We start from the raw sequence: 57,671 nt of genomic DNA, 5'->3' as shown, positions 1-57,671 counted from the left end.
GCTTGAAAAATACCGGCGCGATCTTGAAGAAGCGGAAAACCGGTATGATTTGAACAAAGCGGCTGAACTCCGGCATGGCAGGATTCCGGCCGTTGAAAAAGAATTAAAACAGCTCGAACAGCAAATGGCGGAAAAAGAAGGCAGCGGCCGGATTTTGCGCGAAGAAGTCACAGAAGAAGAAATTGCAGCGATTGTCGCGCGCTGGACGGGGATCCCCGTTGCAAAACTTGTGCAAAGCGAACGCGAAAAACTGTTAAAGCTGGAAAGCATTTTACATGAACGCGTCATCGGCCAGGATGAAGCTGTCCGCCTTGTCAGCGATGCGGTTCTAAGAGCCAGAGCCGGCATGAAAGACCCGAACCGCCCGATCGGATCCTTTATTTTTCTCGGCCCTACCGGCGTTGGGAAGACAGAACTTGCCAAAGCGCTGGCACAGCATTTATTTGACGATGAAAATCATATGATCCGGATCGACATGAGTGAATATATGGAAAAATTTGCGGTCTCGCGGCTGATCGGGGCGCCGCCGGGATATGTCGGCTATGAAGAAGGTGGCCAGCTCACTGAAGCGGTGCGGCGGAAACCGTATTCCGTCATTTTGCTGGATGAAATTGAAAAAGCCCACCCGGAAGTGTTCAATATTTTGCTCCAGATGCTCGATGACGGCCGTATCACCGATTCGCAGGGACGGACGGTTGATTTTAAAAACGCGATCGTGATCATGACGTCAAATATCGGGTCGTCCTATTTGCTTGATATCAAAGGCGATGAAATCAGCGAAGAGACGAAAAATGCGGTGATGGCACAGTTGCGCGCGTCGTTCCGGCCTGAATTTTTAAACCGGATTGACGATATCATCTTATTCAAGCCGCTCACGCTGGAAAATATGATGGGCATCGTGGATAAAATGATGCACGAATTGGCTGCACGCCTCGCTGAACAATCGGTCGGGCTTCAGCTATCCGATGAGGCGAAAAAATGGATTGCGGAATCGGCCTATGATCCGGTGTACGGGGCACGGCCGCTGAAACGGTTTATCCAGCATCAAATTGAAACGAGGCTTGCAAAAGAAATCATTGCAGGAAAGGTGAAGCCGCATCAAACCGTCACGCTTGATGTGAAAGACGGCTCGCTTCAAGTGACAACCGGATAATGATGAAAAAACCGGGAGGCACTGCGAAACAGCGCCTCCCGGTTTCCGGTGAGGGGTGTTTTGATTTAATGTTCGGGACTTGTGTTTTTCGGCAATGCTGCATTAACAATAAATGCAGCAGCGGAAATGACAAGCGACATAATGGCCATCGTTTTCATGCTGTAATGCGAGTTTGACATGGCACTGCCAACGTAGCCGAGCATTTGGCTCAGTAAAAACACCCAAAAAATCGTTACGATGTATTTCATACTTTCACCCCGATTGAAAAACACTTTTTAAATCACCCTTTATCTTATCACAGCCGCAGCCATTGGAAAAGGGGAACCCGGTTGCCGCGGATGAAATTTTTCCCGAAGGCTGGAACGAAAAATGGGCACAGCGGCCTTTTGTCCGTTTTGGATCGTCCGGAAGTATCTTTACGGCGGGAAAAGCATATGCTTGAATAAAGATGAATGGAGGGCCGGCCATGAATCAAGCACTTGTCATTGGTGCCGGGGCGTTCTTCGGATTTGAGCTGTGCAAGGCACTGCTTGATGCGGGGTATCCGGTTATAGCGGCTGATCAAGAAACGGATCCCGGGTTTTTGTTGGAAGAAAGATGGATGGAAATCGGAAGAAATGCCAATTTGGATTACCAGCCTCTGAGCCGGTTGTCGCCGGAAAAATGCACATGCTGCATTCCGGTATACGATTATTATGTCCGGGATGCCCGTGAAGATTTACAAGATGCATGCCGCTTTTTAGAACCGTTTAAAGCGCAAATCGAACGTGTGGCACTCATTCTTCCAAACCATCTGGCGGTTGCGGAACAGGCAGAATGGGTTCCCGGCGTGCTTGGCGATTGCGCACGCATTACCTTTTTTGTTCCGGCACTGTTCGGCCCCGGTCAGCCCGGGAGCCTTGCTTTTTCCCAAATGATTAACGGGAATACGGAACCGGACTTGAAATATGACGACCGCGATGCCCTTTTTGCAGCAGATGCCGCAGTGGCCATTGTCTCCGAGCTTGAAAAAGGGGAAACGGGGAAAGCCTTTTATTTAAAAAGCCCTGACGGAAACGGATGGGAGCCTGTCGCCCGGTTTTTAACGCAGGATACAGGCAGCCCCACGCTTCCTTCGTGCAGGCTTGAGGCAAAAGGTGAACTGGAACCGATGATCGTCCGGCCGTCCGTTTCCTGGCAGGCCGCGATTCAACAGCAAATCGCCTGTCAACGGAAGAACAGCTAAAGAACGCTAATCTTCCTTTTCAAAATGGGAAAGCCACTTTTCAAAAACCGGCGTGATTTTCCGGAACAACGGCTTAAACTCCTCGAAAATGCCAACGACTTTGTCAGCTTGATCCAGCAACGCTTCCATATCCACATTCCGGAAAAAAGAAAGGTCAAACAAGCCGCCGTTTATTTCTTCATCTGCTTCTTCCTGTCCGGTCCCGGGCGGCTCTTGCCGCTTTTGCGGGAAAAACATCCGGTCAAAAGGGTGGATTTTTTCATGTTCTTCCATTTTTTCACTTCCTTTCCTTCTTTTTTGCCAGGATGAGGGCGGTCCGGATCTATGATCAGCATATGACAGAAAAACTGAATCGGCTTGCATCAATGGCCCGGATCTTAAAGCGGGAGGAAAACAAGCACCATGCGATCCGCGCGGCTCCGCCCTATTGGTAGCACGTTTTTTCATCCCGCCATTGTGGGCATGGCCCGTATTTTCTTCTATTCGTGACAAGCAAACAGGGCTTTGTTATAATTAGGAGCAGGTCATAATATTGTGCGATAAGGAATTATGCCGCTTTGATTATTTTAGTGAAAGAAGGAATGCAAAATGAATGCTGGCATTATCGGTGTCGGAAAATATAATCCTGAAAAGGTTTTAACAAATGCAGACTTTGAAAAAATGATGGACACGTCGGATGAATGGATCCGGACGAGAACCGGGATTGAAGAACGGCGGATTGCAGCGGATGATATGGAGACTTCCGATATGGCATATGAAGCGGCTGTAAAAGCGGTGAAACATGCAGGCATTTCCGCGGAAGAGCTCGACTTAATCCTTGTTGCGACCGTGACGCCGGATCAGCCGTTTCCGACGGTCTCCAATATTTTGCAGGACCGCCTCGGCGCAAAAAAAGCTGCCGCGATGGATATCAGTGCGGCCTGTTCCGGTTTTATGTACGGGCTTGCGACGGCCAAGCAATTTATTGAGACGAAAACGTATAAATATGTTTTAATTGTAGGTGTTGAGAAATTATCCAAGATCACGAACTGGGAAGACCGCAGTACGGCGGTGCTGTTCGGCGACGGGGCGGGCGCAGCGGTTGTCGGCCCGGTATCGGAAGGCAGGGGCATCCTTGCTTTTGAACTCGGTTCGGACGGTTCAGGCGGAAAATATTTGTATGAAGATAAAAGTGGCCATCTTGTCATGAACGGTCGTGAAGTGTTTAAATTTGCCGTCCGCCAAATGGGCGAATCGAGCGTGCGCGTGATCGAAAAGGCCGGCGTCAGGAAGGAAGACATCGATTTCTTAATTCCGCACCAGGCCAATATCCGAATCATGGAATCTGCGCGGGAAAGGCTCGGCCTGCCGGTGGAAAAAATGTCGAAAACAATCCACAAATACGGGAATACTTCGGCGGCATCCATACCGATTTCATTGGTGGATGAACTGGAAGAAGGAAAGATCAAAGAGGATGACCTCATCCTGATGGTCGGCTTCGGCGGCGGACTGACCTGGGGAGCCGTACTGATCAGATGGGGAAGATAACACGCTTAAATGCAGCATACAGATTGTAAGAAACACGGTCTTCTTATACCAGGAAAAGGAGATGGCATAATGGAAAAAAGAAGAGTGGTTGTTACGGGAATCGGGGCTGTTACGCCGGTCGGAAATGACGCGCGGACAGCCTGGGAAACTGTGCTGGACGGGAAATCCGGCATCGGCCCGCTGACAAGGCTGGATGCGGATCAGTTTCCGGCAAAAGTGGCAGCTGAAGTGAGAGACTTTAACATCGAAGAATTTATTGAACGAAGAGAAGCCCGCAAAATGGACCGTTTTACCCATTATGCGGTTGCATCTGCACTGATGGCGGTAAAAGATGCCGGACTTACGATCAACGAACAAAACGCAACTCGTGTCGGCGTCTGGATCGGTTCCGGAATCGGCGGCATGGAAACATTCGAAAACCAGTTTGAAGTATTCCAAAAGCGCGGATACCGGCGTGTGAGCCCTTTCTTTGTACCGATGATGATTCCGGATATGGCAGCAGGCCAGGTTTCGATCATTCTTGGCGCAAAAGGGATTAACTCCTGCACCGTCACGGCGTGTGCAACGGGAACAAACTCAATCGGGGACGCCTTTAAAGCGATCCAGCGCGGCGATTGCGATGCTATGATTGCAGGCGGGACGGAAGCGCCGATTACAAGAATGTCGTTCGCGGGATTTTGTGCCAATACAGCGCTGTCCACCAATCCGGATCCGGAAACGGCAAGCCGCCCGTTTGATTTAAACCGGGACGGGTTTGTCATCGGCGAAGGCGCCGGCATTTTGGTGCTTGAAGACTTAGAACATGCTTTAAAACGCGGAGCCAAAATTTATGCGGAAGTGGTTGGCTACGGGTCAACCGGGGATGCCTACCATATTACCGCGCCTGCGCCTGGCGGGGAAGGCGGCGCGCGCTCGATGCAAATGGCGCTTGATGATGCTGGCCTTGCCCCGGATGAAATCGGCTATATTAATGCCCATGGGACAAGCACGCCGTATAATGATAAATACGAGACAATGGCGATTAAAGAGGTTTTCGGCGACCATGCTTACAAACTGGCCGTCAGCTCGACAAAATCGATGACAGGCCATCTGCTCGGGGCAGCAGGCAGCGTGGAAGCCATTTTTACTGTGCTTGCGATCAAAGAAGGCATTGTTCCGCCAACCATCAATATTCAAACGCCTGATCCGGAATGCGATTTGGACTATGTTCCGGATAAAGCGCGCAAACAGGAGCTGAACGCAGCGATCAGCAATTCGCTCGGTTTCGGCGGACACAACGCAACCCTTGCTTTTAAAAAATACGAAGCCTGATCCAAAAGGGGTATCCCGGTTAAAATGGGATACCCTTTTTGCATGGAAACGAAACCAAATATTGCGAAACGTTTTTCAAGGATCACGTGCTAGAAAAGCCGAGTCGCGAAAAGGGGATGGAACATCCCATGCGGTTCCGATAACGTTTTGGCATGGGGATCAAAGGGTGCGGACAGACTCCCGTGCTGGCGGTTTCAAAAGTGTGATTTTTGCGGGCGGAAAGATGAATTTACAGGGGAAAAAACGCATTCCGGGATGTGCGGCAGTCTGCTCTGGCTTTTGAAAAATTTATTTTCTAAAATCCGGTCTTCCGCAATAAAATAAAGCAAACGGGAGGGGGAACCGGCGATGGGGATCATTCGGACGGATGTGTGGATGGAAGAAGCTTTCTCAAAACCGGAGCTGTTTTTAGAAACAATCAAACAGGGAAGGGAAGATCCGGAAGATTTTTATCGCTACTTGCAGCGTTTCGGCATGTACCGCCCTTCAAGGCAGGCAGAACAGATTTTTACTGCGTTGAAAAAAGCGGATGCCTGGGAGAAAATCGGGGAGTATCATGCAAAATACAAAAAGCTTTGGAACGGGCCAGATCCGGACATTTACATTTTTCCAGTCAGGAATGGAAACGGTTTCAACTTTGGCCGCAGCCGCGGAAAATCGGGCGTAACACTGCCGGGTGCCGTTTTTTTATTTCTTGCACCGGTTCGGGACCGGAAAGAATGGGAAGCGCTGTTTGTCCATGAATACCATCATGCGGCAAGAATGAGCAGGTTGAAAAAACCGCCGCGAGACTATACTTTGCTCGATTCCCTCGTGTTTGAAGGGCTTGCTGAACATGCCGTGCTCGAGTATGTCGGAGAAGAATATGTATCGGAAACATCAAAACGCTATTCCGAAAAACAGAAAAAACATGCGTGGCAACAGTTTTTCAAAAAAAATCTTGCAGCCGGAAAAGAAGAAAAAATTCATGATGACCTTCTTTTCGGCAGAAAATACGTCCCGCCGATGATGGGATATGCGCTCGGATACCATTTGATAGAGAAGTATAAAACGGCCCATTCTTTTTCTACAATAGCAAATCTCGGCCGCCGTTCCGAAATATTTGCAGAAGGAATGTTTACCAACCCGCCGGAATCCTGAATCCATAAAGTACCAAAAAAATACAAATATAATTTTAACTAAAAAAATGATTGCGTTTCTTTTAATTTTGTAATATTATTTAAACAATAAATTAATAAGATTTTAATCTATTTTCGTTGTTTTCTACTTTTACGAAGGGAGGTTTTGTATATTGGAAAAACCACCGCTTTTGCAAATTGAGGATTTGACTGTTTCTTTCCAAATCCAGGATACATACTATCCGGCGGTCGATCACGTCTCTTTAACCGTCAACGAAAATGAAGTGGTGGCGATTGTCGGGGAATCCGGCTGCGGAAAAAGTGCACTCGCTCTGGCAGTGATGGGGCTGCATCCGGAAGAAAAGACAAAAGTTGAAGGGCGTATTCTCTTTAAAGGGCAGGATCTCGTGCCGCTCGGGACTGGGAAACTGAATGAAATCCGCGGGGCGGAAATGGGCATTATTTTCCAGGATCCATTGACTGCGCTGAACCCGCTGATGACGGTCGGGCGGCAAATAGAAGAAAGCATGGATTACCACACCAAACTATCCGGTTCCGAAAAGAAAAAACGGACGCTTGAATTGTTAAGCCGGGTCGGGATCCCTTATCCCGAAAGAACATATAAGCAATACCCGCATGAGCTTTCCGGCGGCATGAGGCAGCGGGTGGTCATTGCCATCGCGATCGCCTGCCAGCCGTCGCTTGTCATTGCGGATGAACCGACAACCGCGCTTGATGTCACGATCCAGGCCCAAATTATGGATTTGCTGAAAGATTTGCAGCGCCAGATGAAGACGGGCATTATTCTGATTACCCATGATCTCGGCGTCGTTGCCGAAATGGCCGACAGAGTGGCCGTCATGTATGCAGGCGAAATTGTCGAAATTGCGGATGTTACAACACTCTTCAAAAATCCGTTACATCCTTATACCCGTTCTTTGCTGAATTCAATCCCGTCGGCGACGGAAGCCAAAGAAAGATTGCATGTCATCCAGGGCATTGTTCCTTCACTGAAGAACCTGCCGCGCTCGGGATGCCGCTTTAAATCAAGGATTGGCTGGATCAGCGACGCGGCGCACGAAGAAAATCCGGTTCTTCGCGAAGTGGAAAACGGCCACTGGGTGCGCTGTACCTGTTACAAACATTTTTATTTCCCGGACGAACAGAACATGGAGACAGGGGATATGTATCATGCCACTTCTTAAGATCGAAAATCTAAAAGTCTATTATCCGGTACGGGGCGGGTTTTTCCGCCGGGTGGTCGATCATGTAAAAGCGGTCAATGATATCAGCTTCGAATTGCAGCCTGGAGAAACGTACGGGCTTGTCGGCGAATCGGGCTGCGGCAAAACGACAACGGGCAGAACGATCGTCGGGCTGAATCATGCAACAGCGGGCAAAATTGTGTTTGAAGGCACGGATTTGGCCCGGCTCAGCCGGAAGGAATTTCAACATTATCGGAAAGATATCCAAATGATCTTCCAGGATCCGTATTCTTCCCTGAATCCGAAAAAGCGCGTGGCGGATATTATCGCTGAACCGATTCGCAATTTTGAGAAACTGCCCCGCGAACAAGAGCGGGAAAAAGTCCGCGAAGTCATGGAAAAAGTCGGCCTGAGTCCGGACTCCATGTTTAAATACCCGCATGAATTTTCAGGAGGGCAGCGCCAGCGGATCGGCATTGCCCGGGCGCTGACATTGAATCCGAAACTGATCATTGCGGATGAGCCGGTCTCCGCCCTTGATGTTTCCGTCCAGGCGCAGGTGCTCAATTTTATGAAAGACATCCAAAAAGAATTCGGGCTCACCTACCTATTTATTAGCCATGACCTTGGCATTATCCGCCATATGTGCGACCGAATCGGCATCATGTACCGCGGGCGTTTTGTGGAAGAAGGGACGAGTGACGAAATTTACGAGAATCCGCAACATATCTACACAAAACGGCTGCTGTCCGCGATTCCAAATGGGGACCCGGAAAATAGAGCAGCACAAAAACAGTACCGGGAAAAAATCAACAATGAATTCCGGCAAGCTTTCAGGGATTATTTTGACGAGGAAGGGAAGCCGTACCATCTCAAGCCGGTTTCGCATACCCATTCCGTAGCACTGCCGTAAAGAGGGGGGCACAGTTATGATTAAATTTATATTGCGCAGAATTCTCATCATGATCCCTCAATTAATTATTTTGAGTATTTTGATTTTCGTGCTGGCAAAGGCCATGCCCGGCGATGCACTGACCGGCCGGCTGGCGAGCAATCCGAAAATGGATATCCACACGCTTCATGAAATGAAAGAAAAATTGGGGCTGTATGATCCGGCTTATGTACAGTACGCCCGCTGGGTGAAAAATCTCTTCAAAGGCGATCTTGGCATGTCTTATATTCACCAGCAGCCTGTAACAGAACTGCTTGCCGGGCGACTGTGGAACACGATTTTACTGTCGGCGGTGATTCTGATCCTGACATATTTGATCGCCATTCCGCTTGGGATCGTGGCCGGGCGATGGACGGATTCATGGGCGGATAAGCTGATTACCGGTTATAACTATCTCAGCTATGCAACTCCGCTGTTTATCTTTGCATTGATTATGCTGTTTGTGTTCGGTTTTGTCCTATCATGGTTTCCGACAAGCGGCAGTGTCAATATCCAGGCCCGTGACGGCACGTTTGAATATTTCATGAGCAAGGCTTACCATCTAATTTTGCCAGCCTTATCCGGATCGCTGCTTGCAACGGTGGGCACGATCCAGTATTTGCGGAATGAAATTATCGATACAAAAATCAAAGATTTCGTGAAAACGGCGCGTGCAAAAGGCGTGCCTGAATCCAAGGTGTATACGCATCATATTTTAAGAAATTCGCTTCTACCGATCGCCACCTTTTTCGGTTATGAGATTACCGGATTAATCGGCGGGTCCGTCATTTTGGAATCGATATTCGGTTATCCGGGGATCGGGCAGCTGTTTTTGCAATCGATTATGCAGCGTGATTACAGCGTGGTCACGGCACTCGTAATGATTTCCGGCGTGGCGACCTTGTTCGGCACATTATTATCAGACATTATTTTAAGCGCTGTCGATCCGCGTATCCGGATCGAGTAACGGGGGGTGAGAGGATGAAAGCAGTCATTTCAACACAACAGCCCGCAATTGCCGAAACAGAAAAAAGCCCATCCGGATTTTCAATTATCTGGCGGGAACTGATCAAAGATAAAATGGCCGTTATCTCCATGATCGTGCTGGGGCTGATTCTGATTACGGTTTACGGCATGTCATTGATTTTAAACGAAAATGAGATTGTAAAGGTTGACCTTTTATCCATTTACGCGCCGCCCTCAGCTGAACACTGGCTCGGCACCGATTACGGCGGCCGGGATATATTCGGGCAACTGATTATCGGAGCAAAAAATTCGTTTACAATCGGGCTTGCGATTACGTTGATTACCGGTGCAATCGGGCTTGCGGTCGGATTAATTGCCGGTTACTTCGGCGGAGTCATTGACAATATCATCATGAGAATCATTGACTTTATTCTTGTCCTGCCGTTTCTCATGCTCATCATTGTCCTCGTGACAATCGTACCGAAATATAATGTGTTTTCTTTTATTCTCATTATGAGTGCATTCCTTTGGGTCGGAAAAGCAAGACTGATTCGTTCCAAGACGCTTTCGGAAAGGGAACTCGACTATGTCAGTGCTTCCAAGACGCTCGGTACGCCGGACTGGAAAATTATTCTCTTCCAGGTCCTGCCGAATTTGAGCTCGATTATTATCGTGAACTTGACGATTAACTTGGCAAGCAATATTGGGATTGAATCGAGCCTGACCTATCTCGGCTTCGGGTTGCCGGAAAGCACACCGAGCCTTGGGACGTTGGTCAGTTACGCCACAAACCCGGATGTGCTCCAGCATAAATGGTGGATTTGGTTACCTGCATCGCTCCTGATTCTGGTGATGATGCTGTGTATAAATTTTATCGGCCAGGCGTTAAAACGCGCAGCCGATGCAAGACAAAGACAAGGATAAAAAAGAGGGGGCTTAGCAATGAGGAAAAGAAAATGGTCAAGCGTATTCAGTTTGCTGGTGATACTCGTATTGGTGCTGTCAGCCTGCAACAATTCACCGAGCAGCGGAAGCAAGGAAGACAAGGCAGTGAAAACGGAAGATTTAACAAGCAAGTTTCCGACTACCGTCAAAAACAACAAAAAAGCGATTGACGGCGGGATTTTGAATTACGGCATCGTTTCCGATACGCCGATTGAAGGCACATTCAACCTTGCTTTCTACGAAGGGCAACCGGATTTTGAAGTCATTAAATTTTTTGATGATTCGCTGTTAAAAACAGACGAAAACTATGAATTTACGAATGACGGCGCCGCCACGTACAAATTGTCCAATGACAACAAAACAATGACGATTAAAATCAAAGACAATGTCAACTGGTCTGATGGGAAGCCGGTAACCGCCGAAGACCTCGAATTTGCATACCTGGTTATCGGAAATAAAGACTATACCGGTGTGCGCTACGGCGATGCTCTGTTCCAAAATATCGTCGGCATGGATGAATACCATAAAGGAAAAGCGAAAAACATTTCTGGTGTTAAAGTAATCGATGATAAAACGATTTCCATTACCTGGAAGAGTGCCAACCCTTCCGAAAAAACAGGCGTCTGGACAACACCGCTTCCGAAACATTACTTAAAAGATGTGCCGATCGCAAAAATGGCACAGTCGGATAAAATTCGGTTACATCCTTTAGGCTTCGGTCCGTTTAAAGTTAAAAAAGTGGTTCCGGGCGAGTCTGTTGAACTTGTCAGAAACGACCATTACTGGGCAGGAAAACCGAAACTGAAAGGTGTCGTCATCAAAGTGGTCAATCCGAAAGTGGTGTTACAAGCCTTGAAAAAAGGCGAAATTGACTATGCTGCTTTCCCGGTAGACCAATACGAGGCTGCTAAAGGTGTAAAAAACTTCCAGCTGCTCGGCACGATCGATTTGGCTTACAGCTATATCGGATTTAAACTCGGCCACTGGGATGCAAAGAAACAGGAAAACGTCATGGATAACCCGAAATTCCAAAATAAAAAACTGCGCCAGGCGATGGCGTATGCGCTCGATAACAAGTCAGTCGGCGAAAAAATCTACCACGGTTTGCGTTTCCCGGCGACGACTTTAATTCCGCCATCTTTCCCGGAATGGCATGACAAGTCCGCAAAAGGGTACACGTATGATCCGAAAAAAGCAAAGAAACTGCTTGATGAAGCCGGTTATAAAGATGTCGACAAAGACGGGTACCGTGAAGATCCAAACGGCAAAAAATTCGTCATTAATTTCCTTTCCATGAGCGGCGGGGATACGGCCGAGCCGCTGGCAAAATTCTATATGCAGTGCTGGAAAGATGTCGGCTTAAATGTCAAACTTGTTAACGGTCGTCTTGCTGAGTTTAACTCCTTCTATGATATGGTGCAAAAGGATGACCCGAAAGTGGATATCTATGCAGGTGCCTGGGGAACAGGTAGCGATGTGGACCCGTACGGCTTGTACGGTCGGAACGTTATGTTTAACTACACCCGCTTTGTCAGCAAGAAAAATGATGAACTGTTGGAAAAAGGGCATTCTCCGCAAGCCTTTGACACAGCATACCGCAAAAAGGTTTACAATGAATGGCAGAAGTATATGAATGAGGAAGCGGCAGTCATTCCGACCGTTTACCGTTATCAATTGTATGCGGTGAACAACCGCGTGAAAAACTTGGCTGTATATCCGGATGAAACACAAACGGATTGGAGCAAGGTGAGTGTCACATCCGAAAAAGCGGACACCCAAGAATAATCCATAAAGGCCCTGTCTTTGGCAGGGCCTTTTTCCTTTCCGGCTTGCCGGGATCGGGAGAGCAGAGCGTCTTTTTAAAGCAGAGCCTTTATCCTTTCCGACTTACCGGGGGAGGGAAAACGAAGCGTCTTTTAAAGCAGGCCTTCTTCCTTTTCGACGCGGTGGGATTGGGGTTCTTCTTTTTACAAGCGAAGTGCAATCTTTATTTTCTACACAGCGGAATCCGGAAAAGAAGGAATAATTTAACTGCCCCCTGCCTATACTGAATGACAAACAGAGTATACGGGGGGTTATCCATGCTGTATCTTCACGATATATGGGTCAACTGGTTCGAGGGGGAGGAAAACAGTTATAATGTCTGCCCATTCCATGAGTGGCGGAGGGACGATGTGATTGAACTGCTGGACCAGGTGCCGCTTTTATTTGTGGACACGCTTTTATACGAGTACATTGAAAACGATTTGGCTGAACTGCCGCAAACTTTGCTGAATGATGTTTTCCAGAAGGCGGTTTTGCGCAAAAACCATGAACGAATCCAGCTGGAATATTGTTTTGTCGTGACGGATGGAAAAGGGATTTTGGCGGTGGATACGATCGGCTATACGCTACCGATCCGCAAAAGCCGGCTGATTCCGAGGCAGGAACAGCTTGTCTATGAAATGATCGAAGGGCATGAACCGGTGTCCTATCCGTTTGAAAACCGCAGCAATCCGAAAGAACATCATATTTTATCCCCGTCGCCGGAGTGCATGCAGGGGCTGACAAGAAGGGAACGACAATTAAAGCAGCTGTTATTTATGGCGCTCGACCAGCTCTATTCCTCGAAAAATACGGCGGAAGTGCGGTACTGGTATACAGAGTGGTGCCCGGAGCAGTATGAACACATCCAGTTTATGCCTTTTGAAGATGCGTGGGAGCGGCTTTATGCAGAAACAAAAACAGGCTGGTCCAAAAAGCATGAACAGTTGTGCGAAAATATGATCAAAGGGCAGCCTTTTTTTGAAAAACTATGGGAACTGGAACACAATGAAAAAAGCGAACTGATGTAAAAACGAGTTGCGAAACCTCCGCAACTCGTTTTTTTCTTAATGGCGTTTTTTTCTGCCCAATCCCATCGCATTTTCCATTTTTCTCAGCATATTTCCGGCTACAATACTGGCTTTTTCCGCGCCTTCATCTAAAATCCGGTCCAGTTCCTCCGATTCAATCAGTTTATAATACCGTTTTTGGATCGGGGCCAGCCCTTCATTCACTACATCAACGAGATCCGCTTTAAACGCGCCATAGCCGACGCCGTCATATTTCCGTTCCAGCTCTTCAATGGTCAAGCTGCTGAAGTTGGAATAGATGTCGAGCAAATTGGAAATGCCCGGTTTCCGCTCTTTGTCGTATTTGACCACGCCTTCTGAGTCTGTAACCGCGCTTTTAATCTTTTTGTCGACCAGTTTCGGGTCATCAAGCAGCGAGATAAATGCTTTTTTATTCGGATCGGATTTGCTCATTTTTTTCATCGGGTCCTGCAGCGACATAATCCTTGCTCCGGAATTGGAAAGCTTAATATCCGGCAGCGTAAAAATTTCGAGGTAACGTTTATTGAACCTTTCCGCCAAATCCCTTGTCAGCTCGAGATGCTGTTTCTGGTCCTCACCGACCGGCACAAGATCCGTGCTATACAGTAGAATATCAGCGGCCATGAGCGGCGGATATGTGAGAAGCCCGGCCGATACGCTTTCTTTCCCTGCAGATTTGTCTTTAAACTGCGTCATCCTTTCCAACTCGCCGACATAGGCAACGCATTGCAGCATCCATGCGGCCTGGGCGTGCGCCGGCACTTCCGACTGGATAAAGAGCGTCGCTTTGTTCGGGTCAATGCCGACTGCCAGATAAAAAGCGGCAAGGCTCCTGATGTTTTTGCGGAGTTCAAGGCGGTCTTGCGGGACGGTAATGGCGTGCTCGTCAGCAATGCAAAAATAGCAATTAAAGCTGTTCTGCAATTCCACAAACTGCTTCATTGACCCAAGATAGTTCCCGATGTGGATCGTTCCACTCGGCTGAATAGCTGAAAAAATCGTCCTCATTTTTTCTTCCTCCTAAAGCATGGATATTTTTCCAGAAAAATAAAAAACCCATTCAACCAAAATTAGGGACGAATGGGATAAATCCGCGGTGCCACCCTAAGTGCCCGGCAATACGGGCCGCTTAGTTCCAATGCCAATTGGAGCCTGGTTAACGCAAGGCGTACGCCGGAAACTAATGAGGCGGCCGCCCGTTCATCTCCGGAGCTCGAAAGCCCATTCCACCTGCAGGCATGTTTGTTTCCACCAGCCACAAACTCTCTGAAAAGCCATAAACAGATGTACTCTTCTTTTTCATCGCTTCTATATACCAGTATCATTATAATGAAAAGATGGAAAAATGTCAAAAACCGCTGTCCGCCAAGGCCCATTTTATGTAGGATTCCGTCTTTGCCTGATCGTTTTAAACGGCCAGCATTTTATGACGAACTTTGCAGAAAAAGGGCGATGGCCATCAGCACCATCATGGACACCCCGGTAAGAAAAGGCATGGAAACACGCAAGGTAACCAGCTTCGACAGCGGGCGGACGTCCTCCTCGTTAAATTTAGAAGACATTCTTTGAAAACCGTAAACAAACGCGTCAAAAAAACCGGTCCGCGCCATGAAAACCGATGCGGCAAAAAGAATCAACAGTGCCCCGATCGTAAATGAAGTATTAATATAGCTAAGCAAATCGATCCGCTTATACACCAAAAAAGAAAAAAACAAAACAAGCAACTGGGAGGCCAGCAACCAGCAGACAAGCTTTTTGAACATACGCTCACCTACAAAATGATTTTCATTCATTATACAGGAACAAAAGAAAAGATGAAATAGCGGAAAATCTAAACCTAAATTAAAGTTAAATTAAATTTATTAAAATTAATGAAAAAATTATAAATACAACGGAACGCGGAAGTTAAGCGTTTGTTAACGCTTTCAAACAAAAAACATTGTTAAAAAACCTACCAAAGTTTATTTATTTTAATAGTTTTATTTATAATTTTTTTAACCATTTGTAAGGGGTTACAATATTGAGATGACAATATCTTTTTGGTTTATTACTCCTTTTACGTAATTAAAAAAGATTAAAAAAACATGTACAAGAAAGTGAAATGTTAGTATAATTAAATTCGAAAAGTCACTAGCTTTTCAGAAAAATAAAAAAAGGGTGGTTAGCTGATGAAGAAGTCAAAATTTTATGTGTTTATGACGCTGGCTTTTGCCCTGTCGCTCGTCCTCGGCGCATGCGGCGGCGGAAGCAAAAACAGCAGCTCAGGTTCAAGCAGCGGTTCATCCAAAACCAAGCAAGTGCTGAATATGGATGAAACGGCTGAACTTCCGACAGGGGATCCGACACTTGCAACGGATGCGGCAAGCTTTACCGTTTTCGGTAATACAATGGAAGGCCTTTATGTCGTTGGGAAAAATGATGAGCTGAAACTCGGGATTGCGAAAGAAGAACCGACAGTCAGCAAAGACGGCAAAACGTATACATTTAAGCTCCGTAAAGACGCAAAATGGTCAAACGGTGATCCGGTTACAGCAAAAGACTTTGTTTACTCTTGGCAAAGGGCTGTGAATCCGAAGACAGGGTCGCAATATGCTTATATGTTCTTTGGTGTCGTTAAAAACGCTTCGGATATCAATGCTGGCAAAAAAGATCTAAGCACTTTAGGGGTAAAAGCGATTGACGATCATACATTGCAAGTCCAGCTTGAAAAACCGGTTCCTTACTTAAAATCATTGCTGGCTTTCGGCACATATTTGCCGCTCAACCAAAAATTTGTTGAGTCAAAAGGCAGCAAATTCGGGACAAACAGCGACAATATGCTGTTCAACGGCCCGTTCGTATTAAAAGACTGGAACGGCACAGGCTTGACATGGAAATACGTGAAAAACCCGAATTACTATGACAAGAAACATGTGAAACTGAGCCAAATCAATGTTCAGGTTGTAAAATCGCCAAGCACAGGCGTCAACTTGTACAATACGGGCAAAATCGACCGGACTGTTTTGAGCGCCGAATATGCGAAACAATATAAAAATAACAAAGAAGCTGTGACAAATCCGGAGTCAAGCGTTTTCTACTTCAAATACAATGAAGTTAGAAACGGAAAGAAAACCGCTTTAGCAAACAAAAACATCCGGATGGCACTGGCGATGGCTTATGATAAAAAATCGTATGTCGACACGGTCTTGTCTAACGGTTCGATTCCGGCAAACGGGCTCGTGCCGAAAGACTTTACAAAAGATCCGAAAAACGGCAAAGATTTCCGTACGGAATCGGGTTCTTACCTCCAGTATAACCCGACAGAAGCAAAAAAATATTGGGAAAAAGGGTTGAAAGAACTCGGCAAGAAGAACTTAACGCTTGAAATTCTCGGTGATGATACAGATAACGCAAAAACAACAGGCGAATTCTTCCAAAACCAATTGGAAAAGAATCTTCCTGGGTTAACGATCAAACTGAAAAACGTACCATTCAAAAACCGTTTGCAATTGGATACAAACCAAGATTATGACATCCAGGTTGCCGGTTGGAGTCCTGACTACAAAGACCCGATGACCTTCCTCGACTTGTTTGTAACAAACGGCGATAACAACAAATCCGGCTATTCGAATAAAGAATACGATAAGCTGATTGATGAAGCGAAGAACAAATACGGCAATGATCCGGAAAAACGTTGGCAAATCATGCTGCAAGCTGAAAAAATCCTGATGGACGATGCGGCGATCGGCCCGATTTATCAACGTGCTACATTACGCCTTGTTAAACCGTATGTAAAAGGGATCGAGTACCATACATTCGGGCCGGATTACACGTTTAAAGATGCATATGTGCAAAAGTAAGAAAACTGCATGACCTCAATTAAAAAGGTAAAAGAGAGTATTTTCTTTCCGAAATACTCTCTTTTCACCGTTAAGAGGATTTTTATGTGAAAAATTTAAACATTCCTTTTCTTTGGGAGGTGTCACGTGTGACGAAGTACATTGTGCAAAGGATTATTTATTTGTGCATTACCTTATTAATTATTGCTTCTTTTACGTTTTTCCTGATGAAATTTTTGCCGGGGACCCCGTTCCGGAACCAGCAAAAATTATCACCGGAACAGGTTCATATCCTGAACCAGAAATACGGGCTGAATGAATCTTTGCCTGTCCAGTATAAAAATTATATGGTGAATTTGCTGAAAGGGGATCTCGGCGTTTCTTTCCAGTTTGACAACCAGCCGGTTACGCAGCTGATTGTGGAAAGGATGGGTCCGTCCTTGCAGTTGGGGCTTCAGGCCATGATTGTCGGCACGTTAATTGGCATATTACTAGGCGTACTGGCGGCAATGTTTCAAAACACATGGATTGACTACGGAAGCACATTTCTTTCGGTCCTCGGTATATCCATTCCCTCGTTTGTATTTGCCGCAGTCCTGCAATATGCGATAGGCGCGAAACTGCAATGGCTGCCGGTTGCAGCTTGGGATGGGTTCGCCTCTTCCATATTGCCCACGATTGCGCTCGCTATTTTTCCGGTTGCAACAGCTGCACGGTTTATGAGAACGGAGCTGATTGAAGTGTTCGGTTCCGATTACATTACGCTGGCGAGAGCAAAAGGGAATTCTTACGGGCAAATCGCCTTTAAGCACGCGATCCGGAACGCGCTGATTCCGCTTATTACGGTGCTTGGGCCGCTTGCCGTTAACTTGATGACCGGATCGATGGTTGTGGAACAAATTTTTGCTGTTCCCGGGATTGGCGAACAATTTGTTAAATCCATTCAAATGAATGATTACCCGATTATTATGGGGACAACCCTCTTTTTCTCATTCCTGTTAGTTTTGATTACATTAGTTGTCGACATTTTATACGGTGTCATTGACCCGAGAATTCGATTGGCCGGGGGGAATAAATCATGAACAACAACGTAGAGACATTGCCGAAAGAATTATTTGAACCCGCAGCCCCGGATCGCGAACAAAGTGAGTTGATCGCCAAACCGCAACTGTCCTTTATGCAGGATGCATGGATGCGGATCCGCAAAAACAAAGGCGCGGTTGCCAGTCTGTTTGTGATTGTGATTTTAATTTTGATGGCGATTATTGGGCCGCATCTTTCCAAATCGGGTCCGTACGCACAAGATACTTCCAGGGCGAATTTGCCGCCAAGAATTCCTGTGATTGAAAAGCTCGGCATTTTTGATGGGTCCCAGACGGTTGGCGGGCAAAAAGTGAACATGTATGAACAAAACCATATTCATACGTATTACTGGTTCGGCACGGATGCCCTCGGCCGCGACTTGTTTGCAAGGGCATGGCAAGGAACGAGAATTTCCTTATATATTGCCTTCCTTGCGGCGTTGATCGATATGCTCATCGGCGTTTCTTACGGCCTCATATCCGGATACAAAGGCGGGCAGGTCGATAACGTGATGCAGCGGATTATTGAAATTTTGTCCGGTATTCCGAACTTGATTGTCGTGATTTTAATGCTTTTGATCTTTAAACCGGGAATCTTTTCGATCACGATTGCGATGGTAATCACCGGCTGGCTGAATATGGCACGGGTTGTTCGCGGCCAGGTGTTAAAGCTGAAAAATATGGAGTATGTATTGGCGGCAAAAACACTTGGCGCTTCGAACATGCGGATTTTATTTAAACATCTGCTCCCGAATTTGACCGGGGTGATTATTATCAATACCATGTTCACCATTCCAAGTGCAATTTTCTTCGAAGCCTTTTTAAGTTTCATCGGGATCGGGCTCCAGTCCCCGGCTGCATCGCTCGGGACATTGATTGAAGACGGTTATAAGACATTCCAGTTCCTGCCGTATTTGATGGCAGTGCCGGGCACGATTATTTGTTTGCTGCTTGTCGCCTTCAACCTGCTGGCAGACGGTTTGCGTGATGCATTTGACCCGAAAATGCGCGATTAAGAAATGAGGTGAAGCCGAATGGAAAAGATTTTGCAAGTGAAAGACCTGAATATATCCTTTCACACTTTTGGCGGTGAAGTAAAAGCGATCCGCGGTGTGAGTTTTGATTTATATAAAGGGGAAACATTGGCCATCGTAGGGGAATCCGGTTCAGGAAAATCGGTGACGACGAAATCGATTATGCGACTGTTGCCTCCGAACAATTCGGAAATCAAGTCGGGGCAAATCCTGTTCGGCGACGTCGACATTGCCAAAGCGTCAGAAAGAAAGATGCAATCGATCCGTGGGAAAGAGATTTCAATGATTTTCCAAGATCCGATGACGTCTTTAAATCCGACCATGACAATCGGGAAGCAGATTATGGAGCCGCTTTTGAAACACCAGAAGATGCATAAAAGTGAAGCAAAAAAACGTGCCATTGAGCTTTTGAAGCTTGTTGGCATCCCGAATGCGGAAATCCGTGTCAAACAGTATCCTCACCAGTTTTCCGGCGGGATGCGGCAAAGGGTCGTCATTGCGATTGCTTTGGCGTGTAACCCGAAAATTTTAATTGCGGATGAACCGACAACGGCACTTGACGTTACGATTCAGGCGCAAATCCTTGAACTGATGAAAAAACTGCAGTCTAAAATTGATACCTCCATTATTTTTATTACGCACGATTTGGGCGTGGTGGCGAATGTGGCAGACCGTGTTGCCGTTATGTACGGCGGAAAAATTGTCGAGATCGGAACCGTGGATGAAATTTTTTATAATCCAAAACATCCGTACACATGGGGACTGATCAGTTCGATGCCGAGCCTTGATGTCAAGGATGAAGAACTGTACGCGATACCGGGCACCCCGCCGGATTTATTGAACCCGCCAAAAGGGGATGCCTTTGCGCCGCGCAATCCGTACGCACTTAAAATCGATTTGGAGCAGGAGCCGCCGATGTTTAAAGTGTCGGACACGCATTATGCCGCAACATGGCTTCTGCATCCGGATGCCCCGAAAGTAGAGCCGCCGGAAGCCGTGAAAAAGCGGATGTACAAGTTTAAAGGAAATGTGCGCCCGATACCGGCTGAGGAGGGGAAGTAAGATGGCAGTGAAAGAAAAACTGATCGAAGTCAAACATTTAAAACAATATTTCAATGTTGGAAAAGCAAATGAAGTCCGTGCTGTCGATGATCTTACATTTGATATTTACAAAGGCGAAACCCTCGGACTTGTCGGCGAATCCGGCTGTGGCAAATCGACAACCGGACGGACGATTATCCGCCTTTACAATGCAACGGCAGGAGAAGTTTTGTATGGCGGCAAAAATGTCCATGCCAAAATGTCCCATAAAGAACTGAAACAGTTTCGCCGGAAAATGCAAATGATTTTCCAGGACCCGTATGCTTCCCTCAATCCGCGCCTGAAAGTGGCCGATGTCATTGCGGAAGGAATTGATATCCACGGGCTTGCAAAATCAAATGAAGAACGGATGCACCGCGTTTATGAACTGCTGGAAACAGTCGGCTTAAGCAAAGAACACGCCAACCGCTATCCGCACGAATTCTCGGGCGGGCAAAGGCAGCGGATCGGAATCGCCAGGGCACTTGCGGTCGATCCTGAATTTATTATTGCTGACGAACCGATTTCCGCGCTGGACGTCTCGATTCAGGCACAGGTCGTGAACCTGTTGAAAAAACTGCAGAAAGAACATGATTTAACGTATTTGTTCATTGCCCACGATTTGTCGATGGTGAAATACATTAGCGACCGGATCGGCGTCATGTATTTCGGCAAGCTTGTGGAACTGGCCGATGCCGATGATTTGTATAACCATCCGCATCATCCGTACACACAGTCATTGCTATCCGCCATCCCGCTTCCGGACCCTGATTATGAACGGACACGGCAACGGAAAATTTACGACCCGTCCGTCCATCAATACAAGGAAGGCGAAGAAGTAAAAATGCGCGAAGTGGCACCGCATCATTTTGTTTACTGTTCAGAAAGGGAACTCGAGCAGTACAAAAAAACTTATCATGGCTAATCATTCTCAATGGGAAGAAGAACGCATGCCGGTTGAAATGCGTTCTTCTTCTCACTTTTTTTATAAAAAAATGAAGAATAGTGGTTTAAATAGAGAGAATTGGGGAAAAAGAAGACTATTAAACCGGTGGAAAAATACAACAAACTATTTTTCAAAAAAATATATTCAATCACGCGGATATAGTGTATAATACATAATAGAGATTGTTTGATTAAACTTATTTTAATGTGAGAATCAAATGGGAATCCAAATATAAAAATTTAGGAGTGTGAATGCTAGATGGTCACATTATACACTTCACCGAGCTGCACATCATGCAGAAAAGCAAGGAACTGGCTTGAAGAAAACCATATTGAGTATAAAGAACGCAACATTTTTTCTGAACCGCTTTCACTGGATGAAATTAAAGGGATTTTGCGGATGACGGAAGACGGGACGGACGAAATTATTTCCACCCGTTCGAAAACATTCCAAAAATTAAACGTCGATCTGGATGCCCTGCCGCTCCAAGAATTGTACACATTGATCCAGCAAAACCCCGGTTTATTAAGAAGGCCAATTATCGTGGATGAAAAACGGCTGCAGGTCGGCTATAACGAAGATGAAATCCGCCGCTTCCTGCCGCGGAAAGTGCGGACCTTCCAGCTAAGGGAAGCACAACGGCTTGTCAATTGACAACTTTTAATATTTCTTTTGCCGGATGCCTTTTATAAGCGTAAACCGGCAAATCACCTCCCAGGTTCCGGCCCGGGAGGTTTTCTTCACCTTTTTGTCATAAAATTGTCAAATAACGAATATGTATTTAGAAAATTTTGTCTTGAATTTCTGCAGCAAATCGGATACAATACAAAAAAGATGTAAATGATCTTTTTTGCCGGATGTTTAAGAAATGGGCCGGCGTGGAATTTTAAAAAGGAAAGTTTTTTTATTTCCATTTGCCAGTATTTTATCATAAAATAAAAGTACAAGGTTACCTATACCTGAATGGGGGAACATGTCCCTTCACTACATCTGCAAGAAGGGAGAGTTGATGTATGGAAATCGAAAGAATCAATGAGAACACGGTGAAGTTTTATATTTCGTACGTTGATATAGAGAAACGCGGGTTTAATCGTGAAGAAATCTGGTATGACCGGGAAAGAAGCGAAGAATTGTTCTGGGAAATGATGGATGAGATTCACACGGACGACGATGTATTTGACCCGGAAGGCCCGCTTTGGATACAGGTGCAGGCGCTCGAAAAAGGGCTGGAAGTGCTTGTCACGAAAGCGCAGTTGTCGAAAGACGGACAGCGTTTTGAGTTGCCGATTCCGGATGAGAAGCTGAAAGAACTGCCAATCGGCGACCAGCTTGAGGAATTTTTCAGCGAGAACTTCCAAACGCCGATGCAGCAGGTTTTCACGGATGGCGATCCGCTCGAACAGGTCTTGTATTTCAAGGACTTTGAAGATTTGCTGGCGCTGGCCAAAAACGTCCGGATGGAAGACGTCAGCACGAAGCTGTACGTCTTTGAAGGCAAATATTATCTGTATGTCCGCTTCCCGGAAGATGTAACGGAAGAAGCTAATGACTTTAAGTTAAGCCAGCTGCTGGAGTATTCCGATCTTTCCTCTGTCACCAGCCATCGTCTGCTGGAATACGGAAAGCCGATCATTGACAGCAATGTATTTGCAAAATTAAACTCGTACTTTTAATCGATAAAAATCGGTGCGCAAACGCATCGATTTTTTTGTTTATCCGGAAAAAATTCATCCTGGCAAACAGGATTTTTCGCCCCGGGTGGTGAATGTATTCAATACGGCTGTGCATGGCGTTTATACAGATAAGGGCCGGTCAATCTAAGGCTTGCGGAGAGGCCGGCAACTGCATACGACCGAATGCCACGGCCAAACAAAAGCGGGACTGCCGGCTAGAGGGCCCGCCTACAGTTAAAAAAGGAGAGGATGCCGTTGCTTTCTGCGCTAAACGAGCGGGGGGAGCTGATCATGCTGACGGAACGCTTTACAAGATTGGATCTAAAGCAGTTAAAAACCTCCCATACGTTTTACTGTCGGGACTGCCGTGAACCCCTCATTTTAAAAATCGGCAGCCGTGTCACCCCCCATTTTTCCCATTACCGCCATTCCACTTGTGCCACATTTTCTGAACCGGAAAGCCCGATGCATTTGCAAGGCAAAAAAGACTTGTTTTTATGGTTGAGGGGGCAGGGGCTCGATGTTTCCCTCGAACAATATTTTCCTTCTATCCGGCAAAGGGCAGATCTTGTGGTGCGCAAATACCGGCAGCTTTTTGCCATAGAATACCAGTGTTCCCCGATCCCGTTTGAGCGGCTGATGGAGAGAACGGAAGGGTACAGGCACCTCGGCATTTTGCCTGTTTGGATACTGGGCGGTATGCCTTTCCGGTCCTCAGGGAAAGAGGCGGAAAGCGTGTACCGTTGCAGCGATTTTCAGTTGTCTTTTTTACGGCATACCCGGCACCACTTTTATTTATTCAGCTATCCTCCCGGCAAAAAGAAGGTCTGCCTCTTGTCCCACATGACGCCCATATCCGCCAAAACGTTCCACGCCTGTTACGCGGAAAAGCCGCTGTCTGCCTTTTCTTTTCCGTTTACAGATGACCAGTTTTCATTTGTTTCTGCCCCTGTGCCGCTTCCTGAATGGTTTGCGGAAAGGCGGCGCTGGATCGGCCTGAAGATTCAGTTTGGAAAAGCCTTTCAAGACCCGTTTTTACGGCACGTGTATGAAGCGGGAATGCACCCCGGGTCCCTGCCGCCGTTTATCGGCCTGCCGCTTTTGCACATGGCTGCCTGTAAACAGCATCCGGTCGAGTGGCAATTCTATATATGGCTGGATGCCCTTTTCGCATTGCGGACAAAAGCAGCGGTTTCACTGGACGAACTGCTGCGGCTGTTTACCGTGAGGATGGAAAAAAAGGAAATTGCATTCAGAAAGTCACCGTATGTACGCGAAAGGAACGCGGCGAAAGCGATGATTTATGAGTATGCGCAGCTGCTCGTTCAATTAGGGCTCTGGTCAAAAGGAAAAGCAGGCTACTATATGAATAAAAATGTTTTTGCGCCAAAAAATACAGAAGAACTTGAACATATGGAGCGCCATCTGTCTTCCGTGCTCGGGGCCGGTGTTTCAACCGGGAAAGCGGAACAGTAGCGGGATCAGGGGAGTTACGCTAAAATGAAAAAAGAAGGAATTTTTTGTGAAGAATGGAGGAAAATTGATGGAAAATGGGAAAAAAGTACACGCGTTGCCAAGCCGGGACGAGGTTCGTGAAGCATTAACCTGGAGGCTTGAGGATATTTTTCCAAGCGACGATGACTGGAATAAAGAATACCAAGCAGTAAAAGAAAAGCTGGCCGATGCCGCTTCTTATCAGGGGAAACTTGGCGAAAGCGCGGAACAGCTTTATCATGCGCTAAAGTTCCAGGATGAAGTGACAGAAAGGTTCGGCAAGCTGTATACATACGCGCATATGCGTTATGACCAGGACACAACGAATGCCTTTTACCAGGGGATAGACAGCAAAGCAAAAAGCCTTGCTGCCCAGGTTGGGAGCGCGTTTGCGTTTGTGGTGCCGGAAATTCTTTCGATTGAAGAAGCGAAACTGAACCAATTCCTGGAAGCTTATGAGCCGCTGCAATTGTACCGGCACGCATTGGAAGAAATCAATGAGATGCGCCCGCATATTTTATCGAAGGAAGAAGAAGCATTGCTCGCACAGGTTTCAGAAGTGCTGAATACTTCCAGCACCACTTTCGGCATGCTGAACAATGCCGACCTTGAGTTCCCGACCGTGATCGATGAAAACGGCAATGAAGTGCAGATCACGCACGGCCGTTTTACACGCCTGCTGGAAAGCAAAGACCGCCGCGTGCGCAAAGAGGCATTCCAGAAATTGTATGCAACCTACAAAAAATTCACCAACACGTTTGCGAGCACGCTCAGCGGCCAGGTGAAAAAGAACAATGTTGTTGCGCAAATCCGCCATTACCATTCGGCGCGTGAAGCTGCCCTTTCGGCAAACCACATTCCTGAAAAAGTGTACGACCAGCTTGTGGAAACGGTGAACAAGCATCTTGGTTTGCTGCATCGGTATGTTGCACTGCGCAAAAAAGCGCTGCAGCTTGATGAAGTGCATATGTATGATTTGTATACGCCGCTTGTCCAGGACGCCGATATGGAAGTAACATATGAAAAAGCGAAAGAGATTGTGCTTGACGGCCTCCATCCGCTCGGCGAGGAATACCGGAGCATTTTGCAACAGGCGTTTGAAAACCGCTGGATTGATGTGGTGGAAAATAAGGGAAAACGGAGCGGGGCCTATTCTTCGGGCGCTTACGGGACCAATCCGTACATTTTGCTGAACTGGCAGGACAATATTGACAATGTGTTCACCCTCGCGCATGAGCTCGGCCACAGCGTCCACAGCTATTACACGCGGAAGAACCAGCCGTATCCGTACGGGGATTATTCTATTTTTGTGGCGGAAGTGGCTTCCACGTGCAATGAGGCACTATTGAATGACTATCTGTTAAAAACGATCAAAGACGAGAAACAGCGGATTTATTTATTGAATCATTATCTGGAAGGTTTCCGCGGGACGGTTTTCCGCCAGACGATGTTTGCTGAATTTGAGCATCTGATCCATCAAAAAGCGCAACATGGCGAAGCGTTGACGGCGGAACTTTTAACAGATGAGTATTATAAGCTGAACCAAAAATACTATGGTACGGATACCGCCATTGATCAGGAAATCGGGCTAGAGTGGGCACGCATTCCGCATTTTTATTACGATTATTATGTATATCAGTATGCGACCGGCTTCAGCGCCGCGACCGCGTTAAGCAAACAAATCCTCGAAGAAGGGGAACCGGCTGTCAAACGCTATATCGGCTATTTGAGCGCCGGCAGCTCGGAATATCCGATTGAAGTATTGAAAAAAGCAGGCGTCGATATGACGTCACCCCAACCGGTCGAAGATGCGTTAAAAGTTTTTGAAGAAAAATTAACGGAAATGGAAAACTTGCTCGGATAAAGAAACAACGGCGGAATTTTTCCGCCGCTCAATTTGTATGGGACACTTTTTTTAAATAAGGGAGCAGGGTAGCAAGCGTTGTTTTTTAAGCCGCTTGCCGCCTGTTAAATCTTTTAAAACGGTTGCATTAAAAGTATTTGAAGAAAAATTAACGGAAATGGAAAACTTGCTCGGATAAAGAAACAGCGGCGGAATTTTTCCACCGCTCATTTTGTATGGGACACTTTTTGTAGATAAGGGAGCAGGCCCGCGGCGTTGTTTTTTAAGCCGCTTGTTACAAGTGGCGCCTGTTAAACCCTTTAAAACGGTTGCGGCGGTTTACATGCAAAAGCAGCGCGAAGATGGCCGCGAACAAAAGCGTGGACGTGAGAAAAAGAGGGAGAAGCTTCATCAGGCCGAGCAGATTCAGGCAGAATAAAGCGCAGAAACCGGCGGCAAGTGCGATAAGTTTACATTTTTTCATATCCACCAGGCTCCTTTCATCAGGTTTACACAGTCCCGGTCTTCCGTTATTTACACAGCTTCAGTGCTATTTTATGAACAGGCTGACGCGGTATGCAAAATTTAAATTTGACAGATGTGTGAACTCTTTAACAAGTACTTGCATACCGGATAGGGGGATGTTATTATATAGATGTGAAGTTGATCACAAGCAAACATACCCCTTTGTTTGACCGTGAAAAATTTCTCCCATCCCCTTTGTTCGTGTTGAAAGAGGCCTTGCAAACGCAAGGCCTCTTTCTTTTTTAGGGTTTGGCAAGGATGTTTGGAAAAAATAAATGCAAGCATTTTATGGGAAATCCAGGACGCGAAAGTCGATTCAACACATGGAGAAGACAAACGTACGCATTTTCGTAAATCAAACTCAAAATCGGATTCGCTCAGCAAGCCTAAAATATAAAAATCCCCTGCCATAGACAAGGGTCAGTTGATATATTTCCAGAATGAGCCGTGCTTTCCTTCGATTTTCCGAACCTTTTGCTGAAGAACGAGCTTTTTCAATTCTTTTTCGGCTTCATGGACCGGCAGATCGTATACCACCGCAATTTCCTTTGATGCCACAAACCCGAAATACTTCAGAAATTCCTCCAATGGGGGGAGCGGCAATGGTGAAGGCTCTTTGCCCAGCATCTCCTGAAGAACTTGTACATAAATATCATAAGAATAGAGTCCGGAAATTTTTAATCCTTCATCTTCAATATGTTCATTAAAGAAAACAAGCGACGGGCTTTCGGTTACTTCCATTTCCGACGTAATTTTCAAATCGCACTGAAAAGCCTTCGCTGCGCTTTCGGAATGGATGTCATGCAAAAATTCGTCGACATCGATGGAAGCGCCTTTTGCACAATCCACTAAAATTTGGATATCCGATATATTTCGTTTTTCAAGAAAGACGAGCTCCTGTACTTTCCGCAAAAACCGCAATCCCTGTTTCTTTCCCTGCAGTTCGGCCGCTTTTATCGCAATCGACACGATATAAGGCGACGTAATCGGGTTTTCAATCCATAAACTGCCGTCGCAGGACATGCCGGTGCGGCTCGCCGTTTTTTCCCAGTAATCCGCAATCGCTTCCCGTTTTTTCGGAATGTCGTTCAGATTGGATAATTTTCCGATCAGCACATGGCGGAGGCGGAAATAGACGCCATACTCGAGACGCAGCTTTTTTAAAACCGGTTCCAGCGCCCAGCATTCCGGGCAAAGCGGATCGATAAAAACGTAGATTTCCAGCGGCTTTTTTGAAAAACAGCTGGAATGTTTCATTAAATCAATCATGTTTTTCAATTTGCGTCACCTGGCACATCATCCGGAGTATTGACCATATGCTGTGCGGTCAGGACAAGCCTTTGAAAAAAGAAGTCGCGGAATTCGCCGTCAATCCCTGTTTCGTCCATTGCGGCACTCATGCAGGACAGCCATGCTTTGGCGCGTTTAGGCGTAACTTCATGTGGCAGGTGCCGCGCCCTGAGCATCGGATGCCCGTGCTCTTCCGTGTACAGCGGGGGACCGCCCAAAAACTGCGTTAAAAACTGCTTCTGCTTCCTGGCAACTTCCGTTAAATCATCAGGAAAAATCGGGATTAAATCCGGATGTTTGGCGACCCGCTTGTAAAACGCATCAACAAGCCGGCCAAGTTTTTCTCCCCCAATGATCTCATATGGCACAGTTTTCTTTTCCACCATAGAATAACTGCTCCTTTATCTCGTTTTTATCTTGCGTATATTTAAAATCGACGGAAAGGTTTGCTCATTAAAATTTTTGTCGACATATCTGCCATTTGTTCTTTATTTTATCAAGGGGGCCGCAATAACTCAAACAATCCGCTTTATTTGGCAAACTTTCACAGCTTCCTATGACCTGCAGCAATAGGTGTCATAATATTTATTTTGGAAAACCTGCGCGATCGGCCTGATGAAAGACAATTCATTGGGATGTAAACGTGGTAATGATATTTATCGGGGCGGGGAAGGACAAAATGTATGCGTGTGACCGGGGAAATGTCCTTCATTGCGGCGGGATGAACAAGAGGTATGCGTGTGAGGCGGCGAACTGTCCTTTTGAACCTGTCAAAAGGACAAAACAGGATGCACCCGGGCTCGAAATGTCTTTTTGAAATTGTCAAAAGGACAAAACAGGATGCACCCGGGCCCGAAATGTCTTTTTAAAGCCGCCAAAAGGACAAAAGGAGTGGCGATTGGGCTCGAAATGTCTTTTTGGGGCTGTCAAAAGGACAAAACAGGCTGCATTCGGGCTCGAAATGTCTTTTTGAGCTTGTCAAAAGGACAAAACAGGCTGCGTCTGGGTTCAAACTGTCTTTTTGAACCTGTCAAAAAGACAAAACAGGCTGCATCCGGGCTCAAACTGTCTTTTTGATGTCGCCAAAAGGACAAAAGGAGTGACGTTTGAGCCCGAACTGCCTTTTTGAACTTGTCAAAAAGGACAAAACGCACCGTAACCGGGCCCGGAATGTCCTTTTGAAACCGTCAAAAGGACAAATTGACTTCTACCCAGGCCCGAAATGTCTTTTTGAACTTGTCAAAAGGACAGAACACGCTGCATACAGGCCCGAAACGTCCTTTTGAATCTGTAAAAGGGAAAAAACGCATGCCCGAAACCGTTGAAATGTCCTTCATCGGGGTGATGAAGGACAAAAGTGAGCCGCCAAACATTGAAATGTCTTTCATCGGGCAAATGAAGGACAAAATGCAGGCCCGAGACCGTGAAAATGTCCTTCACCGGGTTGATGAAGGACAAAACGCGAGCCCGAGACCGTGAAAATGTCTTTCACCGGGTTGATGAAGGACAAAACGCGGGCCGCCAACCATTGAAACGTCCTTCATCGGGCAAATGAAGGACAAAACGCGAGCCCGAGACCGTGAAAATGTCTTTCACCGGGTTGATGAAGGACAAAACGCATGCCACCAACCATTGAAATGTCCTTCATCGGGCAAATGAAAGACAAAACACGAGCCCCGAACCGTGAAAATGTCCTTCATTGGGTTAATGAAGGACAAAACACGAGCTCGAAACCGTAGAAATGTCCTTCATCGAGGTAATGAAGGACAAAACGTGAGCCACCAACCATTAAAATGTCCTTCATCGGGCAAATGAAGGACAAAGCGCGGGCCACCAACCATTAAAATGTCCTCCACACGACAAATGAAAGACAAAAAAGCGGAGCCTTGACCGGGTAATGTTCTTCATCGGCTCCAGTCAGAAATTTCCCCATAAAAAAATGCCGCACAGAGCGGCGGGTTTTAATCGTTATGCCAAATGATTCATAATCGATGAGACGTATTTCTGTGTTTCTTTGAATGGCGGAATACCGCCGTATCGGTCGACATTGCCGGGGCCTGCATTATAGGCGGCCAATGCAAGCTGGACATTGTGGTCGTATTTTCCCAGCAAAGATTTCAAATACTTTGTGCCGGCGTCCACATTTTGTTCCGGGTCAAGTACATTGCTTACCCCGAGCGAGGCCGCCGTTTCTGGCATCAGCTGCATCAGCCCTGCTGCGCCTGCCGCACTCACTGCATCCGGACGATAACCGGATTCCTGTTTGATGACAGCTTGAATGAGCTTTTCTGGCACGCCGTATTTTTCCGATGCTTGCTGAATCGCCTGGCTGATTTTCGCCGGGATTCCACCACTGCCGGAAGCGGCTGTTGTCTGCGTGCTTTCTGAAGCTGAATTTTGTGCAGAAGCGGAAAAAGCCGCGCTTGTTCCTGCCTGCGCAGTAGCTGCTGTCGCTTTACAGGACAAAGTGCTTAATCCCGTAAAGGCAGGCAACGTGGTAAGCACCGGATTTTCCCCTGTTAAAGAAGACAATGAATTGAACGCCGGATTTAAAGTTGCTGCCAGGGATGATAACACCCCGGATTCGTCTTTACCGCTTGCGCCAGCAGCCGTTTCATTTTCCTTTGCTTCTTCTAAAAAGCTTGACAGCATCTCTTGAAAAAGGGAGGTGCTGTTGCCCGTTTGAGCAGCATTGCTGCCGGGAGAAAGCGACCGCAGCGCCTCCAGTTCCATTAAAGACGCGAGTTGGCTGATTGTACTCATTTCTCATTGCTCCTTTTTGCCTCATAAAAGCGGAGAACCTTGTTTTTTGCCGGATGGTGCGGGATGCCGTACGTTTCCAGCAATTTTAAAAACTGCTTTGTGCCTGTTTCCAGTTCACTTACTTCATATTCTATCTCAAAATCTTCCTCGTTTAAATAAAAATTATGGTCAAATACGAGCAGCCCGCCTTCATATGCGATTTCAGCCCGCTTCGTTGTAAGTTTTCCAAAATACACCAATTTACTTGGCGCCACTTCTAGTTCCATTAATTTTTCCATGACTTCGCCTTCCGGAAAACCGCTCCCATTTTTAAGCTTTTGAAAAACCTTTTCGCCAATCATTTGGCTTGTTTCCAGCAGTCCGGTTTCCTCCGGCGTTTTTAGGGTGAGCTGGAAGTACCCTGCTTTTTTCCGGACACGCAAGGCCGATCTTTTATGTTTTAAAGCAAAATCAGGTGTATCAAAATAAAAGTTTTCCTGCTGTTTAAAATCATGTTCCGCGATGCCAAAAGCCCGGGCAAGCCGGCAGAAATCGCGGCAGGTGACCATATTTTTACATTCAATTTCAATTTCTTTGCTCATGATAAGCCCTCACTTCCATCTTCATTATACTAAAGCGAATCCCTTCCTTAAAGTGTCTATTCTCTGTGGAGATATGGTAAAATAAAATGGAATTGAAACTTTGTTTTCCGGCGGGAAGGAGAGGGAGGGAAGCAGATTGCGCAATATCATTGAACTGGGAAAGCCTGAATGGAAAGACGGGATCCTTCAACTGCATGCTGAGCGCCCGGACGTTTCCATGCAGCACCTGAAGCCGGGAGGGCAAATGATCGTCGATTCGGATGCCTGTGCCTTTATCTATCTGGCTGAAGACGACGGCGATGAAGATTATACATATTTATATTTGCCTGTTCCGGTTTGGAAAGAGATTCGGACGGCGGCATTTGAACATAAAAAAGTGGTTGCTGTTTCAAAAGATGGGAAATTGGAGCTTACCGGGCTTGATGAGGAACTTCAATTTTTGCTCGATAATATCCGAGGCAACAGCAATTACGGAAAAAAGATGCTGGATAAGGTAGAGGCCGTTTTTGCATTGGAATGAGATCCGAAGAGGTGATCAGGCAGTGGATTGGGAGGAATTTTTAACCCCGTATAAACAGGCTGTTGATGAATTAAAAGTAAAGTTAAAGGGGATGCGCACCCAATTTGAAAAAGAGCATACCCATTGCCCGATTGAGTTTGTGACAGGGCGGGTAAAGCCGGTAGCAAGCATTATAGAAAAAGCGAACATAAAAGGCATCCCGCTTGACCGGCTGGAGGCGGAAATGCAAGATATCGCCGGGCTCAGGATGATGTGCCAGTTTGTCGATGATATTAAACTGGTCGTCGGGCTTCTCAGACGCCGGAACGATTTCCGGATTGTTGAAGAAAAAGACTATATTTCGAATAAAAAACCGAGCGGCTACCGGTCTTATCATGTCATTATTGAATATCCGGTACAAACGATCCGCGGGGAAAAGAAAATTCTTGCGGAGATCCAGATCCGGACGCTGGCGATGAATTTTTGGGCGACGATTGAACATTCTTTAAACTATAAGTATAAAGGCAGGTTTCCCGAAGAAATTAATTTGCGGCTGAAGCGGGCTGCCGAAGCCGCTTTCCGCCTTGATGAAGAAATGTCTGAGATCCGTGAAGAAATTCAGGAAGCCCAAATGTATTTTTCGAAAAACAAAGAGCGCGCGGAACGAAAAAAGCCATGAAACCGGCGGCAAAAAAAGAAGGGGAGGAGAAGCAGCTTGAAATTTGCCATCACTTCTAAAGGGGATACGGAATCCAATATATGGATGCATAAAATGCGTTCTTATTTGCAGGATTTCGGGCTTGTTTACGACGAGGCACAACCGGATATCGTGATCTCGGTCGGCGGGGACGGCACGCTTCTGTATGCTTTTCACCGCTACAGTTCCCGGCTTGACCGGACGGCTTTTGTCGGGGTGCATACCGGCCATCTCGGCTTTTATGCTGACTGGGTGCCGGATGAGATTGAGGAGCTGGTCGATGCCATCGCCCATAAAACTTACACGACGGTGGACTACCCGCTTCTTGAAGTGATGATTGCGTATGAGCACGGCGGCCACGAAACGCGTTACCTTGCGTTAAATGAGTCAACAGTCAAATGCGTGGACGGCACATTTGTCATCGATGTGGAGATCAATGGCCGGCATTTTGAGCGTTTCCGCGGTGACGGATTATGCCTTGCCACACCAAGCGGCAGTACGGCTTATAACAAGGCGCTCGGCGGGGCCATTGTCCACCCTTCCCTGCAGTCGATCCAGCTCACCGAGATGGCATCCATTAACAATAAAGTGTTCCGGACAATCGGCTCGCCGCTTATTTTGCCGGGGCACCATACTTGTGTATTGCGCCCGGTCCGGCAAAAAGATTTTTTGGTAACCGTTGATCATTTAACACTGCTCCATAAGGAAGTCCGGTCCATCCAGTACCGCGTGGCAAAAGAAAAAATCCGGTTTGCCCGCTTCAGGCCGTTTCCTTTCTGGAAGAGGGTGCATGATTCTTTTATTTCGGATTAGGTGAAAACATGTTGACATTATCGTGGACAATTACAGAAGATGAGGCACATCAGGAATTGAAAGAGTTTTTAAAAACGCGCCATATCTCGAAACGGGCGCTTGCGGATATTAAATTCCGCGGCGGGCTGATCCTTGTGAACGGCCGCGAAGTAACGGTTCGCTATCGCTTGCAACCGGGCGATGCGGCCGCCATTGTTTTTCCAAAAGAAACCCCGAGCCCCAATCTTACGCCCGAAAACATTCCGTTCGGCCTTGTCTATGAAGATGAAAGCGTGCTTGTTGCCGATAAGCCGGCGTTTATGAATACGATTCCTTCCCGCGAGCACCCGTCTGCAAGCCTTGCCAATGCAGTGCTCGGCCATTACCGAAAAAGCGGGACAGAATCCGCAGTCCATGTTGTGACCCGGCTTGATCGGAACACATCCGGGCTTGTCCTGATCGCAAAAAATCGTTATATCCACCATTTATGCAGCCTGATGCAGCAAAAGCATGAAATTTGTCGGACGTACGAAGCGCTCGCGGAAGGGGCTTTTACTGAAAAAAGTGGCACAATTGAAGCCCCGATCGGGAGAAAAGAGACGAGCATTATAGAACGCGAAGTCCGGGACGATGGCCAGTTTGCGCGCACCCATTATGAAGTGGTCCGGCAATTTCCGGCATATGCACATGTGCGTCTCCGGCTTGACACCGGCAGGACGCACCAGATCCGTGTCCATCTTTCCTATATCGGCCACCCGCTTCTCGGCGACAGCCTGTACGGTGGCAACACGAGCCGCTTCACCCGGCAGGCGCTCCATTGCAGTGAGCTTTCATTTCAGCACCCGGTTTCGGGGAAAGAAATGCACTTTTTTTCTAAACCGCCCTTTTTGGATCTTCTTTGATGTTGATTCGGATTTCCCTGCTTCTGATGGCAGCGTTTAGTTTGCGGCATGGGCGTTTATCCATAAATTTGCTGTTGCATGTTCTTTTCTCCCCGGGACTTTATGATTGCTACAGGATGTCCTGAAAAAGCTCACCGCTCTAAAAAAACATGAAGATGGTTATTCCATCATTGCCTTGTGGAACGGGGAACGTCAAAATGATTTTATTAAAGCTTTGTTTTTCTACTCTTTTTTAACTACTCCAATTTGTATATAGAAAAATAAATGCCGATAAAGGAATAATGATTAAAGAAGAATAATATAAAAAAGCCTCTAAAAGAGAAAGTTTCCTTTCTCTTTTAGTTCTTTTTAAATGTCGAGAATAGCCTGCCGCATATACTAGGGTAAGTAGTTGAGTTAGAAAAAATAAATGATTTAATGTCACGATTGTTTATTCTCCTTTTAGCTGACTGGTTCGGCACCACCTATGCGGATACTGGGTTAACAAATAAACCGGTGGCAACAAGCTTTCCAGCAGCAAGCCAATTCCCCTTTTCGACTTCTCGCGCAACTTCCTGTGCCATTGATTTGCTAATGTGAATCGCATCTTGTAAGGCGTTTTCCTGTGGTTGACCACCTTTTGATTCGTAAAATCTAAAAAATTTTTAGTAACTTTAAATGAAGAGTTTTCAAGTTCTTACTGGTTAATTGTATATTCTCCCGCTTTATTTTTTATCATAACATGTTCTAATATAGGGCTTACTGAATCAGTAAAATTTCTAGATTTGGCAAGGCTGCTGACAGCTTTGACAACCATTTTAATGCAAGAGTTTTACAACAAATCTAGAGAATGATTGCCCTCGAAAGCCGATTCAACGTATGGAGAAGATCAAATCACCCCTTTTCGCAAAAGGATTCTTCTATATTTTTAAGACAGAACTTGCAGACAAATTGGGTATAAACTCAGAATCGGATCCGTTCAGCAAGCCCTAATATAATTCATGGTGTCTTGAGTCTGTTATAATTGTTCTTTAGAAAGATCGTTATAGAACTCATTCCATGAAGTAGACAAGTTAAAACATACTTCCATGGATTTTTTTCTTCCTCTCTGGGAAGGGATGCCAAATGCTTCTCAATTCAGGCGAACGTCCTGAACTTTTCTTCCACATATGGCATTGAAGAGGGGACGGAGACGGTTTCAATTTCCGGATACCGGAGTGCTGTCAGTTTGCCGCCGAATACGCAGCCGGTATCAATATTGACCGTGTGGCCGATCCATCGCGGTTCTTTCACCGGCGTATGCCCGTATACAATCCAGCTTTCCCCTTCGTCATTTTTCGCCCAGTCGCAGCGCACCGGTGTCCCGTCCGGATTGGTTTCCCCGTTAATATCACCGTAAAGCACAAAAGTCTGGACCGATTTATTCATCTTCCCAATATCCTTGCGCCGGATCCCGGCATGGGCGATGACAAGCTTGCCGCCGTCTAGAACAAGATAAAGCGGGGATTTCTCATACAGTTCCATAAATTGTTTGCTGTGCCGTTCCCGCTCTTTTACGGGGAGCGCCTCCAGTTCCGCCACCGTTGTTTCAAGGCCGTGCTTCTGCTGGACATTTCTCCCTAAAAAATATCGGTACAGCTTGTTGCAGTGGTTGCCGGGGACATACAGGCCAAGCTTCTTTTTCCACAATCGATAGACAGTATCGGCCACTTCCAAAGATGCCGGCCCGCGGTCTGTCAGATCACCGACAAAACCAAGCAGCCGGCCACCTGGATGAACGGGCATACCGTTTTCCCATTGATACCCCAGTTTTTCCGTAAGCTTCCTGAATTCCGCCATGCAGCCATGTATATCCCCAATGATATCGATTTTCATTGAACTCGCTCCTTCCATCTCTATTTTATGTTGTCCGGCGCGCCTAAACAAATGCCGGGTAGTTGAAAAAAGGTTGGTATTCCCCGGGGTCCCGGTACGATTATCCTGCAACAAATAAAACACAGGTGCTTTTCAAACCCGGAAAGTTCATGTAGAATTGGTATCAGGTACTAAAAATCGTATATAAATTGTAAATAAAGGAGTTAACATGATGCAGTTATCTTTGGAAAATAAAACATTTGTTGTGATGGGTGTTGCAAATAAGCGCAGTATTGCCTGGGGAATTGCCCAATCGCTTGATGCAGCAGGCGCAAGGATTATTTTTACCTATGCGCTCGACCGGAATGAAAAAAGCATCCACGAACTTGCTGAAACGCTGAATCGAAAGGACTATCTGATCCTTCAATGCGACGTGGAAAGCGACGAGCAGATTCAGTCATGCTTTCAAACGATCAAAAAGGAAGTCGGCACGATCGACGGTATTGCCCACTGTGTTGCGTTTGCCCGCAGAGAAGAATTAAAAGGCGACTACACAAATGTGACGCGTGAAGGGTTTTTACTGGCCCATAATATTAGTTCCTATTCGCTGTCGGCCGTTGCCAAAGCGGTGAAAGAACTGGAACTCATGCCAAACGGGGGCAGCATTGTCACCCTTACCTACCTCGGCGGCGAACGCGTGATGGAAAATTACAATGTGATGGGTGTAGCGAAAGCTTCCCTCGATGCAAGCGTCCGCTATTTGGCATATGACCTTGGGAAACTCAATATCCGTGTTAACTCGATCTCTGCTGGCCCGATTCGCACTTTGTCGGCAAAAGGTGTTAGCGACTTCAACAGCATTTTGAAAGTGATGGAAGAAAGGGCGCCGCTTCACCGCGGTGTGGATACACGCGAAGTCGGCGATACCGCGTTGTTTCTTTTTAGTGACCTGTCGCGCGCTGTTACAGGCGAAAACATTCATGTGGATGCCGGCTATCATATTATGGGCTAACCGGACAATTCCGGACGATTCGAAAACTGGTCCTTCCGAATGCCGGCTATCATAAAATGCAACGGCTTGTCCAAAAGCGCAAATAAAAAAAGCCAGGAGGTGAAACCTTCCTGGCTTTTTTGACATCGCATCAGTCCCTGTAATCTTTTTTATGGCCTTTTTTGCTGTCATGGTGATAATGGTCGTTATCTTCAATTTCTGCAGCAGAGAATGTGTAGCTGACAACATTTTGAGGCGTCAGTGTAATGGTTCCAAGCAGGGTAGGTGCAACCCCCGGAATCGTTGTATCTGGAGCGAAATTACCGAGTTCAATGGTTAAGAAGTATTCGTTTTTCCCTTTGGACGGATCGGTATCTACGGCGTGAACCGTCGTTGTCACGTTTTCAAAGAGTACTGTAACGAGTCCGCCGGCTGTAAGAATGCCAATGCCGGAAATTCCGCTTTCATCCCGTTTTTGGGAAATGAGTGTCGTACCGGAAGAATTTCTTCTCCAAATTCTAAAGACTGCCGGAATGGTTAACGGAATGACGATCCCTGGTCCTGCTCCTGTAATTGCCCCAATTAAGGCTGCAAGTGTTACACCGAGTGGCAGGTCTGCTGGCGACCATTCGACAGTTGCGAGCAATGAAACACGGTCATCATAATCATCCACTTTTACATCTACTTCCGCAATGGCGTTTGCCATGTTAAAGACGCCTGTCACGGATACAGGTACGGACGGCGATTGATCCACATCGAATTCCGACAGAAGCCCCCGTTCTTCCTCGTCTTGCCGTTTGTGGCGGCGATGATCATCATAGCAGCTGTCGTTTGAGTCGTAATAAGACATTTAAATGCCTCCCTTCGTTTTGTTACTATATTCTACTCATTCGCATATTTTTGGAATAGACGGATGGTAGCGTATAAAAGCACATTTTTCCCTGCTTTATCCATTTGTGCCAATATGCTGTGGAAACCGCGGTTCCGTTCCTTGTCCCCAAAACATACGATAAGGCAGAAATAGCAAATGATTGGGAGATTCAAGCTCTAGGCACATTTCTTATTTTCATGCATAGTTATAAAGCGAGCCAGAAATCAGGAGGAGGGATTTTGGAAACATGGAGGAGAGCCAGTACAGCAGCCAAAAACCGCTTCTTTATATTATCCAGCCGAAAAATGTTCCGCTCGCGATCAAGATGCAGAAAGTGTACAGAAATGTGGTGAGCGAAAAAACTGAACATGCCGGCCATGGAACGATCGCGGAACCAATGCCTGCCAGCGGCGATACAGGGCATGCCGAAGAAAAAAACAATGCAGCCGCACGCGAGAAAAAAACAGAACCGGAACAGCCCAAACCGAATAAAGCGGTAGAACAGGAAAAAACAGAAGAAGCTGCAGAACGCGGGGGAGTCGTAAACGTTTCATTCAAGACAAAAACGGCAGATCCTGCGGAACATGAGGAATCGGCAAATGCCATGGGGCAGCAACATGTTGCGGAACCCGCCGGAGCGGTGGAAGCGGAGACGGATTTGGAAACGGACGGCGCTGACAAAGCCGACACCTGGCTGGAACAAGAAACCGTCCAACCACCATCGAGAAAACGGTTCAAAGAAATGACAGTCCATGAAAAAATTGACTATTTAATTCATAAGCCAGGTTTTCTACCGGAAATCCCCGTCATGATTCAAACGAACAGCATCGCCTATCGTGCCGTGATCCTTGAACGGATGGAAGACCAATTGTCCGTCATGCCTTTTTCCTCAATGGAGACGGCCTGGATCAATCTGGACGAGATCACGGACATTAAATTACTGGTTCAGTAAAGCCACGGAAAAAAAGTCGATAAGCGGCAACTTATCGACTTTCATACATTACAAATTGACAAAAGTGTCTTCGAGGCATTGAATGGCAATGAAATCGGTTAAATCAAGCGTGATGCATGTATCGGTTGCTTCGAAGTGGACCCTAGAATGGCCGTCATGATGTTCGCAGACGCATTTTAAAACCCGTACAACAGCACAGCACCCTTCCACATTTTCGACTCTTAAAAATTTCGATTTTTCGCAGAAGTCGTCGCAGCTGTCAAAGTGGTGATTTTTGTAAAATGGTTCAAAAGCACAACCGTCTTTTGTATATAGAATGAATGGACGTGTGTTGACATGTGAATGTTTTTCCCTGTTGGCACCGAGCACGGGATTCAAGCAGTTGGTCGGGCAGCTGCTGTCTTCTACCGCAGCATCCTGCAAATCGTTGATGAAATGTACGACATCACAAACGCAAGTACGGGAATATTCATGGGATTTACTGCTCATTCATTTTTCAACTCCTTCAATGGTTTAGTTTCAGTACACTATAGAATATTGTCTCGGTGCTTTTTTTGTTACGAATGTCCCCGCGTTTTTGCAAAAATAGGCAAACAACTTGCATAGGGAATTTTGTACCCGGGGAAGGAGGCAGGAAATGGTTTCCTATTGGCTTGATTTCGTTCTGCTTGCACTGGCCAGTTTCAGACTGACGCGCTTGTTGGTTTATGATAAAATTACGGCCTTTTTACGAAAACCTTTTCATAAAGAAATAACCGAAATGGCGCCTGATGGAACAATCGAGGAATATATTGAAATCAAAGGAACAGGGATCAGAAAGTGGATTGGCGAATTATTAAGTTGCCACTGGTGCACCGGTGTCTGGTCCGCGGCCATCCTGTACGGGAGTTGGATGCTTTTTCCGCAAATCGGGTCGCCTATTGTCATGATCCTTGCAATTGCCGGCCTGGCGAGTATCCTCGAAACCGTTCTTTTGCGGATCATGGACGAATGAAGTGAACAACCGTGAAAATGCTGCATACGATAAAAAAGGAAGCGCGAATCCTGAGGAAAGGATGGTAAGATTATGGGCAAACCACGCATCAAAATTCCGGTCACCCCTTCATCCGTCCCGGCGTATACAAACAATCAGAAAAAAGTCAAAAAAGGCGGATGCGGCTGCGGCGGCAAAAAAACGCGATAAAACAAAAGCGGAAGGCAGGATTGCACTTCCGCTTTTGTTTTCCCTTTTTTCCAGGATGCGGCAAGAATTTCTAATTATAAAATCTGCGCTTGCGCGAAAAATAGAGAGGTAAAAGTTGAAAGCGCAGAGGGATGAGTATGAAAAAAATCATGTATGTTTTAGCTTCAGTATGTTTGCTCACCGGCTGCGGTTTTAACGGGCCGGAACACAAGGACAGCAAAATGGCCCTTGTGAAAAAAACACAACCGTCGCCGGTGAGACTCACTAACACCGGGAATAAGGCCGTTTCAGGACAATTGAAAAAAGATGTCCTCGGCTTTGACAGCATTTACGATGTGGCCATCATTGAAGGGCCGAAAGAAACATTGGTTGCCTACAAAGTCAGGCATCTGCACCGTTTTAAAATGAAGAAAATCGAAAAACAGCTCAACGCCTTTTTAAAGAAACGCTACCCGGGGCGCAAATTTATCACTTCCAGCGACTATAAAATTTTCCTGGAAACCGTCCGCCTCAAGGAAGATATGGACAAGCACAAAATTTCAGCCGGCAAGGCAAAAAAACGTTTTAAAGACATCATCAAGCTGAAACAGGAATTAACATAGGAAAAGGGCTGAGATAATGGCAAACAAAAATCAAAATAAAACACCCGAACAAAAAGCGTATAATCAGTTCGAAAAAAAGCATGAGCTAAAAAAGCCGGTATTGAAAAACTGCATCCGTGCATTTTGGGTAGGCGGCTGTTTTTGTCTGGCTGGTCAGGCCCTTACTTACTTCTATATATACATGTTTAATTTCACCGAAAAAACGGCCGGCAACCCGACAACCGCCACAATGGTGTTTTTATCCATGCTGTTGACCGGCTTTGGCATTTATGACCATATCGGGCAGTACGCCGGTGCAGGGAGCGCGGTGCCGGTAACGGGCTTCGGGAACTCCGTTGTATCCGCTGCGATTGAACACCGGACGGAAGGCTATGTGCTCGGCGTCGGCGGGAATATTTTTAAACTGGCCGGCACCGTCATTGTATTTGGTGTTTTTTCCGCGTTTGTTGTCGTCCTGATCCGGACCGTCATCATGATGTGGGGGGGATCGTAATGCCCGCTAAATCGCAAACATGGACTTTCACGAACCGCCCGGCCATTCTTTCAACCGGTGTTGTCGGGGGCCCGTTTGAGAAAAAGGGGCAGATGCCAGGCGATTTCGACCGGTTTTTTGAAGATTTGTGGATCGGCGAGGATTCGTATGAAAAAGCCCAGCGCAAACTGATCGAGGAAGCAGTTGGCATTGCCCTGAAAAAGCGAAACCTTAAGGAAACCGATATTCAGTTTTTTCTCGCTGGTGATTTGATTAACCAAATCACGCCGACAAGTTTTGCGGCAAGGACAAATGCGATTCCTTACCTGGGCCTTTTTAGCGCCTGTGCCACTTCGATGGAAAGCCTGGCGCTTGCCGCTTTCATCGTTAATCACGGTGGGGCGGAGAAAGTGCTGGCCGGGGCTTCGAGCCACAATGCAACAACAGAGAAGCAATTCCGTTATCCGACCGAATACGGCGGGCAGAAACCGCCGACCGCACAATGGACAGTGACGGGAGCGGGATTCGCGGTGGTCGGTACGGAAGAAAACGGGCCGGCGCCGCGGATTACGTCGGCCACGATCGGAAAAGTACTGGACCTTGGCATTTCCGATCCGTTTAATATGGGTGGTGCAATGGCGCCGGCTGCGGTCGATACGATTGAACAGCATCTCCGGGAAACCGGCCGTGATCCATCTTACTATGATTTGATTGTGACCGGCGATTTGGCGAAAATTGGCCGTTCCATCGCGCTCGATCTTTTCAAACAGAGGAATCTTGACATTCGCAGCGAACAGTTCCAGGATTGCGGCCTGATGGTATATGACAAGTCCCAGCCCGTGCAGGCCGGGGCAAGCGGGGCCGGATGTTCAGCGATTGTCTTGTACGGCCATTTGCTAAACGAAATGAAAAAAGGCCGTTACCAAAAAATCTTGCTCGTCGCAACCGGCGCACTATTGTCGCCTTTGTCTTATCAGCAGGGCGAAACCATTCCGTGCATCGCGCACGCCTGCGCCATCGAATATTTGTAAGAAAGGGTATTGCCTGGGTTGCGTTGCGGCACGAGTTGTTTGAGGCTATGCCATCAAATATTTGAAGAAAGGGTCATATGGTTGGGTTGCAGCACGGATTGAGCCTGAGCGATCGATATTTGCTTAGGTTGCGGCACGGATACGGATAATTTGAGGTGCGCGATCGAGTATTCGCTTAGGTTGCAGCATGGATTGTGTGAGCCTGAGCGATCGAGTATTTGTAAGAAAGGAAGGATGCGTAATGCTTGCAATGTTTTTCTGGGCCTTTGTGATTGGCGGGCTGATTTGTGTAATTGGCCAGTTGCTGTTTGATGTCGCAAAATTATCGCCGGGGCATACGATGAGTGTCCTCGTTACGGCCGGCGCGATTTTATCGGGCCTCGGCCTTTATGAACCGCTTGTAAATTTTGCCGGTGCCGGGGCGACCATTCCGATTACAAGTTTTGGCAATTCGCTTGCAACTGGCGCCATGCAGGAAGTGCAAAGGCACGGCATTGTCGGGGTATTGACCGGCATGTTTGAAGTCACATCTTCCGGCATTTCGGCTGCGATTATTTTCGGATTTATCGGCTCGCTCCTCTTTAAGCCAAGAGGATAATGATGCCGTCCCTGACACACGCCTATACCGAATGCCTGCACCTTACATATTGTATAGTGTAATACAAGAAGTGAGGTGAAAAACATGTTTGGATACGGTTATGGCGGCGGCTGCGGCTATGGCGGTTACGGCGGTGGTTACGGCTACGGCAGCACATTTGTATTGATCGTTGTTTTGTTCATTCTGTTAATTATTGTCGGTGCAAGCTTCTGCTGACAAGTTGCGGGGAGGATTCCCCGCCTTTTTTTATAGCCGGAGAGAAAACGCTCGTACCCCTGCTTCTATCAGGGAATTTTTGGAGGGAAACGGGCATTGAAAGACAAACATTGGGCCAGGAAGCGGTGAACTGCTTTATAGGGACGATGACCGAGCCGCCGTAAGCTTTGTCCAATTAGAGCGTCTAATTGGACAAAAGCCCCGGAACCCGAGCGTGTTTTGTCTAATTGGAAGATCCAATTAGACGCCCATGCTGCAGTGAACGCGCACCAACAGTAGAATGAAAATCAGCTGGCGCATATTTTTCAGGATAGACAAAAGTGAACCGTCAAATTGTCCTTCATCGGAGTAATGTTTTGTTTTGTCCGTGTGGCAACTTCAAAAAGACATTTTGATCCAGTCGCGACTCCTTTTGTCCTTTTGACAGGTTCAAAAGGATATTTGGGCCCAAACGCGATCCTTTTTTTGTCCTTTTGGCAGGTTCAAAGGGACATTTCGGATCCAGACGTAACGTGTTTTGTCCTTTTGACGGCTTCAAAAAGACATTTCGAGCTCGGATGAAACGTGTTTTGTCCTTTTGGCAGGTTCAAAAAGACATTTCGGACCCGGAAACAGCGTGTTTTGTCCTTTTGACGGTTACAAAAGGACATTTCGGGCCCGGATACATCGTGTTTTGTCCTTTTGACGGCTTCAAAAAGACATTTCGGGCCCGGATGCAGCGTGTTTTGTCCTTTTGACGGTTACAAAAGGACATTTCGGGCCCGGATACATCGTGTTTTGTCCTTTTGACGGCTTCAAAAGGACATTTCGGATCCAGATGCAGCTTGTTTTTCCTTTTGGCAACTTCAATGAAAGACAAACCCCAGGCCTGGCAAAGCCGAAATGTCCTTCATCGAGATGATGAAGGACAAAACACCGGCTGAAAAATACCAAATTGTCCTTCATCGAGGTGATGAAAGACAAAACCCAGGTCTGGCAAAGCCCAATTGTCCTTCATCGAGGTGATGAAGGACAAAACACTGGCCTGGCAAAGTCAAATTGTCTTTCATCGAGGTGATGAAAGACAAAACACCGGGCGGATAACGCCGAAATGTCCTTCATCGAGGTGATGAAGGACAAAACTCAGGTCGGGAAATGCAGAAATGTCCTTCATCAGGGTAATGAAGGACAAAACCCAGGCCGAAAAACGCCAAACTGTCCTTCACCAGGTTGATGAAAGACAAAACAAGTGCCATGAAACATCAAACTGTCCTTCATCAAAGCACTGGCTGTAAATCAAGCTTGTGCACCGGGAAAATGCACTTTTTTGCAATGAAAAATTCCGGCTAACACGTTTTCAATTGAAAATCCACTTTTGTACTGTCAATCCGGCTTCTTTTTTCATACGATAAAACAGCTTGAAGAGAGGAGCGACGAAGGTGGATCATCAGTTTTTCAAGAATATCGAAAAGAAGACAGGCGTTAATATGAATGACATTTTCCAGCTTGCAAATTCCCTGCAGAACGCGAATTTTAAAGATGAAAATACCGTCCGTGGCATCATCCAGCGCGTCTCGCAAATTGCAAACAAACGGGTACCGAAAGAGCTGGAAGATAAAATTGTTGAATCAATTGTCAAAGATGGAAAAAAGCTCGATTTTAACACGATCAACAAAATGATGAACAACGGAAAGTAACCAAAGCGGGCTTGCAAATCAGATGCAAGTCCGCATTTTTCTGTTTAAAATGAAAGAAGAGAGGGAAAAGAATATAGAAATCATTTAAAGGGGTGACTGCCATGAGTTTGATCGCTCCAATTCCAGACTATCAGGCAAGCCAGTACCGGCTTTATGACGGAATGTCCTTACGCCAGCTTGAAGTGGAAAAAGCAGATGCCGTTTCGAGGGCTTATCCTGTTAAGCGGCAAAACGGCGTCACGGGCGGAACAGAATACCATTTTAAAGCAAATGAACAACCGGGAAGAAAACCGGCAAAAAGCCGGATCATCGCAAAAATCACCGGCCTGGGGCAATATATTGATCTTTCGGTTTAAATCTTTCCCGCTGAAGTGTGAATTTTTTCACAAGATAAGCAGCAAGGTTGAAAAAGCGATTATATAAAATAAACAAAATTGGTGCAAAAAAATAAGGCCATTCTATAGACAAAGCGGCGAGACACAACTCCTTCTCGCCGCTTTGTCACGGATTCTGCAGCCCCAGTTTCCGGATGCTATTTGATCGTTTTCTCCATTGCTTTATGCGGAATGCCGGCATCGAGAAATTCACCGGAAACAACACGGTATCCGAGTTTTTCGTAAAAAGGAATCGCGTGTGTCTGTGCGTTTAATTTGCATTTTTGCACGCCTTGTTCTGCGGCATAATGTTCAATTGCCAGCATCAGTTCCCGGCCGGCCCCTTTCCCGCGCACGGACGGAAGGATGCAGATGCGTTCCACTTTCCCGTACCCGTCCACCATCCGAAAACGCCCGGCGCCTGAGGGTTTCCCTTCATCATCGTACAGCAGAAAATGCGTGCAGTCCTGTTCCAATGCGTCAATTTCTTCTTCAACCGGGACGTGCTGCTCTTCTACAAATACTTTTTTCCGGATTTGAAAAGCCGTCTCCAGTTGTTCTTCATTTTCTACAATTATTACGTCCACATTTGTTAGTCCTTTCCGAGATGATAGGTCTCATAAACGGTCCAAACCCCGTTTTCCAGCTGATATAAAAGATGGAACCGGTTTACCTTTTCTTCGTGGTCAATGCCAACCATTTCCAGCTGGCGGAACACATCGGCATGTTCCTCTTTAGACAACTCCTGGCCGATGGTAATATGCGGCACAAACGGGTACGGAGGCGGCCCGCCCGGCAGACGGTCCCTGAAATCTGCGAAAAGCCCTTCCAGTTCAGGCGTCGGTTCAACTTTAAAATAAATCGTATTGCTGACGGGTTCAAAAGATTTCACTTTTGTTACTTTCAACAAAAACGGGTTGTATTTTTTGGCAATTTCCTTCAGTTGCCCGCGAAAAACTTCCGCCTCTTCTTCGGATGCCTCGAACGCTGCTTTTAGCGTAATATGCGGCGGGATTAGCGCGTATTTCGGATCATAGCGCTTCCGGTAGGAGTTAACAAGGTCCTGAAGTTTTTTTGATGGAAAGACAACAAGCGCATAATTCATAAAATGGCCTCCTCTTTCTGGATATTAAGCCGTTATAATACAATTTTATCAGAAAAATTGCCGAAAATTAATCTTTTTTAAACAGGTACTTGAGGGCACGTGGCAAATCTTTTTGCCAGTACCTCCAAGAGTGATCACCGTCAAATTCGTCATAAAATCCGGGGACCCCTTTTTCTTCCAGAACTTGATGCAGGGTGCGGTTCGGTGTGATAAAATTCTGGATCTTGCCGTCAGTCGTTTTCACTTCCGTCTCGCCTTTTCCAGCAATATGGTAAATGTCCAGCAACTTTGGATCCGTACATTGTTTTGCGGCTTCCATCACTTTTTCATTCACGAGCGGCGACATTAATGCGGCTTTTCCAAATGTATGGGGGTACTTGAATGCCGCCATGAGCGAGACGGTTGCCGCCAGTGAGTCTCCCGCCAGTGCTCGGTCCGATGCCATTTGCGCAGTCGGAAACTCACGGTCAAGGAAAGGGACAAGTTCATGCGCCAAAAACCGGATATAAGCGCCATGTTGCTCGCCGTCAGGATGGTATTTCCGGCGCCTGTCCGGAATATCCGCATAAGGGATCCCGACAATAATCAAGTCTTCAATTTCGCCTTTTGCAAGCAGTTCATCCGCCGCACGTGCAATCCGGCCGAGCTGGAAGAAGTCTTTTCCGTCCTGGCATATGCATACGGCATATTTATAAAGCGGGGAAAAACGCGCCGGCAAGTATACCCAGAGATTGAGCGTTTCCCCGAGTTCCCTGCTTTCAAACGGGACATCTTTAATCGTGCCTCTTTCAATTTCCATATGTTGAAAACCTCCTTCTCAAGATGGGGGCTGCCTCGCCTTCCCGGAAAAAATGGCATTCAGGAAAAAATTTACACACCCCGCTGCCTGTAAATTCAGTTTACCAGCCCATGCGAAAAACATCCAGAATCCGGCAACGCTTGATATGGATAAACCAAGCACCTTTGATGAAGAGAGCTGATTACAGCATGGATAGATTTGGAAAAACGAAGACGTGAGGGAGATCCTAAATTTGAATGTGATATCCATCCGGATGGGAAAAACGGAGCTCATTTTATATGAAGAAAAATTCTCATTAATTTTTTGCCGAACCTGTCTGCATCCTTGCCAAATCTAGGAATTTTGCTTATTTAGCAAGCCCTACTTAAAAATTTTTATTGTTTTCCTTCATTCTCTTTTTCAACATTTCGCGTATAAGTCTTGTCGTTTCAATATCTTTCTGTCGTTCTTCTTCAGAAGCATAATGCTTAGTTCCGCTTACAATAGCAGTGAATTTACCATCGGATGTCATTCCTGGTGGTTCTGTCCATCGTTTGTCAGAAAATAGTTTTTTGCTGCTCATTTACATTTCCTCCAACTCAAACAAAATTTTACCGGATTGAAACTTTTGATTTAAGATTTTAAATTGACTCTCTTAAATAATACTTTGGCCTCCTGATCATTAATTCCTTTCAAATCTCTACCGATTGGGCAGCATCATTCTATCCTTCAAAGATATATATTCTTTAAAAGTAATTTTGGTTTTTAATATGTCGTTGGAATCCATGGAATGGATCATAATATTCCAACGACAAATTCTATTTATCCGGCATTTCTTTACTGGTTGATGGCGGTTATACGGCAAAATAATAAGGAAATGAAGCGTTATGTAAATATTTGCATCCAATTTTAAATTTTGATATAAACGAGCACATGATTCCGGGAACCTTTTTTCAAACTAATTCAGGTACGCTTCCGGGATCATATGCTCGTTTGTATGATTATCTATGAACTTTTGAATTTCCAGGTAAATTACCTATAACTTGGAACTTCCAATGTCATACCGTAATGGTCTAATAGATTGTATAAATTATAGATTTCATTCACTTGTTTGTAAGCCCAGCCAATGTCTGTTGCATATTGATGAGAAGCATAACCATTTGTTGCGGCGCTATCCGGATTCCATCTCATTTTATACAATGTATCTTGTCCAACGCCAAGGTAATTGCTGTTGATAAATTTAGCTCCACCAATGATGGCAGCTTCCGGAGTCGTCCAACTTTGATGATAGGCATACGCTGCCCCGTTTTGTATGGGATTGCCATCATTCGCACCAATACCATACATATTATAAACAGTTTTACCATTATATTGAACACCATTTGCAAGCTGGGATGTTCCATTACCTGTTTCAAGTAAGGCATGTGCAATCAAATAAATTTCATTTACCCCATTTTGTTTTGCAGCTGTTAAAAATGTAGAGGCTTTTCCAGATAAAATGCCTTTACCTGCAAGAATCTTTTGGTTCACTTCTGCTGCACTTAGATTGGCAGTCGTTGTTAATTTTAAAAACTGAAGGGAGCGAACTGGATCTGAAATAAAGTTAGCGGGATTTAAATAATATTTCACTTCATTATTGGTTGCTTTTTTCCATGCTTTATTGTAGCTAATTTGATACCATGGATAGCCTTCATCACCTTTTACGGTGGATAAGATGGTTACCTTTGTACCTTCTTTAAGTGTTTCACCAACTTCATGATTTTTCGTACCAGCACCATCTCTGACATTCCAACTTCCATGTTGGACAACGCCTGTTGTTTTACTGGTTAGCTTAATGGCATCACTTCTGATATATCGTTTATTTGTATCTGTTTGTGGTGAAACTTTCATTTCAATATTTGCAAATTCATCTAATGAAAGATCATATGGATGATGAATTGTTGTAATCTTACCATTGGGTTTTTTTGCAGTGGATGTTAAATATTTTGTACTAACGTAACCGGTTTTTCCGCCTATTTCCACCTTTGCCCAACCATCATTTTCTGAATAGACCTTCACAGCTGTTCCTTTATCAAGGACTTCAATTACTCCTGTTGAGGTAGAAGCACCTTTACGCAAATTTAAATTAGCTGTCGTGTATTTTGTTACCGTAGAAACTGGTGTTTTATCGGAACTATTATGGTTGTTTGATGTTGATTCCTTTTCTGTACTTGCATCAGGATCTGCACTTGCTAGATAAGATGCAAGTACATAACCGGTTTTGCTACCTGCTTTCACTTTTACCCATGGGCCTGAGGATGAGTAAACCGTTACTTTTTCTCCTCTTGGTAGACTGGCTAATCTGCTGCCGCTTGTAGAGGCTTTTGAACGTAATAATAGATGGGAGCCTTTGTCCACATTTACATATTTCGTCGTTGTTTTAGATGATGGTGAAGCCTTTGCTGCGCTGCTATCGGGTGCTTTGTTTACCAAATAAGATGCATGCACATAACCGGTTTTATTCCCGGCTTTCACTTTTGCCCAAGATCCTGATGTTGAGTAAACCGTTACTTTTTCTCCTCTTGGTAAGCTTGCTAATCTGCTGCCACTTATAGAGGCCTTTGAACGTAATAACAGATGGGAGCCTTTGTCCACATTTACATATTTCGTCGTTGTTTTGGGTGATGATGAAGCCTTTGTACTGCTGTCAGGGTCTTTGTTTACCAAATAAGATGCATGCACATAACCGGTTTTATTCCCGGCTTTCACTTTTGCCCAAGATCCTGATGTTGAGTAAACCGTTACTTTTTCTCCTCTGGGCAAACTTGCTAATAGGCTGCCACTTGTGGAGGCTTTTGAACGTAATAATAGATGGGAGCCTTTGTCCACATTTACATATTTCGTTGTTGTTATGGATAATGATGAAGCCTTTGCTACGCTGCTGTCAGGTGCTTTGTTTACCAAATAAGATGCATGCACATAACCGGTTTTATTCCCGGCTTTCACTTTTGCCCAAGATCCTGATGTTGAGTAAACCGTTACTTTTTCTCCTCTTGGTAGACTGGCTAATCTGCTGCCACTTGTAGAGGCTTTAGAACGTAATAATAGATGGGAGCCTTTGTCCACATTTACATATTTCGTCGTTGTTTTGGTTGTGCTCGTTGTTTTTGCAGTGCGACCAGGTTTTGTACTGCTTAAATATTTAGCACTAACATAGCCCGTTTTTGTCCCTGCTTTTACTTTTGCCCAACCATCAGATACAGCGTATACCAATACAGCTGTTCCTTTTTTTAAACCGTCTAATTTTGTAGCACTTGTTGAAGGCTTTGTTCTTAATAACAAGCTTGAATTTGCATCAACATTTACATACTTTGTTTCTGCTTTGACTGCTTGTACATTTGAATTATGTATGTTGTTTCCTTTCGGTGAAGCAGCCTGTACAGCTTTATCAAAAGCCGGAGTGGATAATACTGCTAAACATAGAGGTATGACTAAACCTTTTTTCATTTCAATCTCCTTTTAAAATCAAAATTTTAAAGCTTTGGAAATTCTTGATACTTATCAAAAAGAAAAATTCATTTCATTATAACCAGACTATTGAACTATAACTTTTGGCTCACTATACCAAAATCTCCAAAACTTTGTAGTACCAGTCTAGTATAATTATCGCCACTTTTTAAGGAGTTTTTAAGATAAACCCACATTTCGCATGTCTTAAATAAAATTCATTCTAATTTTTGAATGAACTATATTTAAATGGTTTGGTGGGATGATATCTTCTTATTTTTGAGGAATTTTCGATAAAGTTCTATTGAATTCGACATTCTTTTCATGAATTCCTCCTGTTGTGTGTTATTCGCCTTTGTTTTCGACATTTTTTGACACGTATATTGATAGATCATACCCGCATAATTCAATGATTTTTTTGGCTTGTGAATCAATATTATCGGGTAAGAGCCTTAATTTTTGTCGATTTTGATTTATAAGGATCACGGTGATATCTTCTAATTGCTCTAACAATGCTTGACCTGTGGGTTGATAGAGTTTCCTTTTTCCTTTCAAGATTAGAGATAGGTTCTTTTCTTTCAGTTCTTTGATTAATAAAGCCATCACATACACAATCCCTAAGGCCTCAACCCTTTCCGGGGTTTTCAAGTAAATGGCATCAATCATTTGTGAATCTTTGATTAATCGGAAACGGGTCTCAACGGCCGACTGTCCTTTATAAACCCTCAAAACTTCTTGATTGGATAGTGTCTCCTCGTCTAATTTATTTGTGATTAAAACAAAAGTGCTGAGCATTCTTTTCTTATTTTCGATAAAATCATGATCTTTTTCAAACGATTCCAGTTGTATCTGATAGATTTGTTCTCGTTTTGTCTGTTCGTCCTTTTTAGGTCTTCCTCTCTTTTTTCGTTTGATAGGTTGATCACTCATCTGGACGTTTAGTTTATAACAGAAATATGAAGCCTTTTGTTTTTTCTTAAAAGATTGAATTGCTTCTAGTGCGTCCTCTTTACAATGAAAGATAACTTTACTTAGTTTTTCTATCTCTTTTTTTAATTTTATTTCTTCCTTTTCGATCGCCCGATTTAGGGTTTTCTCTTTTCGTTGATCTAAATTGTTTGAGTGGACAACAAGAAACCGGTAAGGAAGGTTTTGAATTTGTCTTTCAAAAGCTTGAATTTGGTAAATAGCTGCGTCTTTTTTATTGCTAAGTGAGCCTACCCTTTCCCAGTTATTGAGCAACCATGCCTCTTTCTTTAGTTCTGTGCTTAAACCGAATGTATCAGGTAAACGGGAAATAAACGATAAATTTTGTTGTTGAATTTCCGCTAGATTTTCCGTTGTGATTAATGCAGAATCGGCTTGATAAATGAGATTTTTCCAATCTTCATGGGAAAGGATTTTTCTCATCTTTTGAATGAATTCCACATTCCAAGATTTATCCGAAGTATTCCCATTTTCTACTTTTGCAAGAATAGGAATTCGTTCAGGTGTGACCCCCATCCCCAGAACGATTTGTTTTAAGTCAGGCCTATGGGCCTTACTATACCCGTACGTAATTTGCAGTCCATCTTCCTTCGGTTGTTTATATTCACCGTAAACAGAAATTGATGTTGTATCGTTATGGAGTACACCAATAGGAAGATTCAATTTTTTTAATGCTTTTAATGCAAGGGTGGAATATACTTTCCATGCTTCGGCTTTATACAAGTAATCTAATGCTCTTCCTAATGCATCATCATTTAATTGATCGGGTGAAATCGATGTATCGAAAAGCATCTCAGAATCTAGGTTTTGATAGAATTCATGAACCTTATAAAGGGGCTTGCCGCTGCATAAAATGTTTAAGACAAGGGCTTTAATCCTTGTTCCAGGTGAGATATGACAACGGACAGAATCCCATTTAACTAAATCATTAATGGTCTTTTCGAGTTCTATTTCATCACACAGTTTAGATAAAAGTTGAGACGGCCCCACATGTAAGGTTAAAATTTGATCTGACATAAAAATTCCCTCGTCTTCCCCTAGTTTAGATAATCATTCAATTCTACAAAGAAGGGGAAAATTCCTTTAAAAAAATCATAAAATGGAAAAATTTACGTGCGGAATATGCGATAAACTATCTAATTTTCTTAAAAATAAAACGAAAGTCCTAAAAAAGCAAAAAAATCCCCTCCAAAATGAAGAGGAACAGATGCATATCAGATACTGATACGAGTGTAACAGGCACTACAGAAGCGGAATTCAAGGTTACGGTGAAATCAGGATCCACAATTTTTTGGGTCAGCTATAGCGGATCGTCCAGGTTCATTTAAAATGCATTGCAAAAGTAGGAATAAAGTCGTATAAGGTTATTGAATTGTATGATAATATGTTTGCTGGGGAGCAATTTAACTGTCACCGCCCAAGATTTGTCCCCTCGTGTGAACTCCTGTATTCCCTTCATTAGGGATTCAAGGTTGTATTCGCTTAAGGATATGCCAATCAATCGTAGTTAAAAAAAATGGTTAGAAAAATTCACAATTTTGATGTAATCAGTTTTTTCTTGATTTATAATAGTTTTAAAGGTAAATATAGTGAAAAAGGGGAGTGCGATGAATAATGAAGTTTCTGCGCCACTATACATGCAAGTGCAAACCGTTTTGGAGGAAAAAATAAGGAAGGGGGAATGGGAGAAAAATTTTCAATTGCCTAGTGAAAGAGAGCTGGCGAAACAATTTAATGTCAGTACGATCACGGTTAAAAGGGCAGTTTTAGAATTAGTAAATAAAGGTCTTCTCTATAGGAAGAGAGGAAAAGGCACATTTGTAACAGCAGAAAAAAATGAGAAAGATTTATACAACCTAATTGCTTTTGAAAGTAAGAACAACAGGCAGGATCATCCTCATTTTCTTTTATATTCCGTGTTGGAAGCAGCGGGCAATTCAGTCGCTCAAAAAATGAAGATTCGTCCTGAAACGTTGGTTTATAAATTTTCCAGATTAAAAATGGAAGAAGAACACCCTGTGGCGATTGAATACTCATATATTTATTATCACCTCTGCCCGGAATTCGACGTAAAGAAGACGGAAAACAATTTGATTTTCCACGTACTGAAAGATGAATATGGTATCCAATTAAACCGCGCCAGAATCTATTTTTCAAGTGAATTGCCAGATGATGAGGTGGCAGAAATTTTACAAATAGATAAAGAAGTGCCCTTATTTATTCTGGAAAGATACACATACACGGAAAAAGAAGAAATCATTGAGTACTCAAAATTTATAATGAAACAGGAAAATGCCAGTTATTACTTAGATATATCTCTTTAATTGTTATAAAGTTATAACTTTTAAAAATGTACTTTCAATATTCTAGAGGGAGATGATGAAAAAGTTGTTTTCTTTAAATGAGCAAGGAACTTTTATAGGAAATTATAATATTATAACTTTATATTTTTTAAGGGAGAAGATTTGATGAAACAGTTGAACCAATCGAGCAGCCCTCAAGAAACCCAAGAAGAAGTAGCGTTTTCTTTTGAAGGCAAGAAGTTTACAGCCCGGAAAGGTCAATCAGTTGCCGCTGCATTGTTAAACAATGGTATCAAAAAAATCGCTTTGAGCAAAAAGTTCGGGGAGCCAAGAGGAGCGTACTGTTTAACTGGGAGGTGTTACAGCTGTACAGTGAATATTGATGGCTGCTCACATGTCAGAGCATGCATGGCCCCTGTCCAGGAAAATATGAAGGTTGAAATTGCAAAAGGATATTTTGATGTAAGGGATGATGACAATGGATTGTGATGTACTCGTCATTGGAGGGGGGCCATCAGGCTTAGCGGCTGCTTGGGAAGCCGGAAAAGCAGGGTTATCCGTAATCATTATAGATGAAAATCAAATGCTTGGAGGACAGTTAAATCAGCAGATACAAGTGATTCAAAACTTACCGGGCATTTTTTCAAAACGGCAATTAAAGGGCTTTGAACTGGCGGATGAAATGGTTCGTCTTATTGAGCCTTATGATGTCAAATCTTTAACAGGATATAGCTTTATTGGCGTGGAGGCAGACGGGACAGTAGGGGTAAATAATGGCAGAGAAACACGGAAAATCAATGCAAAATCTATCATTGTTGCAACTGGGGCAGCGGAAGAACCTATTTTGTTTCCTGGTTGGACTTTACCTGGGTCATTTTCAATTGGTGCGATGCAGATCTTAATCAATCGGGAAAAGGTTATTCCGGGCAGAACAGTCGTAATTGTTGGATCAAGCAGCCGAACCTGTGAAATTTCAAATGAGATGCAGCAGGCAGGCATAACTGTTGCGGGAATAATAGAAGAAAGAGATACATTCGACTGTCCTGCATTAGAGTTACAACGCCTGAAGGATTTAAATATCCCTCTCTTTAACGGTGTGTCCCAGATCAGGGTGGAAGGAAAAGAAGAAGTGGAAAGAATTCAATTTCAGACCAGGCATGGAAAGGAATTATCCATAAGTACAGAGCTTATCTGTATAGATGGGGGGCTTTCCCCAATTGTTGAGTCTAATTTTGTTTTAGGCTTCCAGCTTCAATTTAATTCGGGTTTAGGTAATTGGGTTCCTGCCTATGATGCTTGTTTTCATACAAGTGCGCCAAATGTATATGTAGCCGGGAATGCTGCAGGAATCACAACGCATAGCGCTATTATTATTACCGGTCTGATCGCAGGCTTAAGTGCAGCCGAGGCGCTTGGAAAGTATTCGGATAAGGAAGCTGTTTCGAAGCAGAGGGAAAAATGGTGGAGTGAACTGAAAAAAGTTGAAATGGCTTATGATTCAACCGTTTATCAGGCAAGAATTCAGCACGTGAGCCAATTTGAACATGGAAAAGTCAAACAAATGTCTTGAAAAGGAGGCGGGCATATTGAATAAAGAAACGATTATTTGTCCCTGCGAAGATGTTACGCTTTCAGATTTGGAATCCGTTCTATCATTGGGAGCCGAGACTTTTGATGATGTAAAGAGATTTACGAGATGCGGAATGGGGCCTTGTCAGGCAAAAGCATGCTTTTATCAGGTCTCCAAAATGATAAGTGAGCAGAAACAAATCCCTTTATCAAAAATTCCGTATACCCATATGAGACTACCGCTTAGAATGGTACCTTTAGAATCCCTGCTTGGTGAAGAAAAGGAAAAATCAGGAAAAATTCCAATAAGTGAAGGTCATGCAAATGAATAACCAACGTGAATATGAAGTGATCATTATAGGCGCCGGCGTTGTTGGAAATGGAATTGCGTACCATCTATCAGAAAAGAAACAGAAAAATGTTCTTGTCATTGATAAAGGATTTCCATTATCCGGAACATCCGGAGCAACACAAGCTTGGGTATGGGTACACGGTAAAAAACCGGATTCTTATGCCTATTTCACTAAATGCAGTGCAGAACTCTATCCTGAATTGCAAAGGAAAATTGGCGATATCGAATATGCTCGGACGGGCGGTATCGAACCCTTTTTTTCAGTAGAAGAAATGGAAGAAGCCGAAAAAATGGTGCAGTCTCAAAGCAAGGCGGGAATTCCGGTTGAATTATTGAGCCGTGAAGAAGTATTAAAAAAGGAACCCTATTTTTCCCGACGTGTTTTAGGGGCTACATACAGTCCGGTGGATGGAAATGTGAATCCCTTCAAATTACTGGAAAAATATATAAAAGCGAATCGGTTACAAGGTGTTACCTTTTCATTTTATAACAAAGTCATCGGGATCGATCAGACAGCTGGAAAGTTTGTTGTGCATACCCAAAAAGGAAAATTTACGGCAGAAAAGCTTGTGCTGGCTGGGGGGCTCTGGACAAAGGAGCTCGGAGCTTTTCTTCATATCTCTGTTCCAATAGAGAAAGTAAGAGGACAGATCATTGTGACAGAGCCATTAAAACCATTCATTCATCATACAATCGGCGGAATGATGAGACAAATGCAGTGCGGCCCTGTATTAATTGGTTATTCAATGGAAAAGGTTGGCTATGATCGGAGAAGCACACTCGATATTATTCAGGAAACCGCCAAATTCGGAATACAGTACTACCCTGATTTAGCCAAAGCCAATGTAGTAAGGTGTTTTTCGGGGATAAGGGTTGTTCCGGAAGATGGTATTCCAATTTTGGGGAAAGTTCCTCAAGTTGATGGTTTATACATTGCTGTAACCCATAGCGGTGTAACTTTATCTCCGTTAATCGGAACATTAATGTCTGAATTGATCATGGAAGATACTACTTCTATTTCTATTAAAGATTACAATATCAGTCGTTTTTCAAAGCAGCCGGTTTAAAAGCTAAAACTATTGATTATGGGGGGATCCTGATTAATGAGAAAGATATCGTTATTTCTATTGGCGGCTTGTTTTGCAATGATCGTATCTGCATGCGGAAAGGCAGAAAAATCAGTTGGCGCCTCTTCTAAAAAGACACTTGTTGTTGCAGCGTATGGCGGCAGTTACGAGAAGGAAATAAAGAAAACGATTATTCCACAGTTTGAAAAAAAATACAATGTTAAAGTGAAATATATAACCGGCAGCTCTGTGGATACTTTATCAAAGTTGCAAGCACAAAAGGCAAATCCGCAAATCGATGTTGCGATTATGGATGATGGTCCGCAGGCTCAGGCTAGATCATTTGGATTGTTAGCCCCATTAGATAAGAAGGTTGTAACGAATCTAAAGGACACCTATGATATAGCCAGATTACCAGAAGATATTGGTGTTAGCTTCGGTATTGTTGCAACAGGACTGGCATACAGCGAGAAAGACTTTAAAAGCCATAACATAAAACCGGTGGAATCATGGAATGACCTGGCCAACCCGGCATTTAAAAATAAATTGGTGCTGCCTTCCATTACCAATACGTATGGTATCCATATGCTGGTGATGCTCGCAAAGGCAAACGGTGGAGATGAAAATAATATTGAACCGGGATTTAAAAAGCTAAAGGAAATTTCAAAGAATACTGTTACTTTTGATAAAACTGCGGATGTTTCCAACTATTTTCTTCAAGGACAAACCATCATTTCGGCGTGGGGAAGCAGCCGTGTCTATACATTAAAGAATAGTGGATTCCCTATTAAATTCGTATATCCGAAAGAAGGGGCGGTTGCCCTTATGACTACAGCCAATGTAGTGAAAAATGCCCCGAACGGCCAATTGGCACAAAAATTTGTGAACTATGTCATTGGTAAAGATGTACAAAAAGAGTTTGCCAAAGCTTTATTTGACGGCCCTGTAAATAAAAAAGTGAAACTGACAG

General features: G+C 45.0%; 58 protein-coding genes and 1 other annotated feature (2 of these 59 running past the window's edge). Of the genes, 40 read left to right on the top strand and 18 right to left on the bottom strand.

Going from position 1 to position 57,671, the window contains the following annotated elements:
* A protein-coding gene (clpB, locus tag ABR335_RS12660) for an ATP-dependent chaperone ClpB (protein ID WP_350346194.1) crosses the window boundary here: on the top strand, positions 1–1,153 show its end. Its footprint begins 1,430 nt before the window's first position; the window shows 1,153 of its 2,583 coding nt (coding positions 1,431–2,583); the start codon falls outside the window, past its left edge; it ends in the stop codon at positions 1,151–1,153.
* Positions 1,154–1,218: 65 nt separating this feature from the next.
* On the opposite strand, the gene ABR335_RS12655 is transcribed toward clpB, so the two are convergent.
* Positions 1,219–1,401, bottom strand: coding sequence for a YjzD family protein (locus ABR335_RS12655; protein WP_017550190.1), 183 nt, complete (start codon positions 1,399–1,401; stop codon positions 1,219–1,221).
* Positions 1,402–1,619: 218 nt separating this feature from the next.
* Here ABR335_RS12655 and ABR335_RS12650 point away from each other — a divergent pair, with 218 nt between their 5' ends.
* Positions 1,620–2,378 carry an NADP-binding protein gene (locus ABR335_RS12650; RefSeq protein ID WP_026683755.1) on the top strand — a complete coding sequence of 253 codons (759 nt, stop codon included), beginning with the start codon at positions 1,620–1,622 and terminating at the stop codon, positions 2,376–2,378.
* A gap of 6 nt (positions 2,379–2,384) precedes the next feature.
* Here ABR335_RS12650 and ABR335_RS12645 read toward each other — a convergent pair whose 3' ends face one another.
* On the bottom strand, positions 2,385–2,651 hold the full coding sequence (locus ABR335_RS12645) for a hypothetical protein (protein WP_014095745.1): 267 nt from the start codon (positions 2,649–2,651) through the stop codon (positions 2,385–2,387).
* 315 nt (positions 2,652–2,966) lie between these two features.
* Here ABR335_RS12645 and ABR335_RS12640 point away from each other — a divergent pair, with 315 nt between their 5' ends.
* The 9 genes from ABR335_RS12640 (at position 2,967) to ABR335_RS12600 (ending at position 13,215) form a co-directional block, all read left to right on the top strand.
* Positions 2,967–3,905, top strand: coding sequence for a beta-ketoacyl-ACP synthase III (locus ABR335_RS12640; protein ID WP_026683757.1), 939 nt, complete (start codon positions 2,967–2,969; stop codon positions 3,903–3,905).
* Positions 3,906–3,974: 69 nt separating this feature from the next.
* Positions 3,975–5,216 (top strand): beta-ketoacyl-ACP synthase II, encoded by a 1,242-nt coding sequence (fabF, locus tag ABR335_RS12635; RefSeq protein ID WP_026683758.1) that lies wholly within the window; start codon positions 3,975–3,977, stop codon positions 5,214–5,216.
* A gap of 348 nt (positions 5,217–5,564) precedes the next feature.
* Complete coding sequence (locus tag ABR335_RS12630; RefSeq protein WP_014095742.1) at positions 5,565–6,356, top strand: DUF2268 domain-containing protein; 792 nt, start codon at positions 5,565–5,567, stop codon at positions 6,354–6,356.
* 151 nt (positions 6,357–6,507) lie between these two features.
* The gene (locus tag ABR335_RS12625) at positions 6,508–7,539 is read left to right on the top strand and encodes an ABC transporter ATP-binding protein (RefSeq protein WP_014095741.1); all 1,032 of its coding nucleotides are present in this window, start codon (positions 6,508–6,510) and stop codon (positions 7,537–7,539) included.
* Positions 7,526–8,452, top strand: coding sequence for an ABC transporter ATP-binding protein (locus tag ABR335_RS12620; RefSeq protein WP_014095740.1), 927 nt, complete (start codon positions 7,526–7,528; stop codon positions 8,450–8,452). Before ABR335_RS12625 ends, ABR335_RS12620 begins: the two co-directional genes overlap by 14 nt.
* Positions 8,453–8,468: 16 nt before the next feature.
* On the top strand, positions 8,469–9,437 hold the full coding sequence (gene opp4B / locus ABR335_RS12615) for an oligopeptide ABC transporter permease (RefSeq protein WP_014095739.1): 969 nt from the start codon (positions 8,469–8,471) through the stop codon (positions 9,435–9,437).
* Positions 9,438–9,451: 14 nt separating this feature from the next.
* Positions 9,452–10,360: an ABC transporter permease gene (locus tag ABR335_RS12610; protein ID WP_061086522.1), complete on the top strand. Its 909-nt coding sequence runs from the start codon at positions 9,452–9,454 to the stop codon at positions 10,358–10,360.
* Positions 10,361–10,378: 18 nt separating this feature from the next.
* Positions 10,379–12,166 (top strand): oligopeptide ABC transporter substrate-binding protein, encoded by a 1,788-nt coding sequence (opp4A, locus tag ABR335_RS12605; protein WP_350346193.1) that lies wholly within the window; start codon positions 10,379–10,381, stop codon positions 12,164–12,166.
* Between the two features lie 296 nt (positions 12,167–12,462).
* Positions 12,463–13,215, top strand: a complete 753-nt coding sequence (locus ABR335_RS12600) for a YjbA family protein (protein ID WP_014095736.1) — start codon at positions 12,463–12,465, stop codon at positions 13,213–13,215.
* A gap of 36 nt (positions 13,216–13,251) precedes the next feature.
* On the opposite strand, the gene trpS is transcribed toward ABR335_RS12600, so the two are convergent.
* Together trpS and ABR335_RS12590 are read right to left on the bottom strand one after the other, a co-directional pair.
* Entirely contained in the window at positions 13,252–14,244 is a 993-nt protein-coding gene (trpS, locus tag ABR335_RS12595) for a tryptophan--tRNA ligase (protein ID WP_014095735.1), read from the bottom strand.
* A gap of 61 nt (positions 14,245–14,305) precedes the next feature.
* Positions 14,306–14,548: a binding site (T-box leader), on the bottom strand.
* Between the two features lie 112 nt (positions 14,549–14,660).
* Positions 14,661–14,999, bottom strand: a complete 339-nt coding sequence (locus ABR335_RS12590; protein WP_014095733.1) for a DUF3899 domain-containing protein — start codon at positions 14,997–14,999, stop codon at positions 14,661–14,663.
* A 405-nt stretch (positions 15,000–15,404) separates the two neighbouring features.
* Between ABR335_RS12590 and ABR335_RS12585 the strand changes: the two genes are divergently transcribed.
* The 9 genes from ABR335_RS12585 (at position 15,405) to pepF (ending at position 26,227) form a co-directional block, all read left to right on the top strand.
* Positions 15,405–17,075: a peptide ABC transporter substrate-binding protein gene (locus tag ABR335_RS12585; RefSeq protein WP_014095732.1), complete on the top strand. Its 1,671-nt coding sequence runs from the start codon at positions 15,405–15,407 to the stop codon at positions 17,073–17,075.
* Between the two features lie 128 nt (positions 17,076–17,203).
* Positions 17,204–18,136, top strand: a complete 933-nt coding sequence (gene opp3b, locus ABR335_RS12580; protein ID WP_014095731.1) for an oligopeptide ABC transporter permease — start codon at positions 17,204–17,206, stop codon at positions 18,134–18,136.
* Positions 18,133–19,152 (top strand): oligopeptide ABC transporter permease, encoded by a 1,020-nt coding sequence (gene opp3C, locus ABR335_RS12575; RefSeq protein ID WP_014095730.1) that lies wholly within the window; start codon positions 18,133–18,135, stop codon positions 19,150–19,152. The genes opp3b and opp3C overlap by 4 nt, the downstream gene beginning before the upstream one ends.
* A gap of 18 nt (positions 19,153–19,170) precedes the next feature.
* Positions 19,171–20,232, top strand: a complete 1,062-nt coding sequence (locus ABR335_RS12570) for an ABC transporter ATP-binding protein (protein WP_014095729.1) — start codon at positions 19,171–19,173, stop codon at positions 20,230–20,232.
* 1 nt (position 20,233) lies between these two features.
* The gene (locus ABR335_RS12565) at positions 20,234–21,175 is read left to right on the top strand and encodes an ABC transporter ATP-binding protein (RefSeq protein ID WP_013858788.1); all 942 of its coding nucleotides are present in this window, start codon (positions 20,234–20,236) and stop codon (positions 21,173–21,175) included.
* A gap of 279 nt (positions 21,176–21,454) precedes the next feature.
* The gene (gene spxA / locus ABR335_RS12560) at positions 21,455–21,850 is read left to right on the top strand and encodes a transcriptional regulator SpxA (protein ID WP_013858789.1); all 396 of its coding nucleotides are present in this window, start codon (positions 21,455–21,457) and stop codon (positions 21,848–21,850) included.
* Positions 21,851–22,209: 359 nt separating this feature from the next.
* Positions 22,210–22,869, top strand: coding sequence for an adaptor protein MecA (gene mecA, locus ABR335_RS12555; protein ID WP_014095727.1), 660 nt, complete (start codon positions 22,210–22,212; stop codon positions 22,867–22,869).
* Positions 22,870–23,118: 249 nt separating this feature from the next.
* On the top strand, positions 23,119–24,345 hold the full coding sequence (locus ABR335_RS12550) for a competence protein CoiA (RefSeq protein WP_225620976.1): 1,227 nt from the start codon (positions 23,119–23,121) through the stop codon (positions 24,343–24,345).
* A 67-nt stretch (positions 24,346–24,412) separates the two neighbouring features.
* Positions 24,413–26,227, top strand: coding sequence for an oligoendopeptidase F (pepF, locus tag ABR335_RS12545; RefSeq protein ID WP_014095725.1), 1,815 nt, complete (start codon positions 24,413–24,415; stop codon positions 26,225–26,227).
* Positions 26,228–26,501: 274 nt separating this feature from the next.
* Here the strand turns inward: pepF and ABR335_RS12540 are convergent, their stop codons facing one another.
* The 5 genes from ABR335_RS12540 to ABR335_RS12520 form a co-directional block, all read right to left on the bottom strand.
* Positions 26,502–26,690, bottom strand: coding sequence for a hypothetical protein (locus ABR335_RS12540; RefSeq protein ID WP_014095724.1), 189 nt, complete (start codon positions 26,688–26,690; stop codon positions 26,502–26,504).
* Positions 26,691–27,151: 461 nt separating this feature from the next.
* Positions 27,152–28,009, bottom strand: coding sequence for a ClpXP adapter SpxH family protein (locus ABR335_RS12535; RefSeq protein WP_014095723.1), 858 nt, complete (start codon positions 28,007–28,009; stop codon positions 27,152–27,154).
* Positions 28,006–28,407: a globin gene (locus ABR335_RS12530; RefSeq protein WP_014095722.1), complete on the bottom strand. Its 402-nt coding sequence runs from the start codon at positions 28,405–28,407 to the stop codon at positions 28,006–28,008. The genes ABR335_RS12535 and ABR335_RS12530 overlap by 4 nt, the downstream gene beginning before the upstream one ends.
* 1,582 nt (positions 28,408–29,989) lie before the next feature.
* Positions 29,990–30,784 carry a lytic transglycosylase domain-containing protein gene (locus ABR335_RS12525; protein WP_104851317.1) on the bottom strand — a complete coding sequence of 265 codons (795 nt, stop codon included), beginning with the start codon at positions 30,782–30,784 and terminating at the stop codon, positions 29,990–29,992.
* A complete protein-coding gene (locus ABR335_RS12520; protein WP_104851318.1) occupies positions 30,781–31,365 on the bottom strand; it encodes a CYTH domain-containing protein in 585 nt (194 codons plus the stop codon). Before ABR335_RS12520 ends, ABR335_RS12525 begins: the two co-directional genes overlap by 4 nt.
* A 136-nt stretch (positions 31,366–31,501) precedes the next feature.
* Here ABR335_RS12520 and ABR335_RS12515 point away from each other — a divergent pair, with 136 nt between their 5' ends.
* From ABR335_RS12515 to ABR335_RS12500, 4 genes are read left to right on the top strand one after another with little or no spacing between them, the layout of a single operon-like run.
* Positions 31,502–31,885 carry a hypothetical protein gene (locus ABR335_RS12515; protein ID WP_014095717.1) on the top strand — a complete coding sequence of 128 codons (384 nt, stop codon included), beginning with the start codon at positions 31,502–31,504 and terminating at the stop codon, positions 31,883–31,885.
* A gap of 22 nt (positions 31,886–31,907) precedes the next feature.
* Positions 31,908–32,543: a GTP pyrophosphokinase gene (locus tag ABR335_RS12510; RefSeq protein ID WP_172653432.1), complete on the top strand. Its 636-nt coding sequence runs from the start codon at positions 31,908–31,910 to the stop codon at positions 32,541–32,543.
* Between the two features lie 36 nt (positions 32,544–32,579).
* A complete protein-coding gene (locus ABR335_RS12505) occupies positions 32,580–33,374 on the top strand; it encodes an NAD kinase (protein ID WP_017551790.1) in 795 nt (264 codons plus the stop codon).
* Between the two features lie 8 nt (positions 33,375–33,382).
* Complete coding sequence (locus ABR335_RS12500; RefSeq protein ID WP_104851319.1) at positions 33,383–34,255, top strand: RluA family pseudouridine synthase; 873 nt, start codon at positions 33,383–33,385, stop codon at positions 34,253–34,255.
* Positions 34,256–35,371: 1,116 nt separating this feature from the next.
* On the opposite strand, the gene prpE is transcribed toward ABR335_RS12500, so the two are convergent.
* Entirely contained in the window at positions 35,372–36,109 is a 738-nt protein-coding gene (gene prpE, locus ABR335_RS12495; RefSeq protein WP_014095713.1) for a bis(5'-nucleosyl)-tetraphosphatase PrpE, read from the bottom strand.
* Positions 36,110–36,320: 211 nt separating this feature from the next.
* On the opposite strand from prpE, the gene fabI reads away from it, so the two are divergent.
* Complete coding sequence (fabI, locus tag ABR335_RS12490) at positions 36,321–37,100, top strand: enoyl-ACP reductase FabI (RefSeq protein WP_041817844.1); 780 nt, start codon at positions 36,321–36,323, stop codon at positions 37,098–37,100.
* A 130-nt stretch (positions 37,101–37,230) separates the two neighbouring features.
* Here fabI and ABR335_RS12485 read toward each other — a convergent pair whose 3' ends face one another.
* A complete protein-coding gene (locus tag ABR335_RS12485) occupies positions 37,231–37,929 on the bottom strand; it encodes a hypothetical protein (RefSeq protein ID WP_061577773.1) in 699 nt (232 codons plus the stop codon).
* A 268-nt stretch (positions 37,930–38,197) separates the two neighbouring features.
* Between ABR335_RS12485 and ABR335_RS12480 the strand changes: the two genes are divergently transcribed.
* On the top strand, positions 38,198–38,902 hold the full coding sequence (locus tag ABR335_RS12480) for a spore coat CotO family protein (RefSeq protein ID WP_350346192.1): 705 nt from the start codon (positions 38,198–38,200) through the stop codon (positions 38,900–38,902).
* 48 nt (positions 38,903–38,950) lie between these two features.
* Here the strand turns inward: ABR335_RS12480 and ABR335_RS12475 are convergent, their stop codons facing one another.
* Complete coding sequence (locus ABR335_RS12475) at positions 38,951–39,391, bottom strand: CotY/CotZ family spore coat protein (protein ID WP_014095709.1); 441 nt, start codon at positions 39,389–39,391, stop codon at positions 38,951–38,953.
* 148 nt (positions 39,392–39,539) lie between these two features.
* On the opposite strand from ABR335_RS12475, the gene ABR335_RS12470 reads away from it, so the two are divergent.
* The 8 genes from ABR335_RS12470 (at position 39,540) to ABR335_RS12435 (ending at position 45,036) form a co-directional block, all read left to right on the top strand.
* Positions 39,540–39,896, top strand: coding sequence for a DUF1360 domain-containing protein (locus ABR335_RS12470; RefSeq protein WP_014095708.1), 357 nt, complete (start codon positions 39,540–39,542; stop codon positions 39,894–39,896).
* A gap of 326 nt (positions 39,897–40,222) precedes the next feature.
* Positions 40,223–40,687: a sporulation protein gene (locus ABR335_RS12465; protein ID WP_017551782.1), complete on the top strand. Its 465-nt coding sequence runs from the start codon at positions 40,223–40,225 to the stop codon at positions 40,685–40,687.
* 16 nt (positions 40,688–40,703) lie between these two features.
* A complete protein-coding gene (spoVAC, locus tag ABR335_RS12460; RefSeq protein ID WP_017551781.1) occupies positions 40,704–41,180 on the top strand; it encodes a stage V sporulation protein AC in 477 nt (158 codons plus the stop codon).
* The gene (gene spoVAD / locus ABR335_RS12455; protein ID WP_017551780.1) at positions 41,180–42,190 is read left to right on the top strand and encodes a stage V sporulation protein AD; all 1,011 of its coding nucleotides are present in this window, start codon (positions 41,180–41,182) and stop codon (positions 42,188–42,190) included. Before spoVAC ends, spoVAD begins: the two co-directional genes overlap by 1 nt.
* A 241-nt stretch (positions 42,191–42,431) precedes the next feature.
* Positions 42,432–42,788 carry a stage V sporulation protein AE gene (spoVAE, locus tag ABR335_RS12450; protein WP_014095703.1) on the top strand — a complete coding sequence of 119 codons (357 nt, stop codon included), beginning with the start codon at positions 42,432–42,434 and terminating at the stop codon, positions 42,786–42,788.
* A gap of 84 nt (positions 42,789–42,872) precedes the next feature.
* A complete protein-coding gene (locus ABR335_RS12445; protein WP_017551778.1) occupies positions 42,873–43,004 on the top strand; it encodes a YjcZ family sporulation protein in 132 nt (43 codons plus the stop codon).
* 1,418 nt (positions 43,005–44,422) lie between these two features.
* A complete protein-coding gene (locus tag ABR335_RS12440) occupies positions 44,423–44,680 on the top strand; it encodes a stage VI sporulation protein F (protein WP_014095701.1) in 258 nt (85 codons plus the stop codon).
* 101 nt (positions 44,681–44,781) lie between these two features.
* Complete coding sequence (locus ABR335_RS12435) at positions 44,782–45,036, top strand: hypothetical protein (protein ID WP_014095700.1); 255 nt, start codon at positions 44,782–44,784, stop codon at positions 45,034–45,036.
* A gap of 176 nt (positions 45,037–45,212) precedes the next feature.
* Here ABR335_RS12435 and ABR335_RS12430 read toward each other — a convergent pair whose 3' ends face one another.
* The 6 genes from ABR335_RS12430 to ABR335_RS12405 all read right to left on the bottom strand — a co-directional run bounded on the left by ABR335_RS12430 (position 45,213) and on the right by ABR335_RS12405 (position 52,427).
* A complete protein-coding gene (locus tag ABR335_RS12430; RefSeq protein ID WP_014095699.1) occupies positions 45,213–45,641 on the bottom strand; it encodes a GNAT family N-acetyltransferase in 429 nt (142 codons plus the stop codon).
* A 5-nt stretch (positions 45,642–45,646) separates the two neighbouring features.
* Positions 45,647–46,159 carry a 2'-5' RNA ligase family protein gene (locus ABR335_RS12425; RefSeq protein WP_014095698.1) on the bottom strand — a complete coding sequence of 171 codons (513 nt, stop codon included), beginning with the start codon at positions 46,157–46,159 and terminating at the stop codon, positions 45,647–45,649.
* A gap of 67 nt (positions 46,160–46,226) precedes the next feature.
* Positions 46,227–46,958: an alpha/beta hydrolase gene (locus ABR335_RS12420; RefSeq protein WP_014095697.1), complete on the bottom strand. Its 732-nt coding sequence runs from the start codon at positions 46,956–46,958 to the stop codon at positions 46,227–46,229.
* Between the two features lie 364 nt (positions 46,959–47,322).
* Positions 47,323–47,520, bottom strand: coding sequence for a hypothetical protein (locus ABR335_RS12415; protein WP_014095696.1), 198 nt, complete (start codon positions 47,518–47,520; stop codon positions 47,323–47,325).
* A 449-nt stretch (positions 47,521–47,969) separates the two neighbouring features.
* Entirely contained in the window at positions 47,970–50,423 is a 2,454-nt protein-coding gene (locus ABR335_RS12410; protein WP_350346190.1) for an SH3 domain-containing protein, read from the bottom strand.
* A gap of 345 nt (positions 50,424–50,768) precedes the next feature.
* Positions 50,769–52,427 (bottom strand): IS1634 family transposase, encoded by a 1,659-nt coding sequence (locus ABR335_RS12405; RefSeq protein WP_110133880.1) that lies wholly within the window; start codon positions 52,425–52,427, stop codon positions 50,769–50,771.
* 590 nt (positions 52,428–53,017) lie between these two features.
* Between ABR335_RS12405 and ABR335_RS12400 the strand changes: the two genes are divergently transcribed.
* From ABR335_RS12400 to ABR335_RS12375, 6 genes are all read left to right on the top strand, one after another.
* Positions 53,018–53,734 carry a GntR family transcriptional regulator gene (locus ABR335_RS12400; protein WP_061086893.1) on the top strand — a complete coding sequence of 239 codons (717 nt, stop codon included), beginning with the start codon at positions 53,018–53,020 and terminating at the stop codon, positions 53,732–53,734.
* 144 nt (positions 53,735–53,878) lie between these two features.
* On the top strand, positions 53,879–54,202 hold the full coding sequence (locus tag ABR335_RS12395) for a (2Fe-2S)-binding protein (protein WP_061086892.1): 324 nt from the start codon (positions 53,879–53,881) through the stop codon (positions 54,200–54,202).
* On the top strand, positions 54,192–55,283 hold the full coding sequence (locus ABR335_RS12390; protein ID WP_110133878.1) for an NAD(P)/FAD-dependent oxidoreductase: 1,092 nt from the start codon (positions 54,192–54,194) through the stop codon (positions 55,281–55,283). The genes ABR335_RS12395 and ABR335_RS12390 overlap by 11 nt, the downstream gene beginning before the upstream one ends.
* A gap of 16 nt (positions 55,284–55,299) precedes the next feature.
* Positions 55,300–55,614 (top strand): (2Fe-2S)-binding protein, encoded by a 315-nt coding sequence (locus ABR335_RS12385; RefSeq protein ID WP_061086891.1) that lies wholly within the window; start codon positions 55,300–55,302, stop codon positions 55,612–55,614.
* The gene (locus ABR335_RS12380; protein WP_061086890.1) at positions 55,607–56,701 is read left to right on the top strand and encodes an NAD(P)/FAD-dependent oxidoreductase; all 1,095 of its coding nucleotides are present in this window, start codon (positions 55,607–55,609) and stop codon (positions 56,699–56,701) included. Before ABR335_RS12385 ends, ABR335_RS12380 begins: the two co-directional genes overlap by 8 nt.
* 36 nt (positions 56,702–56,737) lie before the next feature.
* On the top strand, positions 56,738–57,671 hold the 5' portion of the coding sequence (locus ABR335_RS12375) for an ABC transporter substrate-binding protein (RefSeq protein WP_110133879.1). The gene runs 134 nt beyond the window's last position; 934 of the gene's 1,068 nt are visible here — the first part of the coding sequence; it begins with the start codon at positions 56,738–56,740; the stop codon falls past the right edge of the window.

The sequence above is a fragment of the Heyndrickxia faecalis genome, from assembly GCF_040267745.1.
GTDB lineage: Bacteria > Bacillota > Bacilli > Bacillales > Bacillaceae_C > Weizmannia > Weizmannia faecalis.
This window is presented reverse-complemented; position numbering and strand designations above follow the sequence as displayed.

Coding starts and splice junctions, on each gene's coding strand:
- ABR335_RS12655 (WP_017550190.1), bottom strand. CDS start 1,401: ATGAAATACATCGTAACGATTTTTTGGGTGTTTTTACTGAGCCAAATG.
- ABR335_RS12650 (WP_026683755.1), top strand. CDS start 1,620: ATGAATCAAGCACTTGTCATTGGTGCCGGGGCGTTCTTCGGATTTGAG.
- ABR335_RS12645 (WP_014095745.1), bottom strand. CDS start 2,651: ATGGAAGAACATGAAAAAATCCACCCTTTTGACCGGATGTTTTTCCCG.
- ABR335_RS12640 (WP_026683757.1), top strand. CDS start 2,967: ATGAATGCTGGCATTATCGGTGTCGGAAAATATAATCCTGAAAAGGTT.
- fabF (WP_026683758.1), top strand. CDS start 3,975: ATGGAAAAAAGAAGAGTGGTTGTTACGGGAATCGGGGCTGTTACGCCG.
- ABR335_RS12630 (WP_014095742.1), top strand. CDS start 5,565: ATGGGGATCATTCGGACGGATGTGTGGATGGAAGAAGCTTTCTCAAAA.
- ABR335_RS12620 (WP_014095740.1), top strand. CDS start 7,526: ATGCCACTTCTTAAGATCGAAAATCTAAAAGTCTATTATCCGGTACGG.
- opp4B (WP_014095739.1), top strand. CDS start 8,469: ATGATTAAATTTATATTGCGCAGAATTCTCATCATGATCCCTCAATTA.
- ABR335_RS12610 (WP_061086522.1), top strand. CDS start 9,452: ATGAAAGCAGTCATTTCAACACAACAGCCCGCAATTGCCGAAACAGAA.
- opp4A (WP_350346193.1), top strand. CDS start 10,379: ATGAGGAAAAGAAAATGGTCAAGCGTATTCAGTTTGCTGGTGATACTC.
- ABR335_RS12600 (WP_014095736.1), top strand. CDS start 12,463: ATGCTGTATCTTCACGATATATGGGTCAACTGGTTCGAGGGGGAGGAA.
- trpS (WP_014095735.1), bottom strand. CDS start 14,244: ATGAGGACGATTTTTTCAGCTATTCAGCCGAGTGGAACGATCCACATC.
- ABR335_RS12590 (WP_014095733.1), bottom strand. CDS start 14,999: ATGTTCAAAAAGCTTGTCTGCTGGTTGCTGGCCTCCCAGTTGCTTGTT.
- ABR335_RS12585 (WP_014095732.1), top strand. CDS start 15,405: ATGAAGAAGTCAAAATTTTATGTGTTTATGACGCTGGCTTTTGCCCTG.
- opp3C (WP_014095730.1), top strand. CDS start 18,133: ATGAACAACAACGTAGAGACATTGCCGAAAGAATTATTTGAACCCGCA.
- ABR335_RS12570 (WP_014095729.1), top strand. CDS start 19,171: ATGGAAAAGATTTTGCAAGTGAAAGACCTGAATATATCCTTTCACACT.
- ABR335_RS12565 (WP_013858788.1), top strand. CDS start 20,234: ATGGCAGTGAAAGAAAAACTGATCGAAGTCAAACATTTAAAACAATAT.
- spxA (WP_013858789.1), top strand. CDS start 21,455: ATGGTCACATTATACACTTCACCGAGCTGCACATCATGCAGAAAAGCA.
- mecA (WP_014095727.1), top strand. CDS start 22,210: ATGGAAATCGAAAGAATCAATGAGAACACGGTGAAGTTTTATATTTCG.
- ABR335_RS12550 (WP_225620976.1), top strand. CDS start 23,119: ATGCCGTTGCTTTCTGCGCTAAACGAGCGGGGGGAGCTGATCATGCTG.
- pepF (WP_014095725.1), top strand. CDS start 24,413: ATGGAAAATGGGAAAAAAGTACACGCGTTGCCAAGCCGGGACGAGGTT.
- ABR335_RS12540 (WP_014095724.1), bottom strand. CDS start 26,690: ATGAAAAAATGTAAACTTATCGCACTTGCCGCCGGTTTCTGCGCTTTA.
- ABR335_RS12530 (WP_014095722.1), bottom strand. CDS start 28,407: ATGGTGGAAAAGAAAACTGTGCCATATGAGATCATTGGGGGAGAAAAA.
- ABR335_RS12525 (WP_104851317.1), bottom strand. CDS start 30,784: ATGAGTACAATCAGCCAACTCGCGTCTTTAATGGAACTGGAGGCGCTG.
- ABR335_RS12520 (WP_104851318.1), bottom strand. CDS start 31,365: ATGAGCAAAGAAATTGAAATTGAATGTAAAAATATGGTCACCTGCCGC.
- ABR335_RS12500 (WP_104851319.1), top strand. CDS start 33,383: ATGTTGACATTATCGTGGACAATTACAGAAGATGAGGCACATCAGGAA.
- prpE (WP_014095713.1), bottom strand. CDS start 36,109: ATGAAAATCGATATCATTGGGGATATACATGGCTGCATGGCGGAATTC.
- fabI (WP_041817844.1), top strand. CDS start 36,321: ATGCAGTTATCTTTGGAAAATAAAACATTTGTTGTGATGGGTGTTGCA.
- ABR335_RS12485 (WP_061577773.1), bottom strand. CDS start 37,929: ATGTCTTATTACGACTCAAACGACAGCTGCTATGATGATCATCGCCGC.
- ABR335_RS12480 (WP_350346192.1), top strand. CDS start 38,198: ATGGAGGAGAGCCAGTACAGCAGCCAAAAACCGCTTCTTTATATTATC.
- ABR335_RS12475 (WP_014095709.1), bottom strand. CDS start 39,391: ATGAGCAGTAAATCCCATGAATATTCCCGTACTTGCGTTTGTGATGTC.
- ABR335_RS12470 (WP_014095708.1), top strand. CDS start 39,540: ATGGTTTCCTATTGGCTTGATTTCGTTCTGCTTGCACTGGCCAGTTTC.
- ABR335_RS12465 (WP_017551782.1), top strand. CDS start 40,223: ATGAAAAAAATCATGTATGTTTTAGCTTCAGTATGTTTGCTCACCGGC.
- spoVAC (WP_017551781.1), top strand. CDS start 40,704: ATGGCAAACAAAAATCAAAATAAAACACCCGAACAAAAAGCGTATAAT.
- spoVAD (WP_017551780.1), top strand. CDS start 41,180: ATGCCCGCTAAATCGCAAACATGGACTTTCACGAACCGCCCGGCCATT.
- spoVAE (WP_014095703.1), top strand. CDS start 42,432: ATGCTTGCAATGTTTTTCTGGGCCTTTGTGATTGGCGGGCTGATTTGT.
- ABR335_RS12445 (WP_017551778.1), top strand. CDS start 42,873: ATGTTTGGATACGGTTATGGCGGCGGCTGCGGCTATGGCGGTTACGGC.
- ABR335_RS12435 (WP_014095700.1), top strand. CDS start 44,782: ATGAGTTTGATCGCTCCAATTCCAGACTATCAGGCAAGCCAGTACCGG.
- ABR335_RS12425 (WP_014095698.1), bottom strand. CDS start 46,159: ATGAATTATGCGCTTGTTGTCTTTCCATCAAAAAAACTTCAGGACCTT.
- ABR335_RS12420 (WP_014095697.1), bottom strand. CDS start 46,958: ATGGAAATTGAAAGAGGCACGATTAAAGATGTCCCGTTTGAAAGCAGG.
- ABR335_RS12415 (WP_014095696.1), bottom strand. CDS start 47,520: ATGAGCAGCAAAAAACTATTTTCTGACAAACGATGGACAGAACCACCA.
- ABR335_RS12410 (WP_350346190.1), bottom strand. CDS start 50,423: ATGAAAAAAGGTTTAGTCATACCTCTATGTTTAGCAGTATTATCCACT.
- ABR335_RS12405 (WP_110133880.1), bottom strand. CDS start 52,427: ATGTCAGATCAAATTTTAACCTTACATGTGGGGCCGTCTCAACTTTTA.
- ABR335_RS12400 (WP_061086893.1), top strand. CDS start 53,018: ATGAATAATGAAGTTTCTGCGCCACTATACATGCAAGTGCAAACCGTT.
- ABR335_RS12395 (WP_061086892.1), top strand. CDS start 53,879: ATGAAACAGTTGAACCAATCGAGCAGCCCTCAAGAAACCCAAGAAGAA.
- ABR335_RS12390 (WP_110133878.1), top strand. CDS start 54,192: ATGGATTGTGATGTACTCGTCATTGGAGGGGGGCCATCAGGCTTAGCG.
- ABR335_RS12380 (WP_061086890.1), top strand. CDS start 55,607: ATGAATAACCAACGTGAATATGAAGTGATCATTATAGGCGCCGGCGTT.